Origin of the sequence: Paraglaciecola sp. (assembly GCF_039943935.1) — a bacterium.
GTDB lineage: Bacteria > Pseudomonadota > Gammaproteobacteria > Enterobacterales > Alteromonadaceae > Paraglaciecola.
Genome location: NZ_JBDUZQ010000004.1, coordinates 1 through 57671 on the forward strand (window position 1 = coordinate 1; position 57671 = coordinate 57671).

46 protein-coding genes (1 of these 46 running past the window's edge) are annotated in these 57671 nt (G+C 39.9%); 37 read left to right on the forward strand and 9 right to left on the reverse strand.

What is annotated here, in order from left to right; genetic code table 11:
- Positions 1–105: hypothetical protein (locus ABJD71_RS01980; protein WP_348164379.1), on the forward strand; the 105-nt coding region annotated here is incomplete at its 5' end.
- Between the two features lie 330 nt (positions 106–435).
- Entirely contained in the window at positions 436–927 is a 492-nt protein-coding gene (locus tag ABJD71_RS01985; protein WP_348163741.1) for a hypothetical protein, read from the forward strand.
- A 546-nt stretch (positions 928–1473) separates the two neighbouring features.
- Here ABJD71_RS01985 and ABJD71_RS01990 read toward each other — a convergent pair.
- The 3 genes from ABJD71_RS01990 to ABJD71_RS02000 form a co-directional block, all read right to left on the reverse strand.
- On the reverse strand, positions 1474–2613 hold the full coding sequence (locus tag ABJD71_RS01990; RefSeq protein ID WP_348163744.1) for an ROK family transcriptional regulator: 1140 nt from the start codon (positions 2611–2613) through the stop codon (positions 1474–1476).
- A 276-nt stretch (positions 2614–2889) separates the two neighbouring features.
- Positions 2890–4014, reverse strand: a complete 1125-nt coding sequence (locus ABJD71_RS01995; protein WP_348163747.1) for an SIS domain-containing protein — start codon at positions 4012–4014, stop codon at positions 2890–2892.
- A 297-nt stretch (positions 4015–4311) separates the two neighbouring features.
- Entirely contained in the window at positions 4312–6999 is a 2688-nt protein-coding gene (locus ABJD71_RS02000) for a TonB-dependent receptor (protein WP_348163750.1), read from the reverse strand.
- An 830-nt stretch (positions 7000–7829) separates the two neighbouring features.
- Between ABJD71_RS02000 and ABJD71_RS02005 the strand changes: the two genes are divergently transcribed.
- From ABJD71_RS02005 to ABJD71_RS02020, 4 genes are all read left to right on the forward strand, one after another.
- Positions 7830–8732: a BadF/BadG/BcrA/BcrD ATPase family protein gene (locus tag ABJD71_RS02005; RefSeq protein WP_348163753.1), complete on the forward strand. Its 903-nt coding sequence runs from the start codon at positions 7830–7832 to the stop codon at positions 8730–8732.
- 30 nt (positions 8733–8762) lie between these two features.
- Positions 8763–9761, forward strand: coding sequence for an SIS domain-containing protein (locus ABJD71_RS02010; RefSeq protein ID WP_348163756.1), 999 nt, complete (start codon positions 8763–8765; stop codon positions 9759–9761).
- Between the two features lie 67 nt (positions 9762–9828).
- Positions 9829–11151, forward strand: coding sequence for a sugar MFS transporter (locus ABJD71_RS02015; RefSeq protein ID WP_348163759.1), 1323 nt, complete (start codon positions 9829–9831; stop codon positions 11149–11151).
- Between the two features lie 122 nt (positions 11152–11273).
- A complete protein-coding gene (locus ABJD71_RS02020; protein WP_348163762.1) occupies positions 11274–12665 on the forward strand; it encodes an alkaline phosphatase in 1392 nt (463 codons plus the stop codon).
- 238 nt (positions 12666–12903) lie between these two features.
- Here ABJD71_RS02020 and ppc read toward each other — a convergent pair whose 3' ends face one another.
- Positions 12904–15525, reverse strand: a complete 2622-nt coding sequence (ppc, locus tag ABJD71_RS02025; protein ID WP_348163765.1) for a phosphoenolpyruvate carboxylase — start codon at positions 15523–15525, stop codon at positions 12904–12906.
- A gap of 179 nt (positions 15526–15704) precedes the next feature.
- On the opposite strand from ppc, the gene ABJD71_RS02030 reads away from it, so the two are divergent.
- From ABJD71_RS02030 to ABJD71_RS02055, 6 genes are all read left to right on the forward strand, one after another.
- Positions 15705–16325 (forward strand): FKBP-type peptidyl-prolyl cis-trans isomerase, encoded by a 621-nt coding sequence (locus ABJD71_RS02030; RefSeq protein WP_348163768.1) that lies wholly within the window; start codon positions 15705–15707, stop codon positions 16323–16325.
- A 155-nt stretch (positions 16326–16480) separates the two neighbouring features.
- Complete coding sequence (locus ABJD71_RS02035) at positions 16481–18046, forward strand: SulP family inorganic anion transporter (protein WP_348163771.1); 1566 nt, start codon at positions 16481–16483, stop codon at positions 18044–18046.
- 115 nt (positions 18047–18161) lie between these two features.
- Positions 18162–18548 (forward strand): response regulator, encoded by a 387-nt coding sequence (locus tag ABJD71_RS02040; RefSeq protein WP_348163774.1) that lies wholly within the window; start codon positions 18162–18164, stop codon positions 18546–18548.
- A 59-nt stretch (positions 18549–18607) separates the two neighbouring features.
- Complete coding sequence (locus ABJD71_RS02045; RefSeq protein ID WP_348163777.1) at positions 18608–19738, forward strand: PatB family C-S lyase; 1131 nt, start codon at positions 18608–18610, stop codon at positions 19736–19738.
- Between the two features lie 416 nt (positions 19739–20154).
- A complete protein-coding gene (locus tag ABJD71_RS02050) occupies positions 20155–20799 on the forward strand; it encodes a UPF0149 family protein (RefSeq protein ID WP_348163780.1) in 645 nt (214 codons plus the stop codon).
- A gap of 15 nt (positions 20800–20814) precedes the next feature.
- Positions 20815–23133, forward strand: a complete 2319-nt coding sequence (locus tag ABJD71_RS02055; protein WP_348163783.1) for a S9 family peptidase — start codon at positions 20815–20817, stop codon at positions 23131–23133.
- 72 nt (positions 23134–23205) lie between these two features.
- Here ABJD71_RS02055 and ABJD71_RS02060 read toward each other — a convergent pair whose 3' ends face one another.
- Both ABJD71_RS02060 and ABJD71_RS02065 read right to left on the reverse strand, forming a co-directional pair.
- Entirely contained in the window at positions 23206–23577 is a 372-nt protein-coding gene (locus tag ABJD71_RS02060; RefSeq protein WP_348163786.1) for a DUF2750 domain-containing protein, read from the reverse strand.
- 71 nt (positions 23578–23648) lie between these two features.
- On the reverse strand, positions 23649–25013 hold the full coding sequence (locus ABJD71_RS02065) for a hypothetical protein (RefSeq protein ID WP_348163789.1): 1365 nt from the start codon (positions 25011–25013) through the stop codon (positions 23649–23651).
- Positions 25014–25123: 110 nt separating this feature from the next.
- Here ABJD71_RS02065 and ABJD71_RS02070 point away from each other — a divergent pair, with 110 nt between their 5' ends.
- From ABJD71_RS02070 to ABJD71_RS02085, 4 genes are all read left to right on the forward strand, one after another.
- Positions 25124–25918 carry a hypothetical protein gene (locus ABJD71_RS02070; RefSeq protein WP_348163792.1) on the forward strand — a complete coding sequence of 265 codons (795 nt, stop codon included), beginning with the start codon at positions 25124–25126 and terminating at the stop codon, positions 25916–25918.
- Between the two features lie 63 nt (positions 25919–25981).
- The gene (locus tag ABJD71_RS02075; RefSeq protein ID WP_348143662.1) at positions 25982–26221 is read left to right on the forward strand and encodes a DUF2164 domain-containing protein; all 240 of its coding nucleotides are present in this window, start codon (positions 25982–25984) and stop codon (positions 26219–26221) included.
- A gap of 68 nt (positions 26222–26289) precedes the next feature.
- Complete coding sequence (locus ABJD71_RS02080) at positions 26290–28263, forward strand: RecQ family ATP-dependent DNA helicase (RefSeq protein WP_348163795.1); 1974 nt, start codon at positions 26290–26292, stop codon at positions 28261–28263.
- A 350-nt stretch (positions 28264–28613) separates the two neighbouring features.
- Positions 28614–28997 (forward strand): VOC family protein, encoded by a 384-nt coding sequence (locus ABJD71_RS02085; protein WP_348163798.1) that lies wholly within the window; start codon positions 28614–28616, stop codon positions 28995–28997.
- 36 nt (positions 28998–29033) lie between these two features.
- Here the strand turns inward: ABJD71_RS02085 and ABJD71_RS02090 are convergent, their stop codons facing one another.
- Complete coding sequence (locus ABJD71_RS02090) at positions 29034–29405, reverse strand: nuclear transport factor 2 family protein (RefSeq protein ID WP_348163800.1); 372 nt, start codon at positions 29403–29405, stop codon at positions 29034–29036.
- A gap of 215 nt (positions 29406–29620) precedes the next feature.
- Between ABJD71_RS02090 and ABJD71_RS02095 the strand changes: the two genes are divergently transcribed.
- The 19 genes from ABJD71_RS02095 (at position 29621) to ABJD71_RS02185 (ending at position 54867) form a co-directional block, all read left to right on the forward strand.
- Positions 29621–30742, forward strand: coding sequence for an efflux RND transporter periplasmic adaptor subunit (locus ABJD71_RS02095; protein WP_348163802.1), 1122 nt, complete (start codon positions 29621–29623; stop codon positions 30740–30742).
- Entirely contained in the window at positions 30739–33867 is a 3129-nt protein-coding gene (locus tag ABJD71_RS02100) for an efflux RND transporter permease subunit (RefSeq protein WP_348163805.1), read from the forward strand. The genes ABJD71_RS02095 and ABJD71_RS02100 overlap by 4 nt, the downstream gene beginning before the upstream one ends.
- Before the next feature lie 133 nt (positions 33868–34000).
- Positions 34001–35776 (forward strand): aminotransferase class III-fold pyridoxal phosphate-dependent enzyme, encoded by a 1776-nt coding sequence (locus tag ABJD71_RS02105; protein WP_348163808.1) that lies wholly within the window; start codon positions 34001–34003, stop codon positions 35774–35776.
- 2 nt (positions 35777–35778) lie between these two features.
- Positions 35779–38487: a glycosyltransferase gene (locus tag ABJD71_RS02110; protein WP_348163811.1), complete on the forward strand. Its 2709-nt coding sequence runs from the start codon at positions 35779–35781 to the stop codon at positions 38485–38487.
- A 2-nt stretch (positions 38488–38489) separates the two neighbouring features.
- Complete coding sequence (gene asd / locus ABJD71_RS02115) at positions 38490–39392, forward strand: archaetidylserine decarboxylase (protein ID WP_348163814.1); 903 nt, start codon at positions 38490–38492, stop codon at positions 39390–39392.
- 21 nt (positions 39393–39413) lie between these two features.
- A complete protein-coding gene (locus ABJD71_RS02120; RefSeq protein WP_348163817.1) occupies positions 39414–40043 on the forward strand; it encodes a hypothetical protein in 630 nt (209 codons plus the stop codon).
- Positions 40044–40957: 914 nt separating this feature from the next.
- Positions 40958–41269, forward strand: a complete 312-nt coding sequence (locus ABJD71_RS02125) for a type II toxin-antitoxin system RelE/ParE family toxin (protein ID WP_348163820.1) — start codon at positions 40958–40960, stop codon at positions 41267–41269.
- Positions 41262–41549 carry a type II toxin-antitoxin system MqsA family antitoxin gene (locus ABJD71_RS02130; protein ID WP_348163823.1) on the forward strand — a complete coding sequence of 96 codons (288 nt, stop codon included), beginning with the start codon at positions 41262–41264 and terminating at the stop codon, positions 41547–41549. The genes ABJD71_RS02125 and ABJD71_RS02130 overlap by 8 nt, the downstream gene beginning before the upstream one ends.
- 175 nt (positions 41550–41724) lie before the next feature.
- Entirely contained in the window at positions 41725–42261 is a 537-nt protein-coding gene (locus ABJD71_RS02135; RefSeq protein WP_348163826.1) for a hypothetical protein, read from the forward strand.
- Between the two features lie 166 nt (positions 42262–42427).
- Entirely contained in the window at positions 42428–43747 is a 1320-nt protein-coding gene (locus ABJD71_RS02140; protein ID WP_348163829.1) for a nitrate- and nitrite sensing domain-containing protein, read from the forward strand.
- 116 nt (positions 43748–43863) lie between these two features.
- Positions 43864–44247, forward strand: a complete 384-nt coding sequence (locus ABJD71_RS02145; RefSeq protein WP_348163832.1) for a hypothetical protein — start codon at positions 43864–43866, stop codon at positions 44245–44247.
- A 229-nt stretch (positions 44248–44476) separates the two neighbouring features.
- Positions 44477–44995: a hypothetical protein gene (locus ABJD71_RS02150; protein ID WP_348163835.1), complete on the forward strand. Its 519-nt coding sequence runs from the start codon at positions 44477–44479 to the stop codon at positions 44993–44995.
- A gap of 77 nt (positions 44996–45072) precedes the next feature.
- Complete coding sequence (locus ABJD71_RS02155; RefSeq protein ID WP_348163838.1) at positions 45073–45408, forward strand: cupin domain-containing protein; 336 nt, start codon at positions 45073–45075, stop codon at positions 45406–45408.
- A 230-nt stretch (positions 45409–45638) separates the two neighbouring features.
- On the forward strand, positions 45639–48356 hold the full coding sequence (locus tag ABJD71_RS02160; protein WP_348163841.1) for a M14 metallopeptidase family protein: 2718 nt from the start codon (positions 45639–45641) through the stop codon (positions 48354–48356).
- A 58-nt stretch (positions 48357–48414) separates the two neighbouring features.
- Positions 48415–48999, forward strand: coding sequence for a glutathione S-transferase family protein (locus ABJD71_RS02165; protein ID WP_348163844.1), 585 nt, complete (start codon positions 48415–48417; stop codon positions 48997–48999).
- A gap of 21 nt (positions 49000–49020) precedes the next feature.
- Positions 49021–49353 carry a DUF1244 domain-containing protein gene (locus ABJD71_RS02170; RefSeq protein WP_348163847.1) on the forward strand — a complete coding sequence of 111 codons (333 nt, stop codon included), beginning with the start codon at positions 49021–49023 and terminating at the stop codon, positions 49351–49353.
- 204 nt (positions 49354–49557) lie between these two features.
- Positions 49558–49974 (forward strand): hypothetical protein, encoded by a 417-nt coding sequence (locus ABJD71_RS02175; protein ID WP_348163850.1) that lies wholly within the window; start codon positions 49558–49560, stop codon positions 49972–49974.
- Positions 49975–50473: 499 nt separating this feature from the next.
- Entirely contained in the window at positions 50474–51148 is a 675-nt protein-coding gene (locus ABJD71_RS02180) for a hypothetical protein (RefSeq protein WP_348163853.1), read from the forward strand.
- A gap of 29 nt (positions 51149–51177) precedes the next feature.
- On the forward strand, positions 51178–54867 hold the full coding sequence (locus ABJD71_RS02185) for an Ig-like domain-containing protein (protein ID WP_348163856.1): 3690 nt from the start codon (positions 51178–51180) through the stop codon (positions 54865–54867).
- A 110-nt stretch (positions 54868–54977) separates the two neighbouring features.
- Here ABJD71_RS02185 and ABJD71_RS02190 read toward each other — a convergent pair whose 3' ends face one another.
- Positions 54978–55532, reverse strand: a complete 555-nt coding sequence (locus ABJD71_RS02190) for a carboxymuconolactone decarboxylase family protein (RefSeq protein WP_348163859.1) — start codon at positions 55530–55532, stop codon at positions 54978–54980.
- Positions 55533–55690: 158 nt separating this feature from the next.
- Between ABJD71_RS02190 and ABJD71_RS02195 the strand changes: the two genes are divergently transcribed.
- Entirely contained in the window at positions 55691–56278 is a 588-nt protein-coding gene (locus ABJD71_RS02195) for a TetR/AcrR family transcriptional regulator (RefSeq protein ID WP_348163862.1), read from the forward strand.
- 15 nt (positions 56279–56293) lie between these two features.
- Here the strand turns inward: ABJD71_RS02195 and ABJD71_RS02200 are convergent, their stop codons facing one another.
- Complete coding sequence (locus ABJD71_RS02200; RefSeq protein ID WP_348163865.1) at positions 56294–56707, reverse strand: cytidine deaminase; 414 nt, start codon at positions 56705–56707, stop codon at positions 56294–56296.
- Between the two features lie 233 nt (positions 56708–56940).
- Here ABJD71_RS02200 and nlpI point away from each other — a divergent pair, with 233 nt between their 5' ends.
- Positions 56941–57671, forward strand: the 5' portion of a protein-coding gene (nlpI, locus tag ABJD71_RS02205; protein WP_348163868.1) for a lipoprotein NlpI. Its footprint extends 181 nt past the window's final position; the window shows 731 of its 912 coding nt (coding positions 1–731); the start codon lies at positions 56941–56943; its stop codon lies beyond the right edge, outside the window.

A 57671-nucleotide genomic window follows, 5' to 3' on the forward strand; every position in this document is an offset into this window, starting at 1 on the left:
GTAGAGCTTATCAACCCAATCGCGATGGACGAAGGTTTACGCTTCGCAATCCGTGAAGGTGGCCGTACTGTAGGTGCTGGTGTTGTTGCTAAAATCCTTGACTAATATTTAGTTATTGATTGAAAGAAGGTCACTTAGGTGGCCTTTTTTATTGCCTTGAAAACACCCTGTTTATGGTTAGGCGTTATGGGTATATACCTGTGACTATTTTCTGCAATTAAATAGAGCATGAACCACTTGACCTTACTGTTGGTCTAGATGCCGTGGTTAGGGTTTAAGATTATATTTAAACCTAGTTACCACAGGAAAGTCATTTGAAGGGGTTTATTTATCTAAAATTCAGTAAAAATAATAAGTTTCTGTATAGGTAATTGTTTTCAATTACTAAATATTAGATATTATAAAAAACTGACTTATTTTACCCTGTGGTAGCCATTGCCTAGTTTACAACGCCAGTTGGTGACTCTTGAAATGCTCGTTGAAGAATTAACTGATGAGCTCAGATTACTTTTGACTGAAGTAGAGCCTGAAGTTTCATTACACTATTTAGCTTTATTAAAACAATACCTCACTGGATGTAAATTATTAGCCGTAGAAGCTAAGGATCATACAGAGTATGGTTTTAGTGAAATAATCATTAACCAGGGCATATGTACCCATCTAGTGAGTAAAAAGATGTTGTATGTTCAAAACAAATTAATGGCTTATGCTATCGAGTATTACGCTGCTAAAGCAAAATTAGATAGGATTAGAGACCTCGACTTTTCTGAGCAGGCGGATATAAGGTTTGACTTGTTAAATGTCAAAGCGATAAAGCTTAAAGCGCAATTTCGAACAGTTGCTACGGCCATGAGTAAAGCGGATTACAGCATGTTGTTAAATGGAGCGTGTTTACCCGACTTTGATTGGGGCTGGGATAAGCTGTAACTTTCCGAATGTCATGCGCTTCTTGTCGGTAATCATTAAAATAAGTCTAAAGAGTAAAATCCTTAATTAGAAATAGTGAAGCCATTTTGTAGTGTTTAATCGACGAGTTTCGCAGACTGTTTCAACAACAACCCAAGATGCTATATTTGCAAAGGCGTAATTAAGTATTCAGTGACTACATATATGACTACTAGCGGCAACACAAAGCTGAGTGTGTTGATTAGTTAATGAGGCGAATTCAATCTGAACATTAATATTCCGGTTTAACTACATACAGCAGTCTCCATGGGAGTTTAGTTACACTATTCAAGTTGATGTATAACCTCTGAAACTCTTTGGGGTCCATAATAAGTCTGATAAAAGTAAACTAATATTGAATATTCTAAATATCGCACAATCGATCTCTAAAACGCTTATTAACTCATTGGTATTAAACTCAGACGAGCACACTAAAATTGAAATGATAACCATGAGTTGGACATTGAGTCGTAAAGTCACAACTTAACTTAATTGCCCTTTTTCATGAATCAACATGGTATTGCGACGCTAACTGCTTTTAAAAAAATAAAACGCTGGTATTGCTGTAACACCCTTTTCAAGTATATTTTGGTCGTAATCTACTAATATTTTTGGCGTAGGGGCAAATACGTCACCATACGATGGCCCAGATACAATGACTTTTTTGGAAAATTCTTGCTGTATCTCTATAGGTAAGCGACCTGTAAATATTATGGCTTCTGGATCTAAAAGGCTCTGTATTGATTTTAGTGGAAATTTCATTGTTTCAATGCATGCTGTTATCCATGACATAATATTTGTATCTTGCTGATTGAAAGCTGAAACAATTTTTTCATTTGTAACAGGTCCATCCCAAACTTTACTTAGGTGATTATAAAGAGAGCCTTCAGTAGGTCGTGCTGAATTTAAATCACGACTAAATAGGGCTGCTATTTCGCCGGCGTTACCATAAGTTCCATTAACGAGTTCTCCCTCAAATACAAAACCTCCACCTATGTCTAAAGTAAATAAAATCAAGAAAAAACTATGGAGTTTAGCTCCTGCTTTAGATAATGAGAATCCAATTGATGCAGCACAACCATCGTTTTCAACATAGCATGGACATTGATACCTACTAGAAAATGTTTCTTGCCAATTAATTTTCGACCAGCCTTGAGGATCCTGCTGAGAACATATTCGGCCTTCTATATTAGTGAAAAAACCGGATATTGAGATGCCAATCCCTAACACATTGAGGGGTGGAGGTATTTTAGTATATAGCTCATCAAGCATTGCTGTCGCAGATTTCACTGCGATCTCTGCGGTTAGAAATGTACCTTCTTGGCTGAGCCGTATTAGGTTTTCGCCACTTAAATCATCAACTAGTACAACGATTCTATCATGTTCAAATACGACCCCAATACAACCAAAAACTCCGGAAATAATACGTAAATAAATAGCAGGTTGCCCGCGTAACCCAGAAACTTTAGAGGTTTCAGCAATTATATTTAAATCTATTAATTGTTTAGTTAACCGTGTCAGTGTTTGATTTGACAGCCCTGTTGCTTTAGCTATTTCTGCACGGGTAGCTTGATTGTGTCGTTTTAGGTATTCAAGTACTTTTTTATGACTAACGTGTAACCGACCTTTTATTTGTAAAACGGATTCAGATGTTGAATTGCCGGGCACCATATCTCCTTGTTATTTTGATAGGCCAGCTCCGCATCTGTGTGAGGCCAGTAAAAAGTATTATTCTATTCACAATAACATAATAATGTATTAACTACATTGTGATAGTAATTTGTTTTTTGATTTATTATCACCAATTTCTTCAAGATGTTACGAGTAGTAATAAATGGGATGTTTTGAAAATTTTTCGCAAGTGTATACAAAGCAATTGTTAATTATGATGCCACCAACACTTAGCCCATAGTTAATGTTGTCTAACGTCAACTTAATTAGTCATTACTGATTCTCAAAGGGATATAGAGTGACCCCTTGTACTACACGATTTACTTCGCCACTAGGACAAGGATTATCTGGAGTAAAATCTCCATTAATTGATTTAAAGAACGATAGCACCTGACAATAAACAATATAGGGCAATCCAGCCCAAACATCTTCTAGCTCACCAAGGCCTACGAAGGTTTTACTGTTTAAAATCGTTATCGCTTTAGCTTGGTCATCACGTTTTAATTCTGCCAATAAATCTTGATCATATTGCTTGGTATAGCTGTCATTTGAAGCAAGAAAGATAATTTGTGTAGTATTATCTACTAAGGATTTTGGACCATGCCTGAAGCCCAGCGGGCTTTCAAAATAACTAAGCACTTCACCTGCAGTCAATTCCAAAACTTTCAACGCGGCTTCTTTGGCAATGCCTTGTAAGCCTCCAGCTCCTAAAAATACTAAGCGCTGTACATCCAGTGTTGCCAGCTTTTTAACTTCCTCAATACCATTAGCCAAAAAACATTCAGCGGCTAAAGCAGTGCTTTCTAATTGAGTTTCTTGGGGAGCAAAAATACATAATGTGCTAACTAACATTGAGCTGAAGCTACTGGTCATAGCAAAACTTTGATCAAGTGTGCCGTGTGGCATTAACAATGAATATGAATTACCCTGATTTTTGATATTCGTTGCTAGGCGGCCTTCAGGATTACAAGTTAATACTAGATGATAGCATTCATCAACTACTTGGTTTATTAAGTCTACTGCGGCGACACTTTCAGGACTATTGCCAGAACGGCCATATGAAACAACTAATGTAGGTTTATCTTTTAGTAAATAGTAATTAGGGTTACTGACAATATTAGTCGTACTGATCGCTTCAACTTGTCGGCCTAGTGTTGCACTTAAGTGAGGAGCTATTGACTCGCCAACATAAGCGGAAGTGCCGGCGCCCGTTAATATAATACGTAACTTATGATTGGTTAGAATAGGAGCTAACCAACCATTTATTTCAGCACGCTTTGCCTTAATGTGTTGACCAGCTTCACGCCAAACGCGAGGTTGTTGGCAAATTTCTTTTGCTGTCCAATAGCCATTATGCGATTTTAAGGATTTTTCACTATAGGTTAAGTATTTTGACATAGGGTACTCTACTGCTAATAATTAGTTAACGTTATTTCTGCTTCAAATAGACATGTACATAGACTTCGGTAACTTGTAGTGGAAAACCTATACAGTTAAGTTGTTAAACAGTCGAATTAAAATAGATTAAGTTAGGTTAAGTACAAGCTAGGTTATTAAGCGTAAGCATCATGGATGCGATAACAATCAGCAAACATAAATTGAATACTTACACTTAATGATGGGTGAAAATGTACCGAAAACTCTATAGGCCTGCGGTACATTCACCCAAACAACATTGGAATGTTTGGGTGTTAACTAAAAGCTATGGGTAACACCAACATTGATAGTTCTACCCATCAAACGATTATGATACATGTAACCTTCACCGGTTAATTCAACACTATCTTCAGATGTCAGATTTGTCCCATTAATGTAAACTTGGGTACTTTGTGAAATGTTATATAGTAATTTAGCACTTAAGGTTGCTTTACCTTCATTATATCGGTCTCCATTAGCATCGCTCGGATTAAAAACAGTTGGTAAATCTCCTGTTTTATTCCATGACAAACTAGCATCAAAATTTTCATCGGTATAAAGTAACGATATATTAATGATAGAGTCAGGTTGATATAATAAAAAGTCAACTTCACCACGTTCACCTTTAGTATCAAACGATGTATCCATAAAGATCGCATTTGAAGAGATACCAAAGTTGTTATAAGGCTCAGGTAGGTAAGATACAAAACTCAACTCGACTCCCTTAATGGTCGCTTTTGACGCGTTGATAGGCTGAGTGACTTCATCATAGAGAACCCCGTCAATTGTGACATCAGTGAATGTTTCCGTTAATATTTCATCTTCAATATTTTTAGAAAACAGACCAATCGTTGCCATACTATCAGACGAAAAGTACCATTCTAACGATATATCAAGGTTAGTTGATAAACGCGGTTTAAGATCAGGGTTTGAGCGAGTCAGCGTATTTTGCAGACCAATACTTTCTTTTTCTCCTGAAGGTGAAATTTCAGGAAATGCAGGTCGTCCTAATGTCTGACTTGCTGCAAATCGCAAGATTAAATCTTCTTGAATATTGTAATTAGCTAGTAACGAAGGAAGTACAAAATCGTAAGAGCCATTATTTTCACTAGTTTCATAAATACCATTGGCTTCTCTATACCCAGCACCGTCAGTGGTGGTTTTTTCATAACGCAGGCCAAATATTGACTGAATATCTTCTGATTGATACACCCCCTGAACAAATAATGAGGTGACTTTTTCATCAATTGCATAATCAGAACCAAATTTATTCACATCAAGATTTTCGAAGCGAAAAGCGGCTGTGTCGGATAATGATGGGGTGATAATTTTATTGATTTTATTAATATCAGCAAAAAGTGCAGGAAAACCATCACTTGACCCCGGAGGTGATAGATTGCTTGAGTTTTCAGCAAATACATCATTCAAAGTATAACCGGTGCCTTCAACAGTTTCATTTGCAATATCATAATGTGTAGTCCAATCAAAATCATAGCTTCGTTCTGTTGTTCTATATTGAGCACCTGCTTTTAGTCCCCAGCCTTCATCATCAAAATCAGCATTAAACGCAATATCCACTATCGCATCCAGTACTTGTTCTTTTGCTTTCTCTGGGAGCATGTTGCGATACAACAGACTATATTTGCTTGGGTCAAAGTAGCTTTCAGGAGAAGGATTGATAACTTCTATTGAAGGCTCATATATATTGCTACTATCAAAAGAAACATCGGTTATACCGCCTTCTCTCATAAACAAGTAATATTCAGCTTCTCTTGAATTGTTTGCTTCAGAATAGCCAGCTTTTGCATTAACAGTAATATCGTCACTAACAAATTTATTGATGCCAGCTTGGAATAAAGCAAGATCAGCTTTATTAACAAATTCCCCCACTTCAGAAAACGCTGACCTTCCTGTACCAAAAGACACGCTAGAGTCATCAATACGGAGAGTACCAGATTGACCATTTGGTTCTAGGGTCAAACCTTCGGCACTAGAAGGAATCCGAACATCGGTTTTATTATGGTTAATTGTCTGATCAAGATCATTGTAAGCAGTCGTAAACCAAACATAGGTATCCTCATCTGGCGTCCAATCTAGTTTAGCCGACAAACCTATACGCTTGGTGGGGGCAGACTCAGAAAGTATCCGGTGCTCTCGAACAACTCTCACATCATCTTCAGACGGAAAATCAATAGAGCGTGAACGACCGCGAGTTAATTGAGATGGCTTTCCCAGATCTCGTTGGTTATAACTAGCTGAAAGTGCTAAACCTACATTTTTAGTTATTTGACCCGCATATAATGCTTCAAGGCGTAATGGCGCATCGACGCTTTGAACGGAATCGTCCATTTCAGTTTTGCCTGTTTCAGCCGTAACAGTAAATAGTGGCTCCGCAAGGTCTACACCGCTACGAGTAATAAAGTCAATTTGCCCACCGATAGCTCCTGGGTTCATTTCAGGAGTAAACGTTTTTATTACATCGGTACGCCCAGCCAAGTTAACCGGAAAAGCATCAAGGTATACTGCACGGTTCTCAAAGTTAGAGGTGGCTAGAGTTAAGCCATCTAGTAGTGTTATATTTAGATCAGGGCGCACGCCCCTGATTGAAACGAATCGTACCTCTGGGCCACTAGAACCGCCGCTACCGCGCCCACTTAGATCTTCAAATGGGTTTAATCCAGACACTTTAGCAAGTAACTCTGCAGCATTACCTGCCGCTAAACCACCAACTTCGTCTTGGCCAATAGAGTCAACAATTTGTGCTGAGTTCTGTTTTTGAATGATTACATTTCGGCTAACTAATCTCGTACCTGTAATCATTATTTGTTCAAGCTGCTGTTCTTTGTCTTCCTCATCAGCAGCATTTACACTGCTCATTGCTGACATGTTATAAAGCAAACCTAATAAGACTGCTTTAGAAACTTTACTAAACTTTTTTATTGGGTCATTTTTATGTGAATGTTTCATTGTATCCCCTACTTATTCTTATCTCAGTGTGTAACCGTTAGCTTTAGTGCTCGAACATTCCGGTATTAAAATTAAATGATTAAATACCATCGAGGTATTTAACATACGCCTTTGTTTATATTTTGCAATAGTCAAATTTAATTTGAAAATAGTTTTTGATAAAAAACCATCAAAATTAACACAGTTGTAAAAAAGCTCATTATATACAAGTTGTTGATATTTATGGGTATTATTCCTTTTATATCTATGGTAAGAACAAGGGCATAATTACAAAAATCAACCCTGTGAAATAAATATCTGACAACTCTAAACCCTAATTTGAATTAAAAATATAATAGTCTTGCAGTTGAGAAATAAGATACTAAAGAATAATTGTTACATTAGTATTAAAGGAGTATTTCTTGTGAAAAATGATATTATTTGGATTTAAATCAACGGCTTATGTTTTTTTTGGTTTGGTTTTTATGTTAGAGGGAAGATTAAATAAATACCAAGAAGGTAGTTAAGTTGGTTGGTTATAAATTATTAATATATTGACTCTTAGAGATGATTCTTAATATATACTGCCACATAAGTATCGTAGGGTGATTTAATTGTTGGTTTTTATACGCATTTTAAGTATATTAAATACCGAGGTGGTATTCAATTGTGTTTCACTAGCTTTTTTACCAAATGATTTTGGTTGTTTTTTGTGATGTAAGAATACGCTAAATGTGAATTTTATTTCTCTAACTCTCAATAATTTGGTCAATAGATTTCCATGGCCCTAAAAAACTCTATGCTCAACAAAAAGAAATGACTAATGGGCGCTCAAAACAGACGAGGTTAGAATGACACAAAACGATGAACAACAATTCTTTTTAGGCGTTGATGGTGGAGGTTCAAAATGTAAAGCCATTGTTATGTCAATGAATAATAAAATTTTAGGCTCTGGAATTTCAGGGCCAGCCAACCCCAGTAATGGTTTCGAACTCACTGTCAGTTCGATTGTTGAATCGGCTGGTCTAGCGCTGAAAGATGCCGGGTTAGAAAATGTTAAATTGAGTGATCTCGTTGCTGGAGTTGGGCTTGCGGGTATGAATTTACCTTCATTGTTTACTCAAATGTCAGATTGGCAACATCCTTTTAAAGATATGTATTTATCGACAGATTTACTAATAGCTTGTCTGGGCGCTCACCAAGGTAAAGACGGAGCTGTGATTATCATAGGAACAGGTTCGTGTGGTTTCTCACATGTAAACAACCAACAATTTATAGTTGGGGGGCACGGTTTTCCGCAAGGAGACAAAGGTGCTGGAGCATGGTTTGGGTTAGAGGCAGTAAAGCATGTTTTACTCTCCCTTGACGGTATCATTGGCACTTCAAGCATGAACATTCCGCTTCTTAAGTGCTTGAAAGTATCAAACTCAGTAGAGTTGATTGAGGTAACAGCAGGCAAACCGGCATCGTTTTATGCACAACTAGCAAACATCGTGTTTACTGCTACTGATAATGGCGATGAGATTGCGATGAAGCTAGTTAAAGATGGAGCCAAATATATTAGTGATGTAGCAAGACTTTTAGTTCAAAGAAATACCATGCCTATGTCACTTGTAGGTGGTATAGCTCCCCTCTTATTTTCTTGGTTAGATGCTGATATTCAAGAGCAACTATCTAAACCTTTAGCCTCTCCTGAAGAGGGGGCAGTATTTTTTGCTAAACAACAATCGACATTGTTGTCGCAACAGTGTTAATAAATTTAAATTGGTCAAAGTAGGTTTTACATGACACAAACTATTATGGAAATAGAGGCAAGGCAAGCCCCTTTAATTATACAAAATCAGCTTAGGGCTAACCAAGTTCAAGTACAAAGAATTGGAAATAAGCTGCGTGACATCAAGCCCACAATGGTGATGATAGTCGGCAGAGGTTCATCAGATCATGCTGGGGTCTTTGGCAAATATTTAATCGAAATTGAAGCTGGTATCCCTGCATTTTCTGCTGCACCTTCAGTAACAAGCGTTTATGGAAAACAGCTAAAATTAGAACATGCATTAGTCATTGTTATTTCTCAATCGGGACGAAGCCCGGATATTCTTGCTCAAGCTAAAATGGCAAAATCTGCTGGTGCTTATTGTATTGCGCTGGTAAATGATGAGACTTCGCCATTAAAAGATATTGTTGATGACATCTTACCACTTAAAGCTAGTGAAGAGCGTTCAGTTGCGGCCACTAAAAGTTATTTAGCTACACTATCTGCATTACTGCAACTCACCGCATACTGGACACATAATCAGGTATTGATATCTGCTTTGGAACGCTTACCTCAATCTATGCAAGATATTATTGATTCTCCAGCTCAATTAACACCACAATCTATTGATGGTGTCATGAATATGGTTGTTCTTGGTCGAGGCTTAGGTTTCGCTGTTGCGAAGGAAATGGCGCTTAAACTTAAAGAGGTTAGTAGCATTCACGCGGAAGCGTTTAGTAGTGCGGAGTTTTTACATGGTCCAGTTACGTTGGTTGAACAAGGGTTAGCTATTTTAAACAGTGCTGTTGATGATGAAAGTGCTGACTCACATCAGAAACAAATAGATGAAGTGGAGCAACGAGGCGCTCTTTTAATTCATTTACGTCAAACTGAAATTGATATTCACCCTCGTTTAGCATCTTTATTAGTACTTCAACGCTTTTATCTTGATGTTGCTGACGTTGCAGTTTCACGAGGTTTTAACCCTGATGAGCCAAAAGGCCTTAAAAAAGTAACTAGGACAATATAGTAGAGAAGTTTTAGAAACATAAAAATAATAGCGTTAAGCAGTACTTACCTAAAGTGGAGTGTAAAAAATGTCAATGACGGCTGAAAACAAACACAGTAGTGTTTTGCCTATGGTGATAGTAGGAATATTGTTTTTTATATTTGGTTTTGTAACTTGGTTAAATGGTTCCTTAATTCCATTCTTGAAAGTTATCTGTGAACTGAATGAATTTCAGGCGTTATTTGTTACCTTTGCTTTTTACATCGCTTACACCTTCATGGCCCTACCAATGTCTTATGTGCTGCATAAAACAGGTTATAAGAATGGCATGGCTCTAGGGCTTGCTATTATGGCTGTAGGGGCTTTGCTACACATCCCTGCTGCTTTAACTGCTAACTTTTTGTTTTTTCTTGTTGGTCTTTTTGTTTTAGCTACGGGGTTAACAATACTACAGACTGCATCTAACCCTTATATTGTGCATATTGGGCCGAAAGAAAGTGCTGCTATGCGTATTAGTATTATGGGTGTTATTAATAAAAGTGCGGGGGTGCTGGTACCTATTGTTTTTACTGTTGTAATTTTATCCGGTATGGGGGATATCTCAGAAGAGCATTTAGCAAGTTTGAATGAATTACAGCGCAGTCAGTTATTGTCAGATTTATCTTTACGCTTAATTCAACCTTATATCATTATGTTCGCAGCTTTATTGTTACTTATAGGTTTGGTGAAGTTCTCTGCATTACCAGAGTTAGATTTTGATGATGGTGATATAGATTTAATTAATGACACAAAAACAAGTATTACTCAGTATCCTCAAGTTATTTTAGGGGCAATCGCATTATTTGCATATGTCGGTGTTGAAGTGATTGCTGGTGATACTATTGGCTTATACGGCTCATCACTTAATGTTGACAATTTTGCAGGACTCACTTCTTATACGATGGTATTTATGGTTCTCGGTTACCTCGTTGGCATTGTGTGTATTCCTCGATACATTTCACAAAAAACTGCACTGATTGGCTCTGCGATAGCGGGGAGTTTTTGTATATTAGGTGTTATGTTCTCATCAACAACGTCTACTTCGATTGCTGATATCATTTGGGGATGGTCAGGCATTCCTGTATTACCTAATTCAATAACCTTTGTTGCTTTAATGGGGCTTGCTCATGCCCTTGTGTGGCCATCAGTTTGGCCCCTTGCTCTTGAAGGTATTGGGAAGTTCACAGCCCAAGGTTCAGCTTTGTTGATTATGGGCATATCAGGTGGTGCTATTTTACCATTACTTTTTGGTAAATTATCTCAGACATTAGGTGATACACAATTTTCTTATATCGTTGGATTACCCTGTTATTTATTTATACTCTTTTATGCTTTAGTTGGTCATAAAATGAAAACATGGACCTTAAAATAAGGCCTTCTCTCGTCACGTATATTTGTTTTGCGGCACTAATATGTATGACAGTTAAATTGTTTGAAGTAACTGCATTTCTGTTCAGAAAATTACACCGTACAATTTACTATATTGGATAATCAATGAAAAAATCTATATTGGCCGTTGTCTCCGTTTTAAGTGTTAGCTCATGTAGTACACATACATTAATAGATGATGGAATACCGAGTAATACACTGCCTAAAAATGTGATTATGGTTATAGGTGATGGTATGGGGCCTGCTTATACAAGTGCTTATCGTTATTATCACGATAACCCAATCACTCAAGAGGTTGAAGAGACAGTATTCGATCGTCATCTACTTGGTTTAAGCAGTACTTACCCCGCCGCTGAGTCTGGCTATGTTACAGACTCAGCGGCTGGTGCTACTGGCTTATCGTCTGGCGTTAAGAGCTATAATGGCGCCGTTGGTGTCGATGTGAATAAAAAAGCGGTTCAAACAGTTTTAGAATTTGCCAAAACTCAAGGTAAAAAAACGGGGGTGGTCGTGACTAGCCGAATTAATCATGCCACACCAGCAAGCTATTTATCTCATAATGAGAGTAGACAAAATTACAACGAAATCGCCGATAGTTATTATGATGAAAAAATCAATGGCCATTTTAAAATGGACGTTATGTTTGGAGGTGGTTGGAAGCATTTCTTACGAGATGACCGAAACCTTGTAGAAGAGTTCAAACATTCAGGCTTTCAGTACATCGATAAGTATGAACAGTTAGATACAATAATACCTAACCAACCTGCATTAGGATTGTTTTCTGATGGTGGTTTACCTTGGGCACTAGATGATTCTATCCCACATCGCTTATCCGTCATGACCAAAGCTGCCACTAAAAATTTAGAAAATAAACAAGGTTTCTTCTTGTTAATTGAAGGAAGCCAAATTGATTGGGGAGGGCACAATAACGACATAGCAGCTGCAATGGGAGAAATGGATGATTTAGCAAAAACGCTAGAATACCTTGAAGCGTATGTGGCTAAAAATCCTAACACATTAGTCGTTGTCACAGCTGATCACAGCACCGGAGGATTGAGTGTTGCCGCAAACGGCATTTATAAATGGAAGCCAGAATCTTTAAGATCATTTCAATACTCACCTCATACGATTGCTAACCGATTAACTAATGAGGATATAACAGCTAAGTTTGCCAATTTTTTGTTTAATTTTGATTTAACGGGAGAAGAATTAGAGATGCTTATTACAGTCAAGCATGGAACGCAAAATGCCCTACCGGAAAAAGAAGCTATTGGTAATCCTTATCAAATTAAAAATGTCAGCAATGTTAATCAGGCAATGTATAAAGCAGTAAAATATCTCATAGACCAAAAAACTAATACTGGATGGACTTCCTCCGCTCATACAGCGATAGACGTCCCAGTATTTTCATTTGGATCGCATAGTCATGAATTTATTGGTCTTAACGATAATACAAAAATAGCCAAAAAAATATTCACACTTCTAGGTCGAAAATAACATCAATATAGGGATTTACTAATAAAAAGTCACATTCAGGAAAATTATTAGACTGCTAATTATCTATTAAATACAGTGGGGTGGTTAGGCTATTTGTTTTACTTTAGGTGAAAGACAGTAATAGCAAATTGAGTTTATCTGCTATTACTGTTGGCTGTCTTGTTGAGTGTATTTATCTCATGAAGAAAGTATGTGGCAATCTAGTATTCCATTAAGAGGTGCCCACATACTCGTTCATTTATCCTGTATTTCTCATGCCTACTGCAATACCTGCAATAGTTACCATCATGGCACGCTCTAAAGTAGCGTCGTGCTCTTCATCATCTAGTAACCTTATACGCTTCAATAATTCAATCTGTAAATAATGTAATGGTTGCAAATAGCTAGCTCGTATATTCATCGACAGTGTACCTTTAGGATCACTTTCCATGACAGTGTTTTGGTCTAAAAGCTCTAGCAACAAATCAATACTCAGCTGAAGTTCAGAGCGTAATGCATCACCAAAGTGTCGAAGCTTTTCTGGCACTAAGTTGTCATCGTATTCTTTGCTGATTTTAGGGGCCGCTTTGGCAAACACCATATCTAACATAGACAACCTAGAATAGAAAAACGGCCAGTTGTCTAGCATGTCTTTTATTGTGTCACCTTTACCTGCATCTAAAGACGTTTGTACTGCCTTCATTGTTCCTAACCAAGAGGGTAAAACCATACGAGTTTGTGCCCACGCAAATATCCACGGGATGGCACGGAGACTCTCAATGCCACCAGTAGGTTTACGCTTAGCGGGCCTACTACCTAATGGTAATTTACCCAACTCTTGCTCGGGCGTCGCCACGCGGAAGTAAGGCACAAAGTTTTCATCATGTCTTACAATTTGACGGTAGTTGTCACGGCCATCAGCAGCCATTTTGGTAATGGCTTCTCGCCATTCTTGTTCCGGTGCCGGAGGGGGGAGTATTAAGGCTTCTAATATTGCGCTCGCGTATAGTGCTAAACTGCGTTGGGCTAATATAGGCATGCCAAATTTATAGCGAATAGTTTCGCCTTGCTCCGTTACCCTAAAGCCACCTGTTAATGACCCAGGCGGTTGTGACAGAATAGCAGCATGGGCTGGAAGTCCGCCACGGCCAATGGTACCGCCACGCCCGTGGAATAAGGTTAATTCGATGTCGTTTTCTTCTGCTAAAGCAACAAGTGCTTCTTGAGATTCATATTGTGCCCAACCTGCTGCCATTGCACCCGCATCTTTAGCTGAATCAGAATACCCAATCATGATGTGTTGTTTACCCTGAATATATCCACGGTACCAATCAATAGAGAACAGCTTTTTAGTTACGCTAGCTGCGGCATTTAGATCGTCTAGGGTTTCAAATAGAGGGGCAACAGGCATAGGCCAATTCACGCCTAGTTCTTTAAGTAATAAGTTTACGCTAAGTACATCTGAAGGAAGGCTAGCCATAGATATAATGTAAATACCAAAGCCGTCTTTACCGTTTTCAGAGATCACTTTACAGGTATCGATTACTTCTTGGACGTCTTCGCTAGGTTGCCATGTAGATGGGAAAAGTGGGCGTTTAGAGCCAAGTTCTTTAAGTAAGAAAGCTTGTTTGTCTTCTTCACTCCACTGGCCATAATCACCTAGGCCTAAATAGCGAGTAAGTTCAGAAAATACATCTGAGTGTCTTTCTGAGTCTTGACGAACATCTAGTTTCAATAAATGTACACCAAAACAATGTACTCGACGTATGGTGTCTTGCAAATGCCCTTGTGCAATAACTGTCATGCCACAAGCCTGTAAAGACTCGTAGCAGGCCATTAATGGTGTCAGTAATTCATCTTTATCGGCAATCCACTCACTTGCATCAACTGTGTCACCTTTAAGCTTTTCTGTAATACCTTCTTTGGTGTTTATAAGCTTATCTAATAGCGGTCGTAACACAGCACGATAAGGTTCAAGAACGTCTCCAACTTGCGCTCTAAGTGTGTCATCACAGTCGCTCATAGATAATTCAACTTGTAAAAAGTCTATATCTTTGGCAAAGAGTTTTGCAGCACGCTTACGAGCTAAAAGTAAAACTTGTTCTGTTACCTTTGAAGTAACAAAAGGGTTACCGTCTCTATCGCCTCCCATCCATGAACCAAACTTAACTGGTGACACATCAAGAGGAATAGATAAATCAAATTTATCTACAAAGCGTTTATCTAATTCACGGATGAAATCTGGTACTGCTTCCCATAATGAGTTTTCAATAACAGAAAACCCCCAGCGTGCTTCGTCAACGGGTGTTGGACGAATAGTTCGGATTTCTTCAGTGTGCCACGCTTGGCTAATTAGGTCTGCAATACGGGTTTCAATTTTGTTTCTATGGGTTTCAGTGATCTCACTTTCATGCACTTTACTAAGGCATTTAGCAAGTTCGCTGTGTTTATGGATTAGTGTTCTACGGGTCACTTCTGTGGGGTGAGCGGTTAATACCAATTCTATATTTAGATGGTCTAAGGCTTTTTCAAATGTCTCAGCCTGTATACCTGCGTCATCTAAGTGGCTAAACAATGTATCAATGGGGTCGTCTTGATCATTGGTACTATTGAATTCTTGCTCTGCAATATTGGCTAAATTTAAAAACTGGGAGAATGCTCTTCCAACAGTGAGTAGTTCATCATTCTTAAGTTCAGTAAAAAGTTGTTTTACGCGTTTGGCTGCATCTTCATCGCCTTGGTGAGCTTTTCGCCCATCTTTTCTGACGGCTTCTATTCTTTCTAACCAATGTTCGCCAAGCTGTTCACGAATGGTGTCGCCCAACACAGCTCCTAAATTTCGAACTGTTCCTGTTAATTGAGAATCTAAAACTTGTGACACATTCGTCTCCATTACTAATTAATAAGCAATTTATACGATACTGACATGTAAACTATTTGTCTAAGCAATTACGCTCTAAAATATACTTTTTAGTGACGTTTACCGATATACTCCTGTTTTTTAGTAAAGTGCCTTTCACTCAATCTCAAATAGTTGAGTGAGGCTAGTTAGGAGTTATAGTGTCAGATAAATTTTCTACAGTAGAAACACAAGCGAGTTACGGAATTGGTTTACAAATGGGCGAGCAACTAGCTGCCAACCCTTTTGAAGGTTTAGATATCTCAGCTGTACAAGCTGGTTTAGCCGATGCTTTTGAGAAAAAAGCCGCGCAAGTTGATAATGACACCTTACGTGTTGCTTTCAATGAAATTCATGAGCGTATGCAAGCAGCTAAAGCAGAGCAATTTGCTGGAGTAATTGCTGAAGGTGAAGCATACCTAGCAGAAAACGCTAAGCGTGAAGAAGTAACGGTAACAGACAGTGGTTTGCAATATGAAGTAATCACTCAGGGTGAAGGCGATGTACCAGCATTAACTTCTACAGTGCGCACTCATTATCACGGTACACTTTTAGACGGCACTGTTTTCGATAGTTCTTACGACCGTGGTGAGCCAGCTGAATTCCCAGTAAATGGTGTAATTAAAGGTTGGACTGAAGCCCTTCAGTTTATGAAAGTGGGCACTAAATTGAAGTTGCATGTCCCTGCTGAACTAGCCTATGGCGAACAAGGCGCTGGTGGAGCAATTGGTCCACACTGTACCTTAGTGTTTGATGTTGAGCTATTAGATATAGTTGCATAGTTTTAATAATTTAAAACTTGTACTAAAAAAGGTCGGTTATCCGGCCTTTTTTTGTGCTTTTTATTTGTAATTTTACAATCTGTTAAAAGAACTTTTTTGTAAATTCTGGTAACCTGCGCGTCTTTATTTTTATAACCCTGATAATGGAAAGTAAGATGTTTAATTTGATTACCAGTAAAGACGGTACTGTGAAAAATGACGTGTTGTCAGGGATCACCGTTGCCTTAGCTTTGGTTCCAGAGGCGGTTGCCTTTGCTTTTGTTGCTGGTGTTGAGCCAATGGTAGGTCTATACGCCGCGTTTATGATGGGATTAATAACATCTATCGCTGGTGGTAGGCCCGGAATGATTTCAGGTGCCACTGGTGCGACAGCCGTTGTCATGGTTGCATTGGTTGCGCAATATGGCATTCAATATTTGTTTGCAGCGGTATTGCTGGCTGGTTTATTACAGATGGTTGCAGGTATATGTAAATTAGGAAAATTCATCCGCTTAGTCCCTTATCCTGTGATGCTGGGGTTTGTGAATGGGCTGGCAATTGTTATATTTCTTGCCCAGCTAGGCCAGTTTAAAGTTTTAGATGCGCTAGGAAATGCAGTATGGATGCAAGGTGAAGCCCTTTACATTATGGTAGGGTTAGTTTTATTAACTATGGCGGTTATTTTCTTTTTGCCAAAGTTAACCACTGCAGTGCCTGCATCACTTGTGGCTATTGTTGGCGTGACTGTACTAGTACATGTTTTAGATTTAGAAGCCAGAACCGTAATCGATTTCGTGCGCGATATGTTGCCAGAAGATCAAAAAGCAGGGGCTACATTAGCGGGTGAGCTACCAACGTTTGCTATTCCTATGGTGCCTTTCACCTTTGAAACTTTATACATTATTTTACCTACAGCAGTGATCATAGCCTTAATCGGCTTAATAGAATCTTTACTGACTTTATCTTTGATTGACGAAATGACGAATACCCGTGGTCAAGGTAATAGGGAGTGTATGGGCCAAGGCTTAGCGAATACAGTGAATGGATTCTTTGGCGGAATGGGCGGTTGTGCCATGATTGGTCAAAGTATGATTAACATTAACTCAGGTGGTCGCGGTCGATTATCAGGCATTACTGCAGCTGTTGTGTTACTTGGTTTTATCTTATTTGCAGCCCCATTAATTGAAATGATCCCATTAGCGGCTTTAGTTGGCGTGATGTTTATCGTAGTGATAGGCACATTTGAATGGGCTTCTTTTAAAATTATTCGAGGTGTTAATAAGGAAGATGCGTTTGTGTTGTTTTTAGTAACAGCAGTAACCGTTATTGCTGATTTAGCTATTGCTGTTATCGTCGGGGTGATTGTGTCGGCATTAGTGTTTGCTTGGAAACACGCTACCCACATTAATGCCCGTACTCACAATGATGAAGATGGTTGGAAGGTTTATGAATTAGATGGGCCGTTATTCTTTGGTTCAGCTTTACATTTCAAAGAGTTATTTGACCCTCAAAACGACCCTCAAGATGTAGTCATAGATTTCAAAGAGTCAAGAGTATGGGATTCTTCAGGGGTCGATGCCATTGATAGCTTAGCTGATAAATATCAAGAGCAAGGCAAAAAGCTACACATTAGGCATATCAGTGCAGAGTGTCGTCAGTTGATGACCAAAGCTCAACAATATGTCGAGATGAACTTGAATGAAGATCCTCGCTATCATGTTGCTTCTAATAAGTTAGGTTAAGTCGTTATGCAGATAAGCCTAGTTAAATCTGGGCTTTTGTTTTGAAGTTTAAATTAACCTATGATTAGGAATGTGTATATAAAACCAGGCGGTTAGCTAAATTAAGGAAGAGTGAGTGTATAACTGCAATGTATTAATTATAGATGACGACACTGTCACATTAGAGTTGATTCAGATTATTTTAGAAGAGCTAATATCAGGAAAGATAATTAGTTATTCGAATAGCACAGAAGCGTTAGCTTTCATTAAAAGTAACAGTATAGCTAGCGTATCGTTAGTTATCTGTGATTGGGTAATGCCTGAAGTTAGTGGTTTAGATATTTTGTCTGCCCTGCGAAAAGAGAGTGCTAATTGTCCTTTTCTGATGCTTACAGGCAAAGCCACAGCAGGTTTAGTCGTAAATTCTATGCGTTTAGGGGCTTCAGACTTTGTTGCTAAACCTTTCCGTAGCAATGACTTTATTTCAAAAGTCGAACGTCTAATTCGTGATGCAGAAATGTAATAAATTTAAGTACATACCTCTGCACTAATATTACTAATAACTACTAAGTGACAAACTCAATGCACCAATTTGATAAAATTATTGATAGATCTCCTAGCTATGCCTACAAATGGGAAAAGTACAAAGGCCGAGATATCTTACCTATGTGGATCGCAGACACTGAATTCAGATGCGCCCCTGCTATTCTTAAAACGTTAAAAGAACGTACAGAACACGGCTTAATGGGCTACACATTACCTGCACACCATGCTCCTGCTAATCAGGCAGTAGTTGAGTGGTTGGCTAAGCAATATGATTGGGCTATTTCACCAGAGTGGATAGTGTGGACGCCAGGCGTAGTGCCTGCTTTTAATGTTGTCTGCAAGGCTTTTTGTAAGCCGGGAAATAAGGTTATGGTGCAAACTCCCAATTACCCGCCATTAATAGCCGCACCAAAGCTAAATGGCCTAGAAAGAGTTGATATTAGTACGGTTGCCATAGACGGTCGCTGGACTATTGACTTTGAAGATCTTGAAAAACAAGCTGCCGATCCTAAATGTAAGCTGTTTATTGTGTGCAACCCAATGAACCCTGTTGGTACAGTTTTATCACTAGAAGAGTTGCAGCGTGTTAGTGACATTTGTGTTCAAAATAATGTGATGCTTTGTTCTGATGAAATTCACTGTGACATAATTCTTGATGAGCATGCCAAGCATATTCCAGCAGGAAAGCTAGAAGCGTTTAAAGGCAAAGCGATTACATTAATGGCCGCTAGTAAAACCTTCAACGTTGCAGGGTTAGGGACGTCATTTGCCATTATTGAAGATGCCAAAACAAGAAAAAGTTTTAGTCAAGCTGCACAAGGTCTTGTGCCTTGGGTCAATGTAATGGGCCTTAGTGCAACTCAGGCTGCCTTCACAGAATGTGAAGATTGGCGACAAGATTTACTGACGTATTTGCGTGGTAACAGAGATTACTTAGCCGCTGAAATTGAAAAAATAGATGGCCTGAAACTACTCACTCCTCAAGCTACGTTTTTAGCTTGGATAGATGCTAGTGGGCTCGGGGTAGATAACCCTCAAAAGTACTTCGAAGATAAAGGTATTGGTCCGTCACCAGGTATTGATTTTGGTGATAAGAACTATGTGCGTATTAACTTTGGTTGCCCCCGTGAGCAACTAGAAAAAGCCATTGCACTGTTAACTTGTTAAGGTTTAGATAGATTTAAAAAAGGCTTAACCGTAAGGTTAAGCCTTTTTTGTTTAAGCGCTAATAGGGCAGACTAAAAGCTGTATTTAGCACCTAGGGGTAAGCAAAAGGCTTGCAATCCGAGACCATGGTATGACCTTCTGAGTAGACATCAGTAGCGGCTGTTAAAAATAATAATAACACCACAACCAAATAATAATGTAGATGTACCATGGAGCACATAGGCTTGGGTAGCCTTACTGACTTCATTAGCCGTGACATCACCTTTGTTACTAATCACGTTACTAAGGTGAACGTAATTAAAACTCGGAATTTTTGATACAAGTTGTTTTTAAGGTGTTGAGTCGTTGATTTACCGTTGCACTCGCGGCATGCTTCTGGTTTATTGTGGGTATGATTTTATGAGAACTAGTAATGTATGTTTAAAAATACATCAGGTGTAGAAACCAGGCTCAGGGCGCTATGTGCATCACCAGAGTTGAATGATGCGGTTCATCCTTTTGAATTTATTCAAGGGGCTGTATTCGCAGCAGCAGCAGCACCAGAAATCCCCATGCCAGAAATTTGGTTACCTTGGGTTATCAAAAAAAGCAATCAACTGAGCAGTACACAACAGGCGGATGAATTAACTGATTTATTGATGGCACTGCTACAAAATCAGCTAAAAAACATGAGTGATGAAATTATTCAATTACCTGCTGGTATTGGAGTTAGGCGTAGTTCAGAACAAAAATATTTAGCATTGTGGTGCCAAGGAATGTTGTTAGGTCATAGCCAACTTGAGGCGGTTTGGCAGCATGCATGGGATAAAATGCAAGTGAGTAAAATAGAAGAAATGCAGACGCTGCAAAAAGACTTAAGTCATTGTTTGTATATGTTTACCACTTTTGCAGATATGCCTTTAGCGGTTGCTCAAGCTAAGCAACGGGGTAATGATTCTCTTGAGAATATGTTACCTAAAATTTTTCAATCTTTTGGAGAATCTATGAAAATCTATGTAGGATTGTCAGGCAGACTAGTGGACTTTTTACCTAATCAATTTGAAACCTTTGAACAACATTAATCAGAGAAGACATCAATGAATCATCCTAACTTAAAGCAAAAAATCACAACATTAGTTGTCGCTTTGTTTACTTTATCTGCATGTATCACTACTGACCAATCAAATTATGTGGAGCCTATGAAAGTGAGTGAAACTTTAACCAATGAAGCGATTTATGGCGATTGGAAATACAACGCTAAAAGACCTGGAGCAGTACGCTGGTTAGATGAAGGTGCAAGCTATAGTGCTTTAGAAACAGCTCCCGGATTTGAAGATATCAAGCTAGAAAAAGACAGGTACGGCGATGACATCAAAATATATGAAGAGATTGTAAAATACGATCCAGCCACATTAGAACGAACTGTGTTACTGCCATTAGTGCAATTAAAACCTCAAGGCTCAGACAAAGCCTTACCCATAGATGACTACCAATGGTCTGACGACAAATCAAAAATACTTATCTTCACCAATGCAGAGTATGTTTGGCGTCACAAAGATCGAGGTGATTACTGGGTCCGCGACTTTAATACTGATGAGCTGTGGCAATTAGGCGGTAAACAAACTGAACCCGCCCAAATGATGTTTGGTAAGTTTTCTCCAGATGGTTTGAAGTTTGCGTACGTGATGCATAACAATATCTATGTGCAGGACCTTAAAACTCGCAAGATAACGGCACTCACGTCTGACGGTTCAGATAATGTTATTAATGGCTTATTTGATTGGGCATATGAAGAAGAGTTTTCGATTCGAGACGGGTTTCGCTGGAGTCCAGATAGTAAGCGAATTGCATTTTGGCAGCTTGATACTCATGCTGCTAAAAACTTTTTGATCATTAACAACACCGACACGCTTTATCCTGAAGTTACGGCAATTCCATACCCTAAAGTAGGCGAAGAAAACGCTGCAGCAAAGATAGGTGTGGTCTCCGTTGTAAACGCTAAGACTCAGTGGGTCAAGCTACCTGGTATTGCCAAAGACATGTATCTACCAAGAATGGACTGGGCAAATAATAATGAGCAGCTTTTGATCCAACAAATGAATCGCAAGCAAGATACTAACACTTTGTTTTACGCAAATGCCGATACAGGTGAAGCGCAAAGATTCTTAGTAGAAGAAGAAGAGACTTTTATAGAGTTAATGGTTGAGCCTAAATGGTTGAAACAGTCAGACGATTTTATTTGGCAAAGTGAAAAAGAAGGTTGGAAGCATATTCATCGTGTATCTAGAGATGGAAAAAGCTACATCGATTTGACGCCAGGGGAGTTTGACGTTACCCAGTTTGTATCCATTGATGAAGAAAATGGTTGGTTATATTTTATTGCCTCTCCTGACAACGTATCTCAACGTTACTTACAGCGTACTCGCTTAGATGGCAGTGGCCAAATGGAGCAAGTGACTCCAAAAGAATTAAGCGGCACTAATAGCTATCAGATTTCAGCAGATTCTAGCTGGGCAATACACCAGCATTCATCTTTCTTATCGGCACCGGTTTACAGTTTAGTTTCGTTACCTGATCACAAGGTGCATCATGTAATGGAAGATAACGCAGCGCTCACAGCTAAGCTGACTAAATTAGACGTTGGCGATGTTGAATTTTTTAACGTAAAAGCTCAAGACGGCCTGCGTTTAGACGGTTATATGTTACGTCCGTCAAATTTTGATGAAACCAAAAAGTATCCACTCATTCACTATGTTTACGGAGAACCTGCAGGCCAAACTGTGCGTGACATTTGGCAGGGTAACAGGGGGATGTGGCACCTTATGATGGTTCAGCAAGGTTTTGTGGTGTCATCTATTGATAATAGAGGCACAGCTGCACCAAGAGGTCACAACTGGAGGCGTTCTATTTACGCGAGCGATGGTAACAAAGAAACGCAAGATCAAGCAGATGCAATTAACGGCATGTGTCTTCGTTGGAGCTTTATAGACTGTGACCGTGTAGGTGTATGGGGGCATTCAGGTGGCGGCTCATTAACCTTAAACTTACTATTTAGGCAGTCAGATATCTTTAAAGTAGGTGTGGCTCAAGCTCCCGTACCAGATAAACGATTATATGATTCTATTTACCAAGAGCGATATTCAGGGTTACTTGAAGACAATATAAACAATTATACAGAGGTTTCTGCTATTACTCATGCTGCTAAGCTCGAAGGTAAACTGTTGCTAGTGCACGGAACAGGTGATGACAATGTGCATTATCAAGGCAGTGAGTTACTAATCAATGAGCTAGTTAAACATAATAAGCAATTTGATCTGATGACTTACCCAAATAGACGTCATGGAATTGTTGAAGGTGAGGGAACGTCATTACATTTGAGTACGTTGAGAGCTCAATATTTTATAAATAACCTGTAATTTAGTTTTTATGACTGACTAAGCGGCTGCTCCTAACATTTTTGAGGCCGCCGACTTAATGTTTAAAAAGGGTTACTTTCTAGCTTGGTTTTTTAGTTCTAAATCAAACTCATAAGCAGACATGACTAGCCCTTCATCCTTTTCATCTGGAAACACCACAATAGCCACATCGTCGTCTTCTAAGCCTTGGCTCCAGCGACTATGCCACGTTTTTAGGTCTATAGCCTGCGGTTGACATGCTTCCCAATCTCCGGTGGCCCATGCTTTTGCGGTTGCTTCGCTTGGCCATACAGGTGCACAGTCTTCATCTTCAGTGTTTAACATAACGCAGCCGTCTTCATCTGTCAGTATCCACACTTGATTGGATGCGACACACTCTTTAACTAAGTAAGTCAGGCGTTGTTCTGGGGTAAAGTTAGTAAATTCGCTTGGGGGATTAGACATAGTCATTCCAAAATATCGTGTTCTAAAACATGCAGACTAGAGCAAAGTGATGCGCTAGTCTCTAGTTGTTTTTAATTCTTTACCATAAATGGAATATTTGCATTGCCAACGTTGTTATTTCCGTCGTATGCATAGTTAAATAACCTATACTCGCCTGCTTCTTGTGGTGCCTTAAATATCATTTCAACAGAGTCTGCGTATACGTCTGTCTTTACTATCTCTAAAACAAGTTCAGCTGGTTTGGCTTCAAAGTGACCACCTTGGCTACGGGCTTGTACTTCTTCCATTAACACCCATTCATGGGTTAGAGCATCACCATCTGGGTCTGACACCAGTACTTTCACGGTAGCGGTTTGTCCGGGTGTTAAGTACACATTATTAACAGCTGGCGTGTCATTAATAGTCATGGCTTTCGATAAAGGGGCGCGATTAGCAGGGTATTGCCCGGTCCACATTTTGGTAAGCTCATCAATACGGGCAGTATGCTCACCAGTTTCATTGAACATACCGTACCAAGTAGGAGTACGCTCTTGTTTTTGCCCCCAGAAAAATGCAAATGATCCAATTATTTTGCCCGTTTGGTCATCTAAAATAACCTCTTGCATACGCTTAGCCATACCTGCTGCTTTCACGGCACTTGGCTCTTCGATTTCACGGCCCCATGCTGTAGTGGGTAATTCCCAGTGCCCCATCGGACCAAACTCAGTCACCATGTAAGGTTTATCCACACCACCTTGTGCAATGCTCTTAGGTAATGTGATTAAGTCACCATAGGTTTGTACGGCAATAATATCGATATTGGGTGCGTACTTAACAACTTGTTTTATGTGCTTGGGGTTCGCACCAGCTAAACTAAAGGTTGCTGGGTGATTAGGGTCGTTTACGTGGATATAGTCAATGATGTCGCCCATAGCAGCGTAAACTTTTGGATTAACGTCTTTTAGCTTACCTTGGTCATCAAATAACAAATTGGGCTCATTGTTGATAACCCACATTAAAACATTGGGGTGGTGTTTATATTTCTCTATGGCAGCGGTCACTTCTTTAAATTGTTTGGCGACAGCTGCTTCGTCATTGTAATCAAATCCCAACAACTCTTTGCCAGTGCTGATACCAACAGCAATCATCAAGTCAAGCTGCGCTGCAATCGCTAACTCTTCATCAATGTGCTCCATTCCCCACGTTCTAAATGTGTTACCGCCAGCAGCTTTAAAAGCTTCTACTTTTTCTATGTTTTTAAATCCTAGGCCTACCCCTCTTACTTGATATGGAGTGTTATTTACAGATAGTAAGTATTTACCATCATTGTTAGTGATTGAAACCACAGAAGGGGTACTTGATTGCTTGGTATCTGCACACGCAACTAGTAACAGTAACGAGGACACTACTACTAATAATCTTGATAAACTAGATAATAGAAAAGTCGTAAATTGCATAAAAAGCCTTAACGTTAAAAATATGTTTTAAATTGTATGGCAGCTGTTAACGAATAAGTACTGAAAAGAGCCGTAATTCGGCCATGTGGATTATAAAGAGGATTAAACGGATGGGTAAAATACACTTTTGGAATGGCAACAAATCGGTTGCCAGACAAAACTATGAAGTGGCCCTGTTAAAGGCCTGCTTGTCTGTCACAGACAACAAGCATAAAGCGGTACAGGTTTGTATCGACAATACCGACTACCCCGATGCCGATGATGAAGGTCGTATTTTTGAGACTGGCGCAGATATCTTGGTTACCGTCGCAGGAAACAGTAAATTTGATGGCATCAACAAGCTAGTGATCCCCAGCCCACTCACAAAAGGTTTGTTGGGGTTTAGACTTTTGATAGTTAGAGACGCTTCATTATCGCAGTTTGCTAGTTTTACGACTCAAAAATCGCTACAACAACAGCGCATTGGTATCCCTAATACTTGGGCTGATGCAGCGCTGTTTAGGCACAACAATTATACAGTCGTTGAGCGGGGGGGATTGGAAGATCTGTTCATGCGTCTTAGAAATAAAGAATGCGATTACGTAGCCCTCGGCGTAAACGAAATCGAAAGCATATATCAACAATTTGCTGAGCCACTTGAAGGCTTAAGTATAGAACCCTCTTTAATGCTGTATTATCCTTTTCCGCTGGTGTTTTATGTCAACCCAGAACGGCCAGCGTTAGCCAAGCGCATACAACAGGGCTTAGATGTTTTACAGAAAACGGATGGGTTCTCGGCAATTTTTAATCAGTATCATGATAATCTGCTCGAAACATTCAATTTAAAAGATAGAACACTTTTTACGTTAACAAACCCACTGTTGCCGCAAAGCATGATTAACTTTCGTGCGAGCCTGCTTGATTAAGTATAGCTTGCACAATAGTTAGTGCTCACTTGTTTTGTATTTCAATATCTCCGGAGAATATAAGTGTCAAAAATTGAGTTTTCACCTCAACAAAAACAACAAATCATCGCTAAGTTACAGAGGTATATGTCAACCGAATTAGATGTAGAGCTTGGGCAATTTGATGCTGATTTTTTAATTGACTTTATTTCTAAAGAAATGGGAAGCCTTTACTATAATCAAGGACTATACGACGCTCAGGCAGTATTAGTAGAAAGAATGGACTCATTTACCGATGCTATTTATCAGTTAGAGAAATCGTAAATGTTACTCACAAACCTAGCCTTGATTGCGTTGTGGATAGTTAACCTAAACAAGGAAGGCACAAGCAAATGACCCCCAATTTAAACTACACCGAGTTATTACAAAGCCAATTTGGTTTTTCATCCTTTCGTACCGGTCAACAAGAAGTGGTACAAGGCCTATTAAATCAACGCTCTACCTTAGCTATTTTTCCTACAGGGTCGGGCAAGTCTTTGTGTTATCAGTTTGTGGCAACCCATTTACCCCACTTAACCTTAGTGGTGTCGCCGCTACTAGCGTTAATGAAAGATCAACTCGAATTTTTACACAGCAAAGGTATCGCAGCAGCCAGTATCGACTCAACCTTAACAGCTGAGCAAAACAAACAAGTAATGCACGATGTTCGCTCTGGTCAATGCAAAATATTAATGGTGTCGGTAGAGCGTTTCAAAAACGAACGCTTTAGGCAATTTATAGAGTCTATTCAAGTATCTATGTTAGTGATTGACGAAGCTCACTGTATTTCTGAATGGGGCCATAACTTTCGTCCTGACTACTTAAAATTACCCAGTTATCAACAAGAGTTAAACATACCTTTAGTGTTATTACTCACAGCAACCGCAACTAAAAAAGTCAAACACGATATGGCGAACAGGTTTGCCATTGCCCCTAATGACATTATTCAAACAGGGTTTTATCGGGCTAATCTTAATCTTAATGTGATACCCGTGGTTGAAGCCCATAAAAATCAAGCGCTATTACAACAAGTGTCACAGCAACAAGGCGCAGGAATTGTCTACGTAACATTGCAGCAAACGGCAGAGCAAGTGGCTGGCTTTTTAAAGCAAAATGGCTGTGTAGCAAAAGCCTACCACGCCGGTTTAGACAGCGATATTAGGCAATCTATTCAGCAAGATTTTATGCAAAACAAGTTGCAAATTGTGGTGGCTACCATTGCCTTTGGTATGGGAATAGACAAATCAGATATACGCTTTGTGGTGCATTACGATTTACCTAAATCTATTGAAAACTACAGCCAAGAAATAGGTCGCGGGGGCCGAGACGGGCAAGCTGCTAATTGTAGTGTATTAGCTAATTTAGATGGTTTAGTAACAATCGAAAACTTTGTGTACGGTGATACGCCAGATTTGTCAGCCATTCAACGGGTGATAGACGACATTGCCGCCCAAGGTAAAGGCGTCTCTGTTGCTGATAAATTTCAGTGGGAAACTCAAATAAACAGTTTGTCTACATTGAGCAATATTCGGCAATTACCCCTAAAAACCTTACTTGTACAATTAGAGTTAGCGAAGGTTGTTCGCCCGCTATATGCTTATTTTGCCGAGTTTAAATATAAATTCATCACAGACAAAGGCAGTATTTTAAGTCAATTTTCCAAAGAGCGGGGTGACTTTTTAAATGCCGTATTCACCCACACCGATATGAAAAAGGTCTGGGGTGTGGTGAATTTTGATAACATTTACCAAGCCTATGGCGCAGACCGTAGTAGGGTAGTCTCGGCTTTAGAATATTTGCATGAACATAATCACATCGAATTAGCCTCACGGTTAATTACCGATGTGTACGAAGTTAACCAAGGGGCACTATTGTCCACTGACTTAGCGCAAAACTTGGCCCAGTACTTTGCCGAAAACGAACTTAAAGAAGTTAAACGTATCGCCACATTAGTACGGTTTTTTGAATTAGATAAATGCTTAAATTACAATTTATCGGCTTATTTTGATGATAATCAAGTCCCCGAGCACTGCGGTCATTGCAGTGTATGTTTAGGGAGAGTCGCTAAGCTTGAGTATTCATCACCCATTACAACGCCAGATAAAACCCAAGTGGCCGAAGCTATGGCAGCCCTTAAAACTCATCTTGCGGGTAAAACAGATGTAGAGCTAACTGAGTCTATTTATTGTCGGTTTTTAACCGCCATGACCATGCCGCTGTTTACGCGATTAAAGGTTAGGCAAGTGGCAGGGTTTGGGAGTTGTGAGCATTGTCGCTATGGGGATGTTAAGCAGATTGTGGGTGAGGTGTTGGGCAATGCTTTTTAATGTGCTTTGTCCACAAGATAAGAATATGCATAATTTGTAGGTCGGGGTTTAGCCCGTCAGCTTATCTAGCGGTGAGCATTATCACTTAAATTAACGGCGCTTTTTTCTGTTGCACACTAAAGTACGTTCTAAATTTATCCAATAAATTAATGGTCAAACGACAAAAGGCGTAACCACAAATTCATCGGGAATGAATTCGAACATCCGCAGGGGGCAACTTCCACAAACAGCCATAATTAAAATGACAATTTTTTTTGTCTAGGCTAGGCTTTTTATTAATTGTAGGTTTCTTAACTGGTTGTCTAACAACATCAGTTTCCTCAACATCAACTCATATAGGTGAATCAGCTATGAAATTAGGTAATTTTTCTGTCAGTCTCACTGTTAAGGATATTGAAAAATCTAGGGTCTTTTATGAAAAGCTTGGGTTTACGGTGCGAGGGGGTGACCAGTCGCAAAATTGGTTAGTGCTTCAAAACGAACAGACAATCATAGGTTTGTTTCAGGGCATGCTCGAAGATAACATATTAACCTTTAACCCTGGCTGGGATAATAAAGGCAATAAGCTGGCTGACTTCACTGATATCCGTGAACTTCAAAGTACGCTAAAGGCAAGTGGTATTACTCCACTAACTGAGGCAGACAAATCAACTACAGGGCCAGCATATTTTATTATTGAAGATCCTGATGGTAACCAAATTATGGTTGATCAACATGTGTCTGCAGCCGATTAAACCTACTTGAATGAACTGAAAAGTAGCCTTTAAAGGCTACTTTTCTAAATCTGGGCTTGTTCCTGCAAATCCAACCATACGTGATATTAGCTCGTCTTCTGTTTCAATAAAGTATTGGCCGTGCTGAATCATGTCTTTGCCATCTGGGCCTTTGCCTCCAAATGCAACAGTGGCTCTTGTCATACCTGCTGTGGTGTCGCAGCCAACTACTTTGGCAGACCAGCCTGGAGCATTCGCGCTGAACATCCCAACATATTCATTTAAAGCGGTTTTTCCATCTACTGTTTGTGGTGTGCGTGGGTCATCGTATTTTATCTTGTCTGTAACCGATTGGTTTATTTTCTCGAGTCGTTGCTCTGTCTCAGCACATTGCCATGCATCGAAGAACGTTACTATAGGATCTGCCATGTTTTACTCCAAAGTTATTGAGTTTTGATTATATACCAAATTGAAGAGGGGGCTAACGTCGTTAGTGGTCTTAGGTTACAGAATGTTTCAAACGTGCTAGTTGTTTTACCGCCTGTTACTTTAATACGTATTTAGTAACATTTACTTTGTTAATTCAGTGCTTTCTTTTTCATAAATTAGTTAATATAGCGCGGTCAATTTTATAAGGATTTCTAATGCCCTCTGCACTCACTAAGTTACGACAACAACCCGCTTGGATTGCGCTGATTATTTTTGTTGCGCTATGTTTATGGGTGGGGTCGGGTATGTTGAATGCTGAAGACAAGAAGCCTGCAGCTAAAACCCATGCAGATGCTGCTTTGGTAAGAGTGACCGTAGAGCGCATGAAAGCTACAGAAGTGACTCGAGAAATCACTTTATATGGAAGAACCGAACCAGACCGAGTTGCCACGTTACGCTCAGAAGTAAAAGGCTTGGTTGAAGTTATTCATATACAAGAAGGCGAACGTGTTAGTAAAGGGCAAAAATTGGTTAGCCTTGAGAGTAGCGATGCCGCCAGTCGCTTAGCTGCGGTAAAGGCAACCTTACAACAAAGAGAAGTAGAGCTTAAAGGTGCGCAATCTTTAAAAGAAAAAGGCTATCAGTCTCAAGCCGCAGTAGCGCAAGCCACAGCTAACCTTGAGATGGCAAAAGCAGATGTACGAGCTTATGAGTTGGCATTGTCCAGAGCAGAAATTACCGCGCCTTTCGATGGCATATTGAATCAGCGTTTTGTTGAAGTGGGTGACCTGTTAAAAGATGGCGATAAAATTGCCGAGCTGGTGGACTTAGACCCATTAGTTATCAATGCGCAAGTAACCGAAGCAAATATTAACAGCTTGACTAAGGGCCAGCCTGCGTCTGGCAGAATGGTTTCTGGCGAGGTACTTCAAGGGCAAGTTCGTTATGTTTCAAGTGTTTCTGATGGCGATACCAACACCTTTAAAATTGAGGTGGCTGTGCCGAATCCAGATTTCACACAAGTGGCCGGTATGAGTACTGAACTCGCTTTACCTCTTCAAAAAACATGGGCAGTGAGGATTACTCCTGCGGTAATGGCATTAGACAACGATGGCAATTTAGGGGTGAAAACCGTAGTTGATGAGCATGTGAAGTTTGTGCCCATCGATATTGTAAAAAGTGACAGTGAAGGCGTGTGGTTGTCTGGTCTTGGTGAAGCTGCTGATGTGATTACCTTAGGTCATGGCTTCGTAGTTGATGGTGATAAAGTTGAAGTGGTTTATGCTGACAAAGCTTCTAAAGAGTCTCAAACACTATCGTCAAAGGCTACCCAATGAACAGTCTTATTACCGGAGCCTTAAGTCACAGCCGCACGGTGTTGATGATATTTGTGTTGCTATTGGTGTCTGGAGTGGTCACTTACATAAATATTCCTAAAGAAGCCGAGCCAGATGTGCCTATTCCTATCATTTATGTGTCTATTACTCATGATGGTATATCGCCAGAAGATTCTGAACGCATGCTGGTTAAGCCTATGGAGCGTGAGCTGCGTTCTCTTGATGGCCTAAAAAAAATGAGCGCCACCTCTGGAGAAGGGTTTGCAAGTATTACCCTTGAGTTTATAGCCGGCTTAGATTCTGTTGCCGCTTTAGCTGATGTGCGCGACAAAGTCACCGTAGCTAAAGCCAAGCTCCCCACTGAAACAGAAGAGCCTACTATTCACGAAGTGACTATAGCAGGGCAAAAAGCCGCGCTGACCGTTGTTTTGTCTGGGCCTGTGTCAGAGCGTGCGTTAGTGACAGTTGGACGAGAGTTAAAAAATCGCCTAGAAGGCCTAAGTGAAGTACTTGAAGTCGATATAGGCGGAGACCGAGAAGATATAGTCGAGATTGTAGTCGATCCTCTCTTAATGGAGTCTTATGGGCTAGACCAAGCCGATATTCTTAATTTATTGTCACGCAATAACAAGCTGGTTCCGGCAGGGACTATGGACAACGGCAAAGGTAGCTTTGCGGTAAAAGTACCTTCGGTATTCGAATCAGTAAAAGATGTCATGGAACAGCCTGTAAAAGTGCAAGGTGATAGTGTGATCACCTTTCAAGATGTGGCTCAGGTAAGACGTTCTTACAAAGACCCAAGTAGCTTTGCCCGATTAAACGGTGAATCTTCGGTGTCGTTAGAGGTGAAAAAACGCCCTGGCGAAAATATGATAGAGACCGTGGCTAACATCAAACATCTGGTGTCTGCGGCGCAAGCCTCTGCAATTTGGCCTGCGAGCATTATGGTCAGCTACACAGGCGACCAAAGTATTGAAGTAAACACCATGCTCAATGATTTACAAAATAATGTCTCAAGTGCCGTTATTTTAGTGGCTGTGGTGATAGTGGCAATACTAGGTTTGCGTACTGCATTTTTGGTAGGGGTTTCAATTCCTGGCGCTTTTTTGACAGGAATATTAATCATCTCTTTGTTTGGTTACACCTTAAATATGGTGGTGTTGTTCTCACTGATTATGGCTGTGGGTATGTTGGTTGATGGGGCGATAGTTGTCACTGAATATGCCGACCGCTGCATGAGCGAAGGTTTAGATAAAAGAGTGGCCTATAGCCGCGCTGCACAGCGTATGGCTTGGCCAATTATTGCATCAACTGCCACAACACTTGCTGCATTTGCCCCCCTGATGTTTTGGCCGGGTATGATGGGTGAGTTTATGAAGTATTTACCTTTTACCCTCATTGCGGTGTTGTCTGCCTCCTTGCTGATGGCGCTAATTTTTGTACCTGTGCTTGGTGGGGTATTTGGAAAGCCCCGTTATATTTCTGATTTTGATAAACAACAAATACATGAAGCTGAAAATGGCGACATTCGTAATTTACAGGGTTTTACAGGTAAATATATTCGTGTACTAGATACGGCTATTCGCCATCCATGGAAAATGCTATTGCTGGCAATAGTGGCGGCTATTTTTTCTTTTAGCGCTTATTACATGTCTGGTTTAGGTACACAGTTTTTCCCTAATGTTGATGTAAAAGGCATTAATATTACGGTGCGTAGTGCTGGCGATATGTCTATCTATGAGAAAGACCAAGTTGTCAAAAAGGTTGAAGACAGACTGCTTGATATGGAAGAGATAGAAACCTTGTATGTTCGCAGTGGCGGTAGCGATAGAGTAGGTTACCTACGCCTTAATTTAGTTGATTGGCATTTACGGGTGCATTCAGACGAAGTGCTCAAAAAAGTACAGCAAAGAGTGGCAGACTTAGCAGGCATGGACATTGAAATCTCACTTGATCAAAACGGCCCCCAGTCGGGTAAAGATTTGCAAATTCAGCTGTCATCAAGGTTTCCTGAACTGTTAGACAAAGCAGCCTTAAAAGTCAGAGCAGCATTAGATGCAAACGATAAGTTTACTGCGGTAAGCGATACTGCGCCAAAACCGGGAATAGAATGGCAGCTTAAGGTCAACAGAAGCGATGCAGCAAGGTTTGGAGCAGACGCCACCTTGGTGGGAAGCACAGTACAACTTGTGACGAACGGCTTAAAAATAGGAGAGTACCGCCCTGATGATGTCGACGATGAATTGGATATTTTGGTGCGTTACCCAGTGGATTCAAGATTTATCGGAAAATTAGATGAGTTAAGAATGAAAACCGCCAATGGCATGGTACCTATTTCTAACTTTGTAGAGCGTACCCCCCAACCTAAAACAGATTTAATCCGACATATAGATAGTCAAAGGGTACTTATGGTTGAAGCCAATATGGCACCCGACGAATTGCTGAGTATCGAGTTACCTAAATTACAAGAACAACTGCCTGATTTGAATTTAGACCCAAGGGTGACCTTGGTGGTGAAAGGGCAAAACGAAGAGCAAGACGAATCGACTGCCTTTTTATCTAATGCATTCTTAGTGGCTCTATTTGTGATGGCTATTATTTTAGTCACCCAATTTAATAGCTTCTATCAAGCTTTTTTGATTTTAAGTGCGGTGCTGTTTTCAACGGTAGGGGTGTTTTTAGGGTTACTCATATTTCAGCAACCGTTCGGTATAGTTATGTCAGGTATTGGGGTGATTTCGTTGGCGGGTATAGTGGTAAACAACAATATTGTGTTGATTGACACCTACAACATATTGCGCAAAGAGGGCTTGCCCTACATGGAGGCGATACTGCGCACTGGGGCACAAAGGTTACGCCCTGTATTAATGACAACTGTTACTACTATCTTAGGCTTGTTACCTATGGTGGCCCAAATCAATATCGACTTTATAGGTCGCAATGTAGATATAGGTGGCCCATCAACCGAATGGTGGTCGCAACTGGCGACTGCGGTTGCTGGTGGTTTGGCTTTTGCTACTGTCCTTACCTTAGTGTTAACTCCTTGTTTGCTCGCGTTAAAAGCCAGAAACGAAACTAAAAAGTATCAGGCAACCCCTCAACCTGAATCTGCCATTACAGAGTAATCCTATTACTTCAAGCTGAAACAATGCCCTGACGCAGGGCATTGTCAGCTGTAATAAAAGAGTCTCAAAAGTGAAATAAATTTATCAAAATGCCGTGCTAGTTTATGCAAAACCTGACAAATAACAGTGTCATATGCAGCAGACTAACCTTTATTTTTTTATCGTAGCTTTTATTGGCATCTACCTTGTTTATAAGGTAATTATTCGACTGCAATTGTCTAAAGCTAAACACCCTTCGTTACGTGGTCATAGTAAATGGTCTAGGCGCATTGCTGCCAACATTCCTTATTTTACCTATCAAGACTCAGTCTATTTTTGCTCAGATGGTGCACCAAAAGATATTGCAGATAAACGCCGTGCAGGTTTACAGCAGTTACAACAAAACATACGAGCCAAGTGCAGCAAAACCATTGCCCATTACGAACCCCTTGAAGAAAGTGTTTCTGACGTAAGATTTACTAGCCATTACCGTATTCCCTTTCCTTATCGAGGTCAGCTCACTAAAGAATTCACCCTAGGCTCAATCGCCTGCGAAACCAAAGGTTCACAAGTTAAAGACTTAGACGGTAATTGGCGTTACGACTTGTCTGGCTCTTATGGCGTGAATGTATTTGGATACGATTTTTACAAAGCGTGCATGGATGTTGGTTCAGAGAAAGCCAAAGCACTAGGGCCTGTACTTGGGGCTTATCACCCCTTAATAACCGAAAACGTTGAGCTAACTAAACAGGTATCAGGGTTAGATGAGGTCTCGTTTCACATGTCTGGCACCGAAGCCGTTATGCAAGCCGTAAGGCTAGCCCGTTATCACACAGGTAGAACCCATTTAGTGCGACTTTGTGGCGCTTATCACGGCTGGTGGGACGGAGTACAACCGGGTATTGGTAATAATCGTAAAACCCATGATGTCTACACATTATCTGATTTAAGTGAGCAAACTCTACATATACTGAATACCCGTAAAGACATAGCCTGCGTGCTAATTAACCCGTTGCAGGCATTTCACCCTAATGCTGACTCGGCTTCTGATGTGTCGCTTGTGGCTAGTGACCGGAAAACTCACTTTGATAAAAACGTGTATACACGCTGGTTAGAAAAAATCAGAGAAGTCTGCACAAAGCGTAACATAGTGCTGATTTTTGATGAGGTTTTTACTGGCTTTAGGTTAAGTCATAGAGGTGCCCAAGGCTTTTTTGGTATTCAAGCCGATATGGTGACTTATGGTAAAACCCTAGGGGGCGGGTTTCCGGTTGGGGCAGTGGCAGGCACCCACAGATTGATGAAACGATTTAAAGACAATAAACCGATAGACGTATCTTTTGCTAGAGGTACCTTTAACTCCCACCCATACGTAATAGCCGCTATGAACGAGTTTCTGACTCGAGTGCAACAGCCACAGTTACAAGAGATTTACGCCACAGCTGAGCAAGTGTGGAACAGCCGAACCGCACAATTTAACCAAGCATTGTTAAGTGCCAAATTGCCAATTCAGATCACCAATATGCACTCTATTTTATCTGTGATGTATACCCAACCGAGTCGTTACAACTGGATGCTGCAATTTTATCTAAGAGACGCTGGATTAGAGTTAAGCTGGACGGGCACAGGCCGCTTTATCATGAACTTAAGTTATACCGACCAAGAGTTTCAGCAAGTCATTAAGCGCTTTGTTGCGGGGGCTACACAAATGCAAGCTGATGGCTGGTGGTGGAGCTCAGTAGCCCTCACCAATAATGCCATTAAAAAACAATTCTTAAACGATATGTTGCGGGCTAAATTTCCAGCGATGGGGCGGTTTTTAGCCTCACCTTTAATTGATCAAAACCTCAATACCAGTGAGGCGAGTGGTGCATTCAATGAAATGAGTTCTGCCCCTTCAATCAGTAGTAACAGCGACAAGGTGGGTTAAGTATGTTGAACGTAACAAATCAAATACAGCAAAATGACTTTCGTGCATCATTAAAAAACGAATATAACGAGTTTTTAGATAAACAGAGTCGTCGCTTTAACCCCGAAGACTGCTTAAAAATTGATTTTCACTGTCACGACCACAACAGCGATATCCCTGATGAGTTATGGGGCCGCATTTTACGTTTACCAGAGACCTGGCTCAAAACCAAAAAGTTAGTCAATCTGTTAAAGAAAAATGGCAGCGATGTAGTCACCATAACCAATCACAACAACGCCCGTTCATGTTGGGATTTAAAAGCCAAAGGGCTTGATGTGTTGGTGGGTGCTGAGTTCACCTGTTTTTTCCCTGAGTATGATTTGTTTATTCATGTTTTGACTTACGGTTTTAGCCAAGAACAAGAGGTGGTTCTCAATAAAAAACGTCAAGATATTTATGACTTTTTACGCTACGTGGCGGCTAATGATATTCCGGTGATCATGCCGCACCCTTTATATTTTTATACCCGTAACGAAAAGATCGATTTAGATTTATTTGAAAAGCTCGCGGTAATGTTTTCACGCTTTGAAGTGCTAAACGGACAACGTGACCTATGGCAAAGTGTGTTAACCCTAAATTGGGTTGAAAGCCTGACTCCAGCAAAAATTATCGCTTATGCTAAAAAGCATAATCTTAACCCAGCTGATTTTGCCGTAGACCCATACCAGCCCAAAGTGTTGACGGGGGGCTCTGATGATCACACCGGTATTTTTGCTGGGCAATGCGGCTCTATGCTGTACGTTGAAAACCTGCAACAACGCCTAGAAACTCAACCTGCTTCAGAATTAATTTTGGAAGCCCTTAAAAAAGGCGATGTAGCACCATTTGGGCAAGTGGGTGAAAACCAAAAGTTAAACATAGCCCTGCTTGATTACTTCTCTCAGGTGGCTACCAAAATCAAAGACCCTGGTTTGTTTCGTATCATGTTACACAGAGGCTCAACCTGGGACAAAATCGGTTGTTTTGCCGTGAGTAACTTATTACTTGAGATGCAAAAACATAAGAAAACCATGAAGTTTTTCTCTTTTGTACACGAGGCATTGCAGGGTAAAAAGCCAAGCAAGTTGCTCAAGTGGCAAGTCTCTAAAGATTATCAATTTTGTATTAAGCAATTAGAAAAAATTGCTGACAGTAAAAAGCTAGGGCCAGAGGCTTTTACAGAAACCGTTAGCCACGCCATTGCCGACTTATATACTAACCTAAATAAGCTGATAGCGAGCCGCGTTGCAAAAGAATTACAAGGTAATAAAGGCCTACAAATAGACAGTTTCTCGATGGAAGAGATGACCCAAAAATTTGAGATACCTAGTCAGCTCACCGCATTGTTTTTTGGCGATGGTAAACGCCAAGACAACATGAGTAATGTGCGAGTTGAGAAAATGCTCGATAGCTTGTCATTTCCTATTTTGATCAGCTTGATTTTAGCGGGGGCAACTTTGGCCTCTACTCGGGTGTTGTACCAAAACCGCACTTTGTTAAACCGCTTTGCAGGGCAAATTGGTAAAAATAAACATGCCAATCGAGCCTTGTACCTTACCGATACTTTGCTAGATAAAAACGGTGTGTCTAATTCACTATCAGGCAAATTAAAAGAAATACAAAGAGCAGATTTACCTGTAGATTTTTTGATTTGCCACAGCAGTGCCCAAGCTGCAAGCCATTTGCATGTAGTTAAACCTGTCGCTGAATTTGAACTGCAAAAATACGGCGAGCAGACGATCCGCATTCCTGACTTAATGGAAATTGCCAAGATTTTCTACGAAGGTGGTTACGACCGTATTGTGTGCTCAACCGAAGGGCCAATGGCCTTGGTGTCTATGTTTATACAGCAGATGTTTAATGTGCCAAGTTACTTCTTTATGCATACCGACTGGATTGATTTTATTAAACATACCACAGACCTAAATCAATATGGTCGTGACCGTATTCGCCGCTTAATGCGGGCCTTATACAATAGATACGACGGTGTATTTGTATTAAATAGTGAGCACAAAGAATGGTTAATTGGTCACGAAATGCAGTTACCAGAAGACAAGGTATTACTAACCGCTCACCATACACAACCAAGAGATTTAGGAGCCTTGAGGATCAGCAAATCTAGCATTATCCCAAATGCAACTGACGATACTCCGGTGCTGTTTATTGCGTGTCGCATCAGCAAAGAAAAAGGTATTTTCGACTTACCCGAAATTGTCGCAAAAGCACAGCAAACCATCCCAGATTTAAAAATAGTGATTGCAGGTTCAGGCCCAGCCTTAGAAGAGTTGCAAGCTGCTATGCCAGAAGCTATTTATCTGGGCTGGCAAAGTAAGAAAGAATTAGCTTCTTTGTATTTGAGCTTAGACTTGTTCGTATTTCCTTCTCGGTTCGACACCTTTGGAAACGTTATTCTTGAGTCTTTTGTGCATGGCATGCCAACCCTTGCCTACAACTGTAAAGGGCCAAAAGATATTATCGAGCACCATAAAAGTGGTTTCTTAGTCGACTCAACAGCCGAAATGGCCGAGAGCATCGAGACTTTTTTTGCAGATAAATCTCTGCAACACAGCATGGCCCAGCAAGCGGTACTTCGAGCCGCCCAATACCAAGCTGAGCCTATCATGCAGCAGTTTTTAAGTGACATGGGGCTAGCGTTACCGCTTATGTACAATAATCAAAGAACGGTTGCTTAAGCATGAGTTCAAGCATAAACAGTGGGGTTCAAAAAAGTGCGGTTCAAACCCTAACCAAAAAAGAGCAAATCAATTTTTTGCTGACTAATCGTATTCCGCGTCGGTGGTTAACCTTTTTTATTGGTTGGTTTAGTCAAATTCAAAGCCCGCTATTGACTAGAGTCTCTATTTGGGTGTGGTCATTATTTGCCGAAGATTTACGCTTACAAGATGCTAAAAAACAACACTTTAGCAGCTTAGGTGAGTGCTTTACCCGTGAGTTAAAAGATGGGCTGCGACCCATTACCGAAGGCCCAGATATTGTTACTAGCCCCTGTGATGCCATAGTGGGCGCCCATGGTGAAATTAGAGGCTCTAGGGTGTTTCAAGCAAAAGGGTTTCCCTATGATATTAGTGAGCTTATCCCCGATGTGTACCTACAAGAAAAATACCAAAACGGTAAGTTTGTCACTTTGAGGTTAAAGTCGAGCATGTATCACAGGTTTCATGCGCCAATAGCTTGCGATGTGAAGAACGTCTCGTACATATCTGGCGATACTTGGAACGTCAACCCAGTGGCCCTAAAGCGGGTAGAAAAGCTATTTTGCAAAAACGAAAGGGCAGTGATAGAGCTACATACCGACAACACCCTAGGCAGTATTACCTTAGTGCCAGTGGCAGCCATTCTGGTTGCCAGTATGAAATTCAAATTTTTGTCAGACACCCTAAGTCTTAAATACAAAGGGCCAAATGTGTTGCCATGTGATGCGTCATTTTCTAAGGGCGATGAGATGGGATATTTTCAACATGGCTCAACCATTATTTTATTCGCAACTGCTAACTATGAATTCTGCAAAGAGATCAAAGAAGGCAGGTATATCAAAATGGGCCAACCTCTAATGGGCGGCCACACCAACCACTTTTAATAATAAATCAAAGGTAATTACATGACTTTCTTACAAGAATTACAACAACAGCGCTGGGATGACCACCGCTATTATCACCACAACAGAATCAACCAATTCTTACATTTGTTAAGTGCCATGTGTTTTTTGGCAAGCTATGTATTGGTGTTTTTCTATCCTGCTATTGCCGCATTAGTGGGGTGGTTACTAGCCATGACGTTACGCCAAACAGGGCACTTTTTCTTTGAGCCACTTGATTACGATAGGGTCAATCAAGCCACTCACGAATACAAAGAAAGCGTAAAAGTGGGTTACAACTTACAGCGTAAGGTGGTGTTGCTATCGATTTGGGCGCTAGTGCCAATTGTGCTATTTTTTAACCCCACCTTTTTTGGCATATTCACACCGGCCGCTAACTTTTTTAGCTTTGTAGATAACATGGCCATTATCTGGTTAGTCGTAGGTTTGGGCGCTATCGCATTTAGAACCATACATTTATTTAAATTAATGGGCGTGCAGTCTGGTTTGGTATGGGCGAGCAAAATCATCACCGACCCCTTTCACGACATTAAGATTTATCACAAATCGCCATACTTCATCTTAAAAGGTGAAATGTACGACAACATGGAAGACTGGTACGAAGAAGCCTCTTTTGAGAACAAAGTCTTGTAATCGAACATTTAAACCTAGCTTTATAGCTAGGTTTTATGAATAAGAGATAAGAAAAACAAGATAAAATAAAAGCACAAGCAGTTAGTTGAGCCAGTGTTCTTGATAGGGCGCTGGCTTTTTTGTTTTTACGTTACGTATCGAATAGTGCATGCGCTGTGCGCACTAAGATTATTCTCTTTGTTTACTTATGTGCTTCGCACAGGGCATCGCTGCGCGACGGGGTATGTACTTCGTACACTGATATTATTCACTTCGTTCATAAAGCATTCGCTTCGCTCACCTGCATCCATGCAGGTTTTAACTCACATCCGTGAGAGCTAGTGACTCTTTCTACAACAGCCAAGAAAGAGTAACCAGAAAGAGGCCGCGCTCCGATCAAATTCCTAATCCATAAAATGATTGGCTTTGATGTTGAGACGGCAATAAGCCGCTCCGAGCTATAAAAGATTGCCTTGTCCGAGCGTCCATGCTCGAACACTCAACAAGCCAGTCATTTTATGGGAAATTTGTAGTCGCGGAAAATCAAGAGCATCGTTTGCACCGATTGAGAATTTTAGGTTGCTAGGCAGTTAGTTATTATGGATGTCCATGTAAGCTCTGTAAGTTCTAGTCGCGAGTAAATAAAAAGCATGTGCTTCGCACACAAAGAAAAGGTTATTAAGTAACTGTAGGTTGGGCTTTAGGCCATCAACTTTTCTAGCGGTGATTATCAACAGCTAAATAAAAAGCATCGGCTGCGGCATTTTTGAATACTATTTATGCTAATGGTTTAAGCTGTATTTATTGCAACTCCCCATAACAGCAAGATCTAGGAAAAATTCCGTATTTAAACACGGAATTTTTCCGGATATTAATATTGTTATTCGGCATTAAACATTGCTTGACAAGGTACGGCACTGCCGTATTATTAGGCCATGGTCTTTATAGAAACAAGCTTCTTCACAAAACTGCTACCAGATTATTTATCAGATGATGAATATCGTGGATTGCAATCTTACCTTCTTCAAAAACCAGACGCCGGCGATATTGTAAAAGGCTCTGGTGGTGTCAGAAAGGTAAGGTGGGCTTCTTCGGGAAAAGGCAAAAGTGGTGGTGTGCGCGCTATTTATTATTGGAAGAAGGCTGAACATGAGATATGGATGCTCACTATGTACAGTAAATCGGAGCGAGCTACTATCGCAGGTCATGTGTTGAAACAAATAGCTGAGGCAATCGAGAATGAGTAATAGAGATATAGGTGCCGAAATTCTTGCAGGTATAAATGAGATTAAGGAATATAAAAAGGGAAAGGTTTCTCTACGAAATAACGAATTAAGTGAGCCATCAGCGCCACAAGTTATTCGCTCTAAATTGAAAATGTCTCAGGTTATGTTTGCAGGTTTACTCGGTGTAAGCACAAGAACCTTACAGGATTGGGAACAGGGACGAAGAAATCCTCAAGGGCCAGCAGTTGCATTACTAAGGATAGCCGAGCAACATCCTGAAGTTTTTAACGAGCTGATATAAGCGTAGTGGCGAATAACAAATCAATGAAGACGGACGTTCGCAAAGAGCGCGATCGTCGCTTGTTGAGGTGTTAACACTTGGTATGAAAATGGAATTCGAACTAGTAAAACTATCAAACTAGCGGAATGAGTCATTGTTTGAGGATATAGAAGAATTCAAATTTCGAGCCTCAGACTTGTGTAACTTTGCGAGAAATACGAAATGGGGCGTATTCGAATATTCAGTCGACCGTTCAGACCCAGATCGACCTATTATTTCAGGTACGTTACCTGATGAATCATTGTTAACGACTTTCTATTCAAAGTATAGACATGTCTATTTGACAAAAGAAACTGCGTACTTCTTCAAAATTGCAAAATCGTTGTCAATAGCTAGTAATTCAGATTTATTTACTTTGTATCATCGCTATCATCTTAAAAAAGCATTTTATAAAGAATTTCTGCTGAAATTTGCATTTATCCAAAGTCGTACATCTTTTCCACCTGAGCAAGTTATCGACATTTGGTTCAACGCTTATTTTTTTCATGGTCAAGTAAAAGAGAGAGAAAAACTAAGATCACTTGAACATTTGGTCTCAGAGCAAGGAGCCAAAGTTGCCCTATGGCAAACTATTTGGCAATCTCATTTGGTTGTTGGGGAATTGATGCAAAATCTTGAAAATACGACAAAGGACAACCCATATATGAAAGTACCTAAGTTATGCAGAATCTAGGTGCATTTAGTACTAACAAACCAACCATGATAAAGGTGATGCCGCTCAACGACTCAAGCAGGTTACCTAGATGAATAAAACAAGCATAAAAATTGCATTATTTATTGTATCAGAAACGATTTAGCATTTTAATTAATCATCATCTTGTAATAAATTCGGATTGTCTATGAACAAGTATAGTGACACTACCAAGCAGTTTTTACTTGCCACTAAACGATCAGAAATAGAAGCACTGCACCAACTTGCATCAAATTGCCAAGTTATAACGTTCGTTTGTGAGCTGATTCACCAATTGCAGCGTGAGCGGGGTATTTCTAATATCTTTTTAATCAGTAAGTCAACGCGATTTTGCGAACACAGGCGTAAACAAATAGAAGCAAGCATAAACACAGAAGAAATGCTTCGAAGTCAACTTAAAGCCAAATACTTACAAACCAGTGATAGTGCCAGTAACATGCGCTTATTCAACTTAATTGCACTAGCCTTACAAGATATAGATCATGTGCCAAGCTTAAGACGAAAAATAGAAAACCAACGTTTGACAGCTGCCCAATCAACCCGAGCATATTGTCGAGTCATTTCAGCCTTATTGGCTGTGGTCTTTGAAGCGTCTGATGTGGCTAGTGATCCTAAAATTACTCAGCAATTAGTCGCTTTATTTAATTTTATACAGGGCAAAGAGTTTGCTGGGCAAGAACGAGCATGGGGGGTAGTGGGGTTTTCTCAAAGTACATTTGATAAAAGGCTTTGTGAACGAATTAAACAACTAGAGATAAGCCAACAAAATAGTTTTAAAACTTTCTTTGAGTTCGCACTTGAGAGCGACAGCCAACAGTGGCAAAGCCTAGAAAGCGCTGATTCAGTTGAGCCATTGTCACAGATGCGAACCATGATCCAGCAATTAGCTAATGGCTCTCCAATAGCGGCTGAAATAAGCGAAGTCTGGTATGAATTAACTACGGCACGCATAGATAAAATGCATACAGTCGAAGAACAGTTAAGCGAAGGGCTGCTCAATCAAACTAAAAGCCGAGTGGCCAAGGTAGAAGATGATTTGCTCAACCATAGAAAACGAGTGAATACTGCTGCAAACAAACTTTCGGATATGGATTATTGGTTGTCTACCCAAGTAACACCAAATGAAGATGCAAAAAATACCCTTCAACAATCTTATATAAAGACAAACAATCAAACCGATCAGTTAACGGGTAACCGAGCGTTTTACGACCTGATTAAAGAGCAATCTGATCATATTAAACGGATGGAGCTGGAGCTAGATACAGCAAAGCAAGCATTTGTTGATCATAAAAAGATCGATCGAGCTAAATTACTCATCATGCAAGAAATGAATTTTGATGAAGCCGAAGCCCACAGAGTAATACAAAGGCGAGCTATGGACGAGCAAACTAGTTTAATGGCTATTTCTGAAACAATTATTAAAACCGCAGCTGCTTTGCATAAAAGTTTGAAGTCTCTTGAAAGTTAGGTAGACTGCCATAATAAGAATGAAAAAATAGCGGTTGGCTTTTGCTTGTTTCTCGCTATTTTAGCCAATAATTTTATTGCCGCTTAGCAAAACGTTAAATTTAAAAGGATTTTTGCATGAAGGGTTATTCAAGTAAAAAACTGAGCTTACTTTTTTTGATTATTCCATTGTATGTCATAGGCATAAATTTTGTGCCTCAAGTAACCGTTTTGAACAGCTCAAACATACGAATTGTAGATGCTAAAATCACAACCCCAAATTCTGATTTGAAATTTTGGTCACTAAATGATGGAGAAGATAAAGAGCTTCATTATTCAATCTTCCAAAAAGAGGGGAAGTATCGATATGACTTTAATTTAAATAATAATATTACCTTGAGCGGCGAGTGCGGTTTTGTGAAGAATTTTGAATTCGGTAAACGTGTTATATTTTTAGTTAGCGACGACAAAGTAATCTACTCTAGTGGTAAAAGTGTCGTATGCGAGACATTTGAAATATAGCAAGCGAAGTTTTAGACGTTATTGTTCTTATGGCATTTAAAAGCTTGCTGTTTTTGGTTGGCTTAGTCTTAAAGTCTACTTATCTTAATTTACTGCTTTTGAATGGTAAGTAGTGGCCAATATAATGTTAAATATCATTATTTTACCAAGTTATTAGTATTTATAGTTTAAATAGAACTCATTCTCGTTTATAAAGTGGGGCAATTTTAAAATATAGAAAATTGAACTAATGGCATCATCAAAATTACACCTCTCGTTTCGTAAGTATCATCGTTGGCTTGGCTTTTTTTTGGCGGGTATTATGGGCGTTTACGCTGTTAGCGGCATTCTTCTGATTTTCCGTCCTACTGACATTTTAAAATATGATCAAGTTCAAGTTAAGCAGTTAGAACCAGGCCTTAATAGTAAAGAGCTGCTTTTAGCACTCCGCACCAAGGGGAGCAAAGTAGTATCTGAGACAGATTCAATCATTACCCTTAACGTGGGGGAATACGAAAAATCCAGTGGCACGGCGACAGTGACCCGTAAAGAATATCCTATTGTACTGTCGAAAATGGTAAAGCTACATAAAGCGACTCACAATAGCCCTTTATTTTGGCTTAATATTAGTTTTGGCTTAGGGTTGTTGTTTTTTGTGATTTCTGCTTTTTTGATGTTTTTACCTAAGTTGCCCATCTATAAAAATGGCTTGAAAATAGCAGGGGTTGGGGCGCTAGTGACTGTAATAGTCGTGATTTTTGGTTCCTAATTTTGGCGCATAACGATCTGGGTATGGTTGTCACACTCAAAAGGCGGTGATATTGCAATCAACATGAGAGGCTAGCTTTGAAAATTACTTCACTAAAAAACTTACAAGAGTCTGATGTTTCCCATAACGCTAAGATTAAAAAGAAAGTGTTAGTGGCTAATGGTGATATACCTCATATCACCTATTTTTCTAAAGCTGTGTTCCCTCCGGGTGAATTGGCTAATGCCCATAGCCACAGTGATATGACTGAGGTGTTTTTTATAGAATCCGGCACGGGGACGATTACCGTTAATGGTGACGATATCCCCTTAGAGGCGGGCATGTGCATTACCATTGAGCCCCTTGATATACATGAATTAAACAATACTGGGGCAACAGATTTGGTGGTCTTGTACTTTGGGGTAGAGACCTAACACTTGGCTTTGCATTTTTTGAGGCATGCTCTTTAAAAGTGGCCCTTTTTACCTTTCATGAATAGCGAAGTGTTTATCCTTAGGCTAGCTATTTAGCAATTAGTTAACGTTAACTCTTTAGCTTGGCAGTTTTATTTTGTGTTTCAGCTCACAGTAATTGCAGTTGCTATTACATTCACTTTATTATGAGGATTCTTGTTCTAACTGTAATTTCTTAGGAACCTCCCTCGATGAGCTTTAGTTCTTTAGCTGTGTTTCATGGTACTACTCGTTTTTATCGTCACTGCCTTTTTCTAGGCTTTTTAGTTTCTGCTGGTTTAGTCAGCTTTATGGCCCAAGCCGAATACGATCTATGGCCAGGGGCACAGTATAGAACTGATATTCCCACACACCAGCAGGTTTTAGGGTATGAAGTAGGAGAGCGGATCACCAATCATGGTGACATGCTAAGATTTTTTGAGGCATTAGAGCGTGCAGCACCAGACAGAATACGCTTATTTGAATATGGCCGCTCATGGGAAGGCCGCAAACTAATTTATGCGGCCATAGGTCAGCCTGAATTAATTAAAGATTTAGAAGGTTTTTCTAGTGACATGCAAAACCTGTCTGATCCCAGGATTACCGATAAAACCCAAGCTAAACAATTACAAAACACTTTGCCTAGTTCTGTTTGGTTGCAATATGGTGTGCATGGCAACGAAATAAGCACAACTGATGCAGCTATGATGACGGCCTATCATTTACTCGCTGCGCCAAATGAGCCAACCAATAGAAAGATTTTAGATAACAATATTGTGTTTATTGACCCATTGCAAAATCCAGATGGAAGAACACGATTTACGCAGCGTTATTATGCAAGTGTAGGTATCAGCCATAGTCCAGACCGTTTGTCAGCTGAGCACAACGAACCTTGGCCAAGAGGCCGCACCAACCATTACTTGTTTGATATGAATCGAGATTGGTTAGCTCTAACCCAGCCTGAAACCCAAGGTAAGGTTAAAGCTCTTAATAAATATCGCCCATTAGTGGTAATTGACTTGCACGAAATGGGCGGTGACTCTAGTTATTTCTTTGCACCTTCGGCCCAACCATTTAACCCCCATATTCACCCTAAACAAATAGAAAATATCACTTTAGTGGGCCGTAATAATGGTAAGCACTTCGACAAGTTTGGTTTTGATTACTTTACCCGAGAAGTCTACGACGCGTTTTATCCGGGCTATGGAGATAGCTGGCCAACTTTTTATGGTGCGGCTGCATCAACCTACGAAGTAGGTTCTTCACGGGGTGAAGTTTTCTTAAAAGATAATGGTGAGGTATTAACCTTTAAAGACACAGTGCATAAGCACTTTGTTGCGTCTATTTCTACTGCTGAAGCGGTGGCAGACAATCGTGCTAAATTACTGAGAGATTTCTATCAGTTTCAGGTAGATGCTATTAAAAGTGGTAAGTCTGACAAAAAAGAACGTACTTTCATTTTGCCCACTGGTAAAGACCGCGCCACTACACACAAACTTGCTACCTTGATGGCGCAGCACGGCGTTGAAGTACAAAAGGCTACAGAACCCTTTAAAGCCTGTGGTGAGAATTACCAAGCTGGTACGTATATTATCGATACGGCTCAACCCAGAGGGCGCTTTGTTAAAACAACCTTCACCCAGCAAGTTGACATGTCGAAAGCTTTTATAAAAGAGCAAGAAAGACGCCGAGCTAGGTTGTTGCGAGACGAAATTTACGATGTTACTGCATGGTCGTTACCGCTAATGTTTAATGTAGATACAGACACCTGTGGTAAAGCTGTATCGGCGAAAACCATTCAGTTAAATGCTACTACTAAACTAGTAGGCAGTGTTACTAACCTAGATGCAAAGGTGGCCTACTTAGTACCGTGGGGTGATATGGCCTCTGTGCACTTTTTAACACAGGCATTACAGCAAGGTTTGATTGTTAAAAGTGCAGACAAAACCTTTGTTTTAGACAGTAAACAAGCATTTCCAGCTGGTAGTTTGATAGTTGAAACGCGCCGTAACGGTGAAGACTTAGCTACTAAAGTACAACAAATAGCGGCCGACACCGGCGCGGTAGTAACGGGCGTTGATAGCAGTTGGGTGATAAATGGACCAAGCTTTGGTAGTGGCGATGTAGTAGATATGCCTGCTCTTAATATTGCTATGGCTTGGGATGAGCCGGTTTCTTCGTTAAGTGCCGGTAACTCGCGATTTGTTATCGAGCAGCAGCTAAATTATCCAGTAACAGCTATTCGCACCGATAAACTAGGCTCGGGAAACTTAGCCCATTACCAAGTGTTAATTCTGCCATCTGGTCGATACGGTCAAGCCTTTTCAAAGGCTGCGTTAGATAATATCAAACAGTGGGTAAGTAATGGCGGTGTATTAATTACCTTTGGTGATGCCACTGCATTTGCTGCTTCTGCTAATGCTAGTTTGTTAGATGTGAAGCGTGAGCTTGCGGTGACGGATAAAGAAGAATCTAAAACTACCACATCTAATCAAGTTAAAGGGCAACTGCTAACAGACAAACAAGCTCTGTTAGACGCAAGTGTTGACGCTAAGCAACAGCCTGACTATGTGGCTGGGGTTTTAGCAAATATAGAAGTAGATCAGGAACATTGGCTTACGGCTGGGGTCAACCCTAATGTGGTCGCTATGGTGTCGGGTCGTAATATTTATACCCCAATCACCCTTACCTCTGGCAAAAATTTAGCATGGTTTGCTGGTGAAGATTCACTGTTGGCTAGTGGTTATTTATGGGAAGAAAATACCAAGCAGCTTGCCTATAAGCCTTTTTTGATTGTACAGCCTCAAGGTAATGGTATGGTGATTGGCTATACTCAAGAGCCAACCACTCGCGCGTATTTAGATGGCTTAAATATAATGTTAGCAAACAGTATTTTCAGGGCAGCAGCTCATGCTCAACCACTTAGGTAGCAATGGACTTGTTAGTCTTTTATTAATGAATTTATAGCAAAGCACTAAGGATAAATGAATGTTAAAACTTTTTGGTTCTACTACGTCACCCTTTGTACGTCGTTTACGTATTTGGTTAGCGAATACTGAACACGAGTTCGTAAATTTACAAGTATTTGCAGAAGAAGACAGAGAGCAATTGATTGCCAAAAACCCCACCATGAAAATCCCTATGTTAGAGGATACTTTTGATGGCAAGTCGCAGGTGATTTATGACTCTAGAGTGATTTACCGTTACCTAACAGATAAGTTTGCAGACCCTGCATTGAGCTGGGACCAAGAAAACCAACTAACCTTGATTGACTCGGCCAACGACTCTTTGGTGCAGATGTTTATTTTGTCTAATTCAGATATTCAACCAGATGAAGACAAGTTGTTCTTTAAACTTCAAAAAGAGCGAGTGAATGCAGTTTTAGTGCAGTTAAATACGTTAGCTGGTAGTGGTCAGTTTTCTAGTTGGAATTATCCTGCTGTGTGTTTATATTGCCTTATAGATTGGATAGAATTTAGAGAACTACATAATATGCAAGGGTTAACCAATTTGTTAGAGTTTCATGATGATAACTCTCAACGAATTGAAGTTACCGCAACAGACCCTCGCTAATCTTTATACTATAGGCAAAAGATGAACCAAGACCAAAAAACACAAGCCGAAGCTGCGGCTTTTAGGCATTTACTTAAGCATTTAGATGCAAACAAAGACGTGCAAAATATCGACCTGATGATTTTGGCTGATTTTTGCCGTAACTGTTTGGCTAAATGGTATATGGCCGCTGCTAATGAGCGAGGGGCAGACATGGATTACAACCAAGCCCGTGAAGAGGTATACGGTATGCCATTTAGTGAGTGGAAAGATAAATATCAATTGCCAGCATCAGCAGAGCAGTTAGCGGGATTTGAAGCTAGACAAGAAGCTAAAAAATTAGCGACTGAGCCATCAACATCAGGTTGTCAGTAACCTTGATATAAGCAGGTTTAATCATTCAGGTGACTAAACCTGCACACATAATATCCCGTTTTTAGAAACGGGATTTATTTTACTTCGGTAACAAAATTCTCTGTATCTCGTCTTATTTTTTTAAGTCAACAGGTGGAACTGCGAGTATTCGTACCATGAACGTACCCATGTGTGAAGTTGGCGCCGCTGCAAAGTTAATGTTAATTGCTGCCACGGCTAAAGTGTGGGGGGGCAGAAAACGAATGTAGGGCAGACAAGCATTTCGTTACTAATCAAAATAACCAACAGATCTTAGGTTATGGTGAGCTAGCAGGTCTTGCCGCCAATCAAGCTGTCTCAGAAAACGTAGTGCTTAAATCCAAAGCAGAGTATAAATACATTGGCAGAGACCTAGCCTGCCATAACCAAGATAAAATAGTGGTAGGCAAGCTTACTTATGGGATTGATACTAAATTACCCAGCTTAAAATATGCTGCTTTTACTCATTGTCGAGTGCTAGGAGGAAAACTAAAAAGTATAGATGAAACTGCTTTAATGAAGATAACAGGTATGTCTAATGTAATTGAAATTCCTCACTTTAATGTGCCTTTTGGCTCAATTGGTAGTTGCCGCAATTGCTGACAATACATAGACAGCGCAGCAAGCGTTAAAACTTCTTACAATCGAGTGCGACCTTGGGCCGAATAAGGTTTACTAGAATAAAACGCTGCAAAGCGTAACTTGTTAAGAATGTTGAAGCGCCAGCACACATAACAAATTAAAGGGGGTATAAAAAGCGCTTTCAATCATGCTAGCCAAATCCTAAAAGCAACGTTAATAAGTAAAAATTTTTTATCCTTATTTTCGTTTACTCAACAAGGTGTACTCTATTAAAATTGAGGTAAGGCGAAAATATAAATTATCATCTTGAAATATAAAGAAAATTTTATTATTTCTATTTTATAAAAATTTTATGGTGGACAAGACCTTAGATCTACTCTAATTTATCCCTCTGCATTTGTTTCGTAACAGACACAGGATTTGAAGTTTAACACGCTGTTTAAGTCCTAAATTTAATTCTATTAATAATGAAAATGTAGTCAATTTTTTAATACCAGCACAAGGATATGTGGCTAGTACTATGCGTAATACAAAGACTGTTCTATTACTTTTATTTTTGGTCGCTTGTCGTGATGAGAGCAGTTATCGAAACGCCCCCGCAATTCTGGTGTATTTTTCTGGTCCGCTAACATTTAATAATCAATATGTTGTTAACTCGTATATGGTTTCTAATGACAATCATTTAACTTATGTTCAGTTTGATTCTCTAGGTAAAATATCTGAGTTTAAGAAAAATAAAATTTCAACAGATTTTGACTTCCCCAGTTTGCAGTTACTGTGTACTGGGCGGGGTGAAAACGCTCAAATATCTTACGATTTTTATAAATATAATGCGACGTATGTAGCGTTAACTAAAAACGAAGTGATTTTACGTAAAGATTGTGAAAATGGTCAAAACCTTCAGGCTCTTTGGCTCACAAACAATGAACAAGTAAGTACCACTTTAGATTCGGGGAAAAATGCTAAAAAAGGAAAATATATAAGAGCAGTGCCCTATTTGGGTGAAGCCAAGAGTGATATTTATTTAAACAGTTTGCAAACCATTGAGGTGCAACAAACGTTAACTCGTTTCCCCTATAAATTTTTTCATATCTCAGATTTACCTAGCCTTGCAGAAATTAACAACATTAAAGGTGATGTTTTAATTGTTAGGTTAGAAAGCAACGCGTACGCATTTTATTGGTACGATTTTTAATTCATACACCATAACAAGGAGGAAATAGTATGAAATCTTGCATGAAAGACGGTGGCTTATTTTCAGGTAAAAACCGTGTTAAAACCTTAGCGGTGCTCATAGGTTGTTCTTTATTACCGAGTAATGTTTTAGCAGGAAATAGTTGGCTGTCAAAAAGTACGGTACTAGAAAATCAAAAGCAGCCTAAGTCTTACTATTCTACTAATTTGATAGATGCTAAGGCAATTGAAAATTCTGACCAAGTTTTGTTTGATATCACGGTGTCTTTGTATAACTCTCCTGCAGGAGATGATGATGCACTCACGACCAATGGTGATCCACAAGAAATTCATGAAGAAATTATCGGGCATTTTGCTGACGCTGTTTGTGAGCAAAGTAATGGCATTCATAAATTGCAGAAAGTTAGCCTATTTAAGAATAAAAAGCACCAAGCTAAAGCTGATATTATTTGGAACAATAGTGAGTGGCCTAGAGCCCATCTCGCTGGATTTGGTGCTAATGGTATGCACATATATTTCGGCGATATTTTTCCTGGTGGAAATGGCACCAGTGACAAGGACATGCTGGCAGATACCAAAGGAGCTGGGTACACATTAGGTCACGAGTGGGGGCACTATGTATATGGGTTATTTGATGAATATAGTGGCTCGGCAGACTCGACTGCTTCTGCAAGCACTCCGCAAAATACAGATGTTGAGACTGTTCCCTCAATCATGTCAAACCAATGGCTTGCATCTACAAGCGGAAACCAATGGTTAAACCACTCTACTAGTAATAATTTAGGGGATGCTGCCAGAACTGCGCAAGGTAGAGTATATGGTAAAAGTGGATGGGAAATTTTAGTTCAAGACCCTAAAGATGATCCTAAATCTGGACAAGCTACCGCTCAACCTGACAGAACAAGGTATTTAGCATTAGGTAATGGGAGCCCAACGGCTGCTGATAATTGGGTAAAAGAAGAATTAGCAGATGCAAACTTTGATTGTAGAAGTCAGCTAGATATTGTTTGGGTTGATGGTGATATTGACATGCAAATTGTTATAGATCGCTCTGGTAGTATGGGTGGAACGCCTATAGCAAATGCCACTCAAGCAGCAAAATTACTGGTTGATGCAACAGCTGAAGGTACAACAAGCTTAGGTGTAGTATCGTTTGCTAACTCTCCATCGCAAACAAGTGCTTTGCAAGTTATACCGTCTCCCGGCACAACAATTAAGGAAGGTATAAAACAAACCATCGATACAATATACTCGGGCGGGTCTACCGCCTTATTTGATGGAGCACAATTAGCGCTAGATAATTTAGTGACATATCAGTCTCAAGCTAATTCTGGTGCGCCCGGAGTTGTGTTTGTTTTAGCTGATGGTGATGATAATAGTTCATATTATTCACAAGCGAATGTTATTCAAAACTACCAGAGTGCGAATATCCCTATCTTTTCTTTTGGATATGGTGGCGCTTCACCAACTGGTCCATTATTGGAACTCGCGAATGGAACGGGTGGAAAATATTTCTCTTCACCTACTACATTATCAGAAATTACGGATGCATTTTTGCAGGCTAATGCTTTGGCGACTGATAGTCAAAACTTAGCTGATACATCTAGCAGTATTTTGGCTTCTTCATCGGCAGATTTTGATTTAGAAGTAGACTCGGGCATTGCTAACTTAAGTTTGTTCTTCAGCCATAATGGTAATGTAGATGATATTTCTTTCGGCATTTATGATGCTGCGGATGACTTATTAACAGTTGAGGTAGATTGTATTAGCTTGTCTGGCGGTGTGTCATGTTCTGCAAATATTGACGAAACGCAAATAACCACTTCTGATCCGGGGGCGTGGAGGGTAAATGTGGAAAATACGGCAGTATACGAGCTAGACGTTTCATTTAATGCATCTGGAGAACCTTCTGATAATGGAACCTTTAATGTTACCGTTGAAGGTGTTGATGGAAATTCAATTTCTTATCCTGAATTAATGATTTTAACTACTGCTATAACCAAAGATAGAAATGTAACTGGTGTGAACGTTAGCGCTTTAATTGTTGACCCGAACAGTGTGGAAACCCAGTTTCACATGACAGACGATGGAACAAATGGGGACGGAACTGCTAATGATGGTATTTATTCAGCCATTATAGGTTACCAAACTAATGGGTTGTATCAAGTATCAGTATTTGTAGATAATAGCAACTTAAATGCGAAATTTTCAGATGTAGGTTTGTTAACACCCACAGTGGATGGCTCTCAACCAACTGCACCTGTACTTCCTGCTATTCAAGAAAACTTTTACCGTGTATCTAAAGCCTCTTTGGTGGTAAGCAATGTACCATTTAGCGATGGCGATGATTCTATTTCTTATGCAAATCAATTTACGCCAGATAACACCGGATTTGATAGTCAAATTAACTCGGCAGGTGATATAGACTTTTTTGAAGCCGATGGTGTCGATACAACTCAGTCCATTTTTGTAAGGGTTACAAGGTTAAGCTTAGGTATGATGCCTAAACTAACTGTGCTTGCTTCTGATGGTGTAACACCAATCGTTAGTGGTGCTACGTTAGCAGATTCAATATCAGACACCGGATATTTATACAAAGAAATAGACGCTTCTTTGCTAACTTCAACTATTTACTTAACCATTGAACATGAAGACTCTGCAGCTGTTCAAGGTGGATATGAGATTAGTTTAGGTGCGCAATTAAATACAGATGTGCCACCTAACTCCCCACCACAGGTTGCTGCAGATTCAGAAACCTTGTTTGCAGGGTTTTCTGTAACCTTGGCTCCTTTGGCTAATGATATAGATAGCGATGGTGATATTATATCGATTGATAGCCTTGATAGTGCTGGAGCCTTAGGTGAACTCACATTAAACACGGATGGCACCGTTACATTTAATGCTGAAACTGCCTACGCAGGATTAGTTCCTGGTGAATCGTTAACTGAAGTGATGAGTTATATAGTATCTGATGGCAATGGGGGATTTTCAAAAGGAGAAATTTCTGTATTAGTTATTGCTAACAGCCATCCTGATGCAGTTGCAGACAATTTTGATGTGGCAGAAGATGCCATTGTGTCATTTACTCCGCTATTAAATGATAGTGACGTAGATGGGCACACAATAACATTCGTTAGTATCGAGTCTTCCCAGCTTGCTGGTGTGCTTACTGATAATGGTGATGGTAGCTATTTATATGATCCTAATGGTCAATTTAACCATTTGTCTGAAGGTGAATCATCTCAAGAGCTGTTAACTTATGTTATTGCTGATGAGCTGCTAGCGGAAACCACTGGTACGGTAACTATCTCTGTAAATGGTTTAAATCAGGCTCCTATTGCAATTGCCGATTCGGTTAGCGTAGCTGAAAATACAACAGTAGACTTCGATGTGATTGCGAATGACACTGATGCCGACTTAGATGTATTAACGGTCACTAGTATTGATTCGACTGCAACATCAGGAGAAGTAACGCTCAATGCAAATGGTACGGTGCACTACGATCCTAATGGTTTATTTGATAGCCTGGATTTTGGTAGTACAGGTACTGATACATTTACTTATATTGTGAGTGATGGGGAGCTTACCGAGGTAGCAACCGTTACAGTTACAATTACTGGGGTAGATGATCCTGCCAAATCAGGAGGTGGGGGTGGTTCAATATTTTGGCTTTTACCTTTATGTTTTATGGTCGCAGTACGAAAATTGAAAAATAGCTAAATTTTGTTGCTAACTAGTTAAGTTAACCGTAAATATGTTGTATTTACGGCTTTTACATTGATTAATGCCTGCTTAGTAAGCAGGCATTTTTTATGTGGTAGAAAATAACCTTAAGCTTTCTTTTCCCATGCAAATTGTGCAAATGCGTCATCAACAGGCGTTTCTGCTAGGTGATTTGTATAGTTACTCATTACCTTTTGAGCAAGGCCTAAAACAATATTAAGTAGGCTTTCTGAAGTGTAACCCGCTTCATAAAACACTTTAACTTCTTGTTCTGATAACACTCCACGGTTACGTACAACTAACAAAGTAGTGTCGTGTAGTACCTGCAGTTTTTCAGTTGGCATTGGTTCTTGATTACGAAGCGCTTCTGTCAGTTCAGGGTTAACTTTCATCATGTGAGCGATACCAGTATGGGCTGGCACACAATAATGGCAACCATGTTCAACATTAATGGCTTGCCACACAACGGTTAGTTCTTCGGCATTAAAAGGTGTTTCTGCGAATAAAGTATGGACTGTTTTGTAGCTTTCTAACAATTGTGGTGATTCTGCCATAGCGGCATGTAAGTTTGGCAACATGCCAAAATCTGTAACCGACTTTTCAAGCATTGGCTTACTTTTTTCTGGGGCAGATTCAATTGTATGTAGTTTGATGTCGTTCATGAGAAGAGTCCTATTTTAAAAACAATTTAATAATGAAAAGCGAGTCTTTGTTCGCCACTTAAGTTGAACATAATATATCTGTACTTGAACGATTGTTCAAGATAAAATTGAACGGTCGTTCAAATTATATTGAACCAAAGTGTTATATGTGAGAGTGGATGATGAGAAAAAACGCTAAGTTTGATCGTGCAGAAGTCGTTGATAATGCCACCCGGTTATATTGGGAAAAAGGCTTTAATGGCACTTCAATGCGTAACCTGCAAGATGTGATTGATATGCGTCCGGGTAGTATTTACGCTACTTTTGGCAGCAAAGAAGGGTTATTCAAAGAAGCATTAAATCGTTATACAGAAATGGGGATCGAGGAACTCAGACGGTGTCGTGTACACTCATCTTCACCCTTAGTTGCTCTAAACGTGTTCATGAGAAATGTGGTATTAGATTATGCTAACAAAGCACCTAATAGAATGTGTATGTTAGCAAAAACTATGGGTGAACTGACACAAGATACCCCTGAACTTCTCAAAGAAGCCAAGCGTTTGCTTGCAAAAGTTGAGGCTGAGTTTGTGACGCTATTACAAGAGGCTCAAGACTTAGGTGAATTAGATTCCACTAAAAATGTTGCCACGTTAGCCCGTCATATTCAGGTTCAAACAATGGGATTACGCACTTATGCCAAAGCGTGTGATAATCAAGAAGAGTTAGAAACAATGGTAGATGATGTTTTTAAACATCATCCTTTTTAGTCACTTAATTGGCAATTAGGATTCAGGTTTTTCGAATCCAAATGCCAATGGCAATAACTCAGCAAAATTCACTGTTTTTACTTCACCGTTTTGCTTAGCTAAATGAACAAGAGTATGTTCGTTGGCAAATTCTGCAATTTTTTGACGACAACCACCACAAGGTGGGCAGTAATCATTGTTTGGGCTAAGAATTAAAATTTCGCTGATGCTTTGGCTACCAGATACCACCATAGAAGATATGGCTCCTGCTTCAGCGCACTGCCCTAATGGGTAAGAGGCGTTTTCTACATTGCAACAAGCGTGATGTTGATTTTTGTCATCTATTATTGCTGCACCTACTTTAAAGTTTGAGTAAGGTGTATACGCGTTAGATTGCGCTTTGGTTGCAAGGTCAAATAATGCTTTTTGTTGTTTGTTTTCAGCTGACATTAAACTGATTTCTCATAATTGTCGGCCGCTAAGTGTGCGACATTTTTTAGGTTGGGATCAAGTCCCTTTACACTTTAATTATCATACGTAAGCGGAAACTTTACTTTTATCATTAAATAAGAGACTCTTAAATTATTCGTTTTGTTTACTAATTAAATTGGACTTAGTGAAACTACTGTTAGCTTCATCGGTCGAATTACTAAATTTTTTCAGGTCAAAATCACCCAATCATTATGCATATCCGATTAGCCGTTTTATCCTTTTTCAGCATTTTGTGCGTTAGTTGTGCAAATACTTCTTCGACAACTGTTGATAGCTCCGGGCAGATGGGCAATTTATTGCTAGCAGAACCCGCACCCATGAATCAACGCTCACAACTTGCCATTGCGCGCTACAGCCATATTTTAGGCAGTACCGAAATAGAAAACGAACAAAGAGCGCAGTTGTTACATCAAAGAGGCGTGTTGTACGACAGTGTTGGTTTATCTGGTTTAGCCCAGTATGACTTCAATCAAGCTTTACGTATCAAACCCGATTTAGCAGAAGCTTATAATTCTATAGGCGTGCATTACACTCAACAAATGGACTTTATTCAAGCTTACGAAGCGTTTGATGCTTCGATAGATATTAATCCAGAAATGGAGTTCGCTTTTTTAAACCGTGGTATTGCCCTGTATTATGGGGGCCGTCCCGATTTGGCGGTTGAAGATTTTGGTAAATTTTATAATAAAGATTCAACTGACCCTTACAGAGTTCTTTGGAGTTATTTAGCCGCCAATGAAGTAGACAGTGCCCAAGCGTTTGCCGAGTTGACAGAGTTACGGAAAAATCTTAATGAGAAAAATTGGGCAACACAAATTGTTGATTTGTATCTTGGTAAAATTACAGAAAATCAACTGCTTAGCGTTTTAATAGGTGGAGTTGAAAGCCAACAACAGTTAACAAACCGATTATGTGAGGCTTA

Bases quoted from the DNA above. Each gene is read 5' to 3' on its own strand.
- ABJD71_RS01995 (WP_348163747.1), bottom strand. From the start codon at position 4,014: ATGTCAAAATACTTAACCTATAGTGAAAAATCCTTAAAATCGCATAAT.
- ABJD71_RS02000 (WP_348163750.1), bottom strand. From the start codon at position 6,999: ATGAAACATTCACATAAAAATGACCCAATAAAAAAGTTTAGTAAAGTT.
- ABJD71_RS02005 (WP_348163753.1), top strand. From the start codon at position 7,830: ATGACACAAAACGATGAACAACAATTCTTTTTAGGCGTTGATGGTGGA.
- ABJD71_RS02010 (WP_348163756.1), top strand. From the start codon at position 8,763: ATGACACAAACTATTATGGAAATAGAGGCAAGGCAAGCCCCTTTAATT.
- ABJD71_RS02015 (WP_348163759.1), top strand. From the start codon at position 9,829: ATGTCAATGACGGCTGAAAACAAACACAGTAGTGTTTTGCCTATGGTG.
- ABJD71_RS02020 (WP_348163762.1), top strand. From the start codon at position 11,274: ATGAAAAAATCTATATTGGCCGTTGTCTCCGTTTTAAGTGTTAGCTCA.
- ABJD71_RS02035 (WP_348163771.1), top strand. From the start codon at position 16,481: ATGTTTAATTTGATTACCAGTAAAGACGGTACTGTGAAAAATGACGTG.
- ABJD71_RS02045 (WP_348163777.1), top strand. From the start codon at position 18,608: ATGCACCAATTTGATAAAATTATTGATAGATCTCCTAGCTATGCCTAC.
- ABJD71_RS02050 (WP_348163780.1), top strand. From the start codon at position 20,155: ATGTTTAAAAATACATCAGGTGTAGAAACCAGGCTCAGGGCGCTATGT.
- ABJD71_RS02055 (WP_348163783.1), top strand. From the start codon at position 20,815: ATGAATCATCCTAACTTAAAGCAAAAAATCACAACATTAGTTGTCGCT.
- ABJD71_RS02060 (WP_348163786.1), bottom strand. From the start codon at position 23,577: ATGTCTAATCCCCCAAGCGAATTTACTAACTTTACCCCAGAACAACGC.
- ABJD71_RS02065 (WP_348163789.1), bottom strand. From the start codon at position 25,013: ATGCAATTTACGACTTTTCTATTATCTAGTTTATCAAGATTATTAGTA.
- ABJD71_RS02070 (WP_348163792.1), top strand. From the start codon at position 25,124: ATGGGTAAAATACACTTTTGGAATGGCAACAAATCGGTTGCCAGACAA.
- ABJD71_RS02080 (WP_348163795.1), top strand. From the start codon at position 26,290: ATGACCCCCAATTTAAACTACACCGAGTTATTACAAAGCCAATTTGGT.
- ABJD71_RS02085 (WP_348163798.1), top strand. From the start codon at position 28,614: ATGAAATTAGGTAATTTTTCTGTCAGTCTCACTGTTAAGGATATTGAA.
- ABJD71_RS02090 (WP_348163800.1), bottom strand. From the start codon at position 29,405: ATGGCAGATCCTATAGTAACGTTCTTCGATGCATGGCAATGTGCTGAG.
- ABJD71_RS02095 (WP_348163802.1), top strand. From the start codon at position 29,621: ATGCCCTCTGCACTCACTAAGTTACGACAACAACCCGCTTGGATTGCG.
- ABJD71_RS02100 (WP_348163805.1), top strand. From the start codon at position 30,739: ATGAACAGTCTTATTACCGGAGCCTTAAGTCACAGCCGCACGGTGTTG.
- ABJD71_RS02105 (WP_348163808.1), top strand. From the start codon at position 34,001: ATGCAGCAGACTAACCTTTATTTTTTTATCGTAGCTTTTATTGGCATC.
- ABJD71_RS02110 (WP_348163811.1), top strand. From the start codon at position 35,779: ATGTTGAACGTAACAAATCAAATACAGCAAAATGACTTTCGTGCATCA.
- asd (WP_348163814.1), top strand. From the start codon at position 38,490: ATGAGTTCAAGCATAAACAGTGGGGTTCAAAAAAGTGCGGTTCAAACC.
- ABJD71_RS02120 (WP_348163817.1), top strand. From the start codon at position 39,414: ATGACTTTCTTACAAGAATTACAACAACAGCGCTGGGATGACCACCGC.
- ABJD71_RS02125 (WP_348163820.1), top strand. From the start codon at position 40,958: ATGGTCTTTATAGAAACAAGCTTCTTCACAAAACTGCTACCAGATTAT.
- ABJD71_RS02130 (WP_348163823.1), top strand. From the start codon at position 41,262: ATGAGTAATAGAGATATAGGTGCCGAAATTCTTGCAGGTATAAATGAG.
- ABJD71_RS02140 (WP_348163829.1), top strand. From the start codon at position 42,428: ATGAACAAGTATAGTGACACTACCAAGCAGTTTTTACTTGCCACTAAA.
- ABJD71_RS02145 (WP_348163832.1), top strand. From the start codon at position 43,864: ATGAAGGGTTATTCAAGTAAAAAACTGAGCTTACTTTTTTTGATTATT.
- ABJD71_RS02150 (WP_348163835.1), top strand. From the start codon at position 44,477: ATGGCATCATCAAAATTACACCTCTCGTTTCGTAAGTATCATCGTTGG.
- ABJD71_RS02160 (WP_348163841.1), top strand. From the start codon at position 45,639: ATGAGCTTTAGTTCTTTAGCTGTGTTTCATGGTACTACTCGTTTTTAT.
- ABJD71_RS02165 (WP_348163844.1), top strand. From the start codon at position 48,415: ATGTTAAAACTTTTTGGTTCTACTACGTCACCCTTTGTACGTCGTTTA.
- ABJD71_RS02170 (WP_348163847.1), top strand. From the start codon at position 49,021: ATGAACCAAGACCAAAAAACACAAGCCGAAGCTGCGGCTTTTAGGCAT.
- ABJD71_RS02180 (WP_348163853.1), top strand. From the start codon at position 50,474: ATGCGTAATACAAAGACTGTTCTATTACTTTTATTTTTGGTCGCTTGT.
- ABJD71_RS02185 (WP_348163856.1), top strand. From the start codon at position 51,178: ATGAAATCTTGCATGAAAGACGGTGGCTTATTTTCAGGTAAAAACCGT.
- ABJD71_RS02190 (WP_348163859.1), bottom strand. From the start codon at position 55,532: ATGAACGACATCAAACTACATACAATTGAATCTGCCCCAGAAAAAAGT.
- ABJD71_RS02195 (WP_348163862.1), top strand. From the start codon at position 55,691: ATGATGAGAAAAAACGCTAAGTTTGATCGTGCAGAAGTCGTTGATAAT.
- ABJD71_RS02200 (WP_348163865.1), bottom strand. From the start codon at position 56,707: ATGTCAGCTGAAAACAAACAACAAAAAGCATTATTTGACCTTGCAACC.